At 73.5% G+C, this 56,619-nt stretch carries 56 protein-coding genes and 1 pseudogene (1 of these 57 only partly in view); 33 read left to right on the plus strand and 24 right to left on the minus strand.

Annotation, left to right across the window (positions count from 1 at the left end; all coding sequences use genetic code 11):
• Positions 1-738: 738 nt before the first annotated feature.
• From ACVCAH_RS14270 to mshC, 4 genes are all read left to right on the plus strand, one after another.
• Positions 739-1,452: a histidine phosphatase family protein gene (locus ACVCAH_RS14270; RefSeq protein ID WP_447136594.1), complete on the plus strand. Its 714-nt coding sequence runs from the start codon at positions 739-741 to the stop codon at positions 1,450-1,452.
• Between the two features lie 120 nt (positions 1,453-1,572).
• Positions 1,573-2,151 (plus strand): DUF3090 domain-containing protein, encoded by a 579-nt coding sequence (locus ACVCAH_RS14275; RefSeq protein ID WP_447136595.1) that lies wholly within the window; start codon positions 1,573-1,575, stop codon positions 2,149-2,151.
• Positions 2,148-2,966 (plus strand): SCO1664 family protein, encoded by an 819-nt coding sequence (locus ACVCAH_RS14280; RefSeq protein ID WP_447136596.1) that lies wholly within the window; start codon positions 2,148-2,150, stop codon positions 2,964-2,966. Before ACVCAH_RS14275 ends, ACVCAH_RS14280 begins: the two co-directional genes overlap by 4 nt.
• A 67-nt stretch (positions 2,967-3,033) precedes the next feature.
• Positions 3,034-4,272, plus strand: a complete 1,239-nt coding sequence (gene mshC / locus ACVCAH_RS14285; protein WP_447136597.1) for a cysteine--1-D-myo-inosityl 2-amino-2-deoxy-alpha-D-glucopyranoside ligase — start codon at positions 3,034-3,036, stop codon at positions 4,270-4,272.
• Positions 4,273-4,316: 44 nt separating this feature from the next.
• Here mshC and ACVCAH_RS14290 read toward each other — a convergent pair whose 3' ends face one another.
• Both ACVCAH_RS14290 and ACVCAH_RS14295 read right to left on the minus strand, forming a co-directional pair.
• On the minus strand, positions 4,317-5,108 hold the full coding sequence (locus tag ACVCAH_RS14290; protein ID WP_447136598.1) for a GntR family transcriptional regulator: 792 nt from the start codon (positions 5,106-5,108) through the stop codon (positions 4,317-4,319).
• A 124-nt stretch (positions 5,109-5,232) separates the two neighbouring features.
• Positions 5,233-6,102 carry a PAC2 family protein gene (locus tag ACVCAH_RS14295; protein ID WP_447136599.1) on the minus strand — a complete coding sequence of 290 codons (870 nt, stop codon included), beginning with the start codon at positions 6,100-6,102 and terminating at the stop codon, positions 5,233-5,235.
• Positions 6,103-6,363: 261 nt separating this feature from the next.
• Between ACVCAH_RS14295 and metH the strand changes: the two genes are divergently transcribed.
• Positions 6,364-9,879: a methionine synthase gene (metH, locus tag ACVCAH_RS14300; protein ID WP_447136600.1), complete on the plus strand. Its 3,516-nt coding sequence runs from the start codon at positions 6,364-6,366 to the stop codon at positions 9,877-9,879.
• A gap of 170 nt (positions 9,880-10,049) precedes the next feature.
• Here the strand turns inward: metH and ACVCAH_RS14305 are convergent, their stop codons facing one another.
• Both ACVCAH_RS14305 and ACVCAH_RS14310 read right to left on the minus strand, forming a co-directional pair.
• Positions 10,050-10,577 (minus strand): GNAT family N-acetyltransferase, encoded by a 528-nt coding sequence (locus ACVCAH_RS14305; RefSeq protein ID WP_447136601.1) that lies wholly within the window; start codon positions 10,575-10,577, stop codon positions 10,050-10,052.
• Between the two features lie 18 nt (positions 10,578-10,595).
• Positions 10,596-10,952 (minus strand): hypothetical protein, encoded by a 357-nt coding sequence (locus tag ACVCAH_RS14310; RefSeq protein ID WP_447136602.1) that lies wholly within the window; start codon positions 10,950-10,952, stop codon positions 10,596-10,598.
• Between the two features lie 252 nt (positions 10,953-11,204).
• Between ACVCAH_RS14310 and ACVCAH_RS14315 the strand changes: the two are divergent.
• Positions 11,205-12,304 (plus strand): annotated as a pseudogene (locus tag ACVCAH_RS14315) (calcium:proton antiporter).
• 27 nt (positions 12,305-12,331) lie between these two features.
• On the opposite strand, the gene ACVCAH_RS14320 reads toward ACVCAH_RS14315, so the two are convergent.
• Both ACVCAH_RS14320 and ACVCAH_RS14325 read right to left on the minus strand, forming a co-directional pair.
• A complete protein-coding gene (locus ACVCAH_RS14320) occupies positions 12,332-13,573 on the minus strand; it encodes an RNA polymerase sigma factor (RefSeq protein ID WP_447136603.1) in 1,242 nt (413 codons plus the stop codon).
• 7 nt (positions 13,574-13,580) lie between these two features.
• Complete coding sequence (locus ACVCAH_RS14325; RefSeq protein WP_447136604.1) at positions 13,581-13,982, minus strand: YciI family protein; 402 nt, start codon at positions 13,980-13,982, stop codon at positions 13,581-13,583.
• Between the two features lie 131 nt (positions 13,983-14,113).
• Between ACVCAH_RS14325 and ACVCAH_RS14330 the strand changes: the two genes are divergently transcribed.
• The 5 genes from ACVCAH_RS14330 to ACVCAH_RS14350 all read left to right on the plus strand — a co-directional run bounded on the left by ACVCAH_RS14330 (position 14,114) and on the right by ACVCAH_RS14350 (position 16,640).
• Positions 14,114-14,308, plus strand: coding sequence for a hypothetical protein (locus ACVCAH_RS14330; RefSeq protein ID WP_447136605.1), 195 nt, complete (start codon positions 14,114-14,116; stop codon positions 14,306-14,308).
• A 61-nt stretch (positions 14,309-14,369) separates the two neighbouring features.
• A complete protein-coding gene (locus ACVCAH_RS14335) occupies positions 14,370-14,579 on the plus strand; it encodes a hypothetical protein (protein WP_447136606.1) in 210 nt (69 codons plus the stop codon).
• Positions 14,580-14,733: 154 nt separating this feature from the next.
• On the plus strand, positions 14,734-14,940 hold the full coding sequence (locus tag ACVCAH_RS14340) for a hypothetical protein (protein WP_447136607.1): 207 nt from the start codon (positions 14,734-14,736) through the stop codon (positions 14,938-14,940).
• A 95-nt stretch (positions 14,941-15,035) separates the two neighbouring features.
• Positions 15,036-15,785, plus strand: coding sequence for a neutral zinc metallopeptidase (locus ACVCAH_RS14345; RefSeq protein WP_447136608.1), 750 nt, complete (start codon positions 15,036-15,038; stop codon positions 15,783-15,785).
• A gap of 204 nt (positions 15,786-15,989) precedes the next feature.
• On the plus strand, positions 15,990-16,640 hold the full coding sequence (locus ACVCAH_RS14350; protein ID WP_447136783.1) for an HAD family hydrolase: 651 nt from the start codon (positions 15,990-15,992) through the stop codon (positions 16,638-16,640).
• Positions 16,641-16,689: 49 nt separating this feature from the next.
• On the opposite strand, the gene ACVCAH_RS14355 is transcribed toward ACVCAH_RS14350, so the two are convergent.
• From ACVCAH_RS14355 to ACVCAH_RS14385, 7 genes are all read right to left on the minus strand, one after another.
• Positions 16,690-19,239 carry an ABC transporter permease gene (locus ACVCAH_RS14355; RefSeq protein WP_447136609.1) on the minus strand — a complete coding sequence of 850 codons (2,550 nt, stop codon included), beginning with the start codon at positions 19,237-19,239 and terminating at the stop codon, positions 16,690-16,692.
• Positions 19,239-20,006, minus strand: coding sequence for an ABC transporter ATP-binding protein (locus ACVCAH_RS14360; protein ID WP_447136610.1), 768 nt, complete (start codon positions 20,004-20,006; stop codon positions 19,239-19,241). The genes ACVCAH_RS14355 and ACVCAH_RS14360 overlap by 1 nt, the downstream gene beginning before the upstream one ends.
• Before the next feature lie 343 nt (positions 20,007-20,349).
• Complete coding sequence (locus tag ACVCAH_RS14365; protein WP_447136611.1) at positions 20,350-21,036, minus strand: response regulator; 687 nt, start codon at positions 21,034-21,036, stop codon at positions 20,350-20,352.
• A 77-nt stretch (positions 21,037-21,113) separates the two neighbouring features.
• A complete protein-coding gene (locus tag ACVCAH_RS14370) occupies positions 21,114-22,307 on the minus strand; it encodes a sensor histidine kinase (RefSeq protein ID WP_447136612.1) in 1,194 nt (397 codons plus the stop codon).
• A 20-nt stretch (positions 22,308-22,327) separates the two neighbouring features.
• The gene (locus tag ACVCAH_RS14375; protein ID WP_447136613.1) at positions 22,328-22,867 is read right to left on the minus strand and encodes a transposase; all 540 of its coding nucleotides are present in this window, start codon (positions 22,865-22,867) and stop codon (positions 22,328-22,330) included.
• A 163-nt stretch (positions 22,868-23,030) separates the two neighbouring features.
• Complete coding sequence (locus ACVCAH_RS14380) at positions 23,031-23,615, minus strand: hypothetical protein (protein ID WP_447136614.1); 585 nt, start codon at positions 23,613-23,615, stop codon at positions 23,031-23,033.
• 316 nt (positions 23,616-23,931) lie between these two features.
• Positions 23,932-24,846, minus strand: coding sequence for a RecB family exonuclease (locus tag ACVCAH_RS14385; protein ID WP_447136615.1), 915 nt, complete (start codon positions 24,844-24,846; stop codon positions 23,932-23,934).
• 151 nt (positions 24,847-24,997) lie between these two features.
• On the opposite strand from ACVCAH_RS14385, the gene ACVCAH_RS14390 reads away from it, so the two are divergent.
• The 3 genes from ACVCAH_RS14390 (at position 24,998) to ACVCAH_RS14400 (ending at position 27,827) form a co-directional block, all read left to right on the plus strand.
• On the plus strand, positions 24,998-26,089 hold the full coding sequence (locus tag ACVCAH_RS14390; RefSeq protein WP_447136784.1) for a M50 family metallopeptidase: 1,092 nt from the start codon (positions 24,998-25,000) through the stop codon (positions 26,087-26,089).
• A complete protein-coding gene (locus tag ACVCAH_RS14395; RefSeq protein ID WP_447136616.1) occupies positions 26,086-27,102 on the plus strand; it encodes a tRNA (adenine-N1)-methyltransferase in 1,017 nt (338 codons plus the stop codon). The genes ACVCAH_RS14390 and ACVCAH_RS14395 overlap by 4 nt, the downstream gene beginning before the upstream one ends.
• Before the next feature lie 152 nt (positions 27,103-27,254).
• Entirely contained in the window at positions 27,255-27,827 is a 573-nt protein-coding gene (locus ACVCAH_RS14400) for a hypothetical protein (RefSeq protein ID WP_447136617.1), read from the plus strand.
• Positions 27,828-27,911: 84 nt separating this feature from the next.
• Here ACVCAH_RS14400 and ACVCAH_RS14405 read toward each other — a convergent pair whose 3' ends face one another.
• Entirely contained in the window at positions 27,912-28,205 is a 294-nt protein-coding gene (locus tag ACVCAH_RS14405; RefSeq protein WP_447136618.1) for a ferredoxin, read from the minus strand.
• A gap of 178 nt (positions 28,206-28,383) precedes the next feature.
• Between ACVCAH_RS14405 and arc the strand changes: the two genes are divergently transcribed.
• The 7 genes from arc to prcA all read left to right on the plus strand — a co-directional run bounded on the left by arc (position 28,384) and on the right by prcA (position 36,663).
• Entirely contained in the window at positions 28,384-30,165 is a 1,782-nt protein-coding gene (gene arc, locus ACVCAH_RS14410) for a proteasome ATPase (RefSeq protein WP_447136619.1), read from the plus strand.
• A 150-nt stretch (positions 30,166-30,315) separates the two neighbouring features.
• Positions 30,316-32,376: a hypothetical protein gene (locus ACVCAH_RS14415; protein ID WP_447136620.1), complete on the plus strand. Its 2,061-nt coding sequence runs from the start codon at positions 30,316-30,318 to the stop codon at positions 32,374-32,376.
• A 57-nt stretch (positions 32,377-32,433) separates the two neighbouring features.
• Positions 32,434-33,951, plus strand: a complete 1,518-nt coding sequence (gene dop / locus ACVCAH_RS14420) for a depupylase/deamidase Dop (protein WP_447136621.1) — start codon at positions 32,434-32,436, stop codon at positions 33,949-33,951.
• A 171-nt stretch (positions 33,952-34,122) separates the two neighbouring features.
• Positions 34,123-34,338 carry a ubiquitin-like protein Pup gene (locus tag ACVCAH_RS14425; RefSeq protein WP_441157557.1) on the plus strand — a complete coding sequence of 72 codons (216 nt, stop codon included), beginning with the start codon at positions 34,123-34,125 and terminating at the stop codon, positions 34,336-34,338.
• The gene (locus ACVCAH_RS14430) at positions 34,335-35,012 is read left to right on the plus strand and encodes an endonuclease VII domain-containing protein (protein WP_447136622.1); all 678 of its coding nucleotides are present in this window, start codon (positions 34,335-34,337) and stop codon (positions 35,010-35,012) included. Before ACVCAH_RS14425 ends, ACVCAH_RS14430 begins: the two co-directional genes overlap by 4 nt.
• Positions 34,931-35,770: a proteasome subunit beta gene (gene prcB, locus ACVCAH_RS14435; RefSeq protein ID WP_447136623.1), complete on the plus strand. Its 840-nt coding sequence runs from the start codon at positions 34,931-34,933 to the stop codon at positions 35,768-35,770. The genes ACVCAH_RS14430 and prcB overlap by 82 nt, the downstream gene beginning before the upstream one ends.
• 56 nt (positions 35,771-35,826) lie before the next feature.
• Positions 35,827-36,663 (plus strand): proteasome subunit alpha, encoded by an 837-nt coding sequence (gene prcA / locus ACVCAH_RS14440; RefSeq protein ID WP_447136624.1) that lies wholly within the window; start codon positions 35,827-35,829, stop codon positions 36,661-36,663.
• Positions 36,664-36,762: 99 nt separating this feature from the next.
• On the opposite strand, the gene ACVCAH_RS14445 is transcribed toward prcA, so the two are convergent.
• From ACVCAH_RS14445 to rfbB, 6 genes are read right to left on the minus strand one after another with little or no spacing between them, the layout of a single operon-like run.
• Positions 36,763-37,791: a glycosyltransferase family 2 protein gene (locus ACVCAH_RS14445; RefSeq protein WP_447136625.1), complete on the minus strand. Its 1,029-nt coding sequence runs from the start codon at positions 37,789-37,791 to the stop codon at positions 36,763-36,765.
• Positions 37,788-39,092 (minus strand): polysaccharide biosynthesis protein, encoded by a 1,305-nt coding sequence (locus tag ACVCAH_RS14450; protein ID WP_447136626.1) that lies wholly within the window; start codon positions 39,090-39,092, stop codon positions 37,788-37,790. The genes ACVCAH_RS14445 and ACVCAH_RS14450 overlap by 4 nt, the downstream gene beginning before the upstream one ends.
• Positions 39,092-39,793 carry a glycosyltransferase family 2 protein gene (locus ACVCAH_RS14455; RefSeq protein ID WP_447136627.1) on the minus strand — a complete coding sequence of 234 codons (702 nt, stop codon included), beginning with the start codon at positions 39,791-39,793 and terminating at the stop codon, positions 39,092-39,094. Before ACVCAH_RS14455 ends, ACVCAH_RS14450 begins: the two co-directional genes overlap by 1 nt.
• Positions 39,786-40,157, minus strand: coding sequence for a DUF2304 family protein (locus tag ACVCAH_RS14460; RefSeq protein WP_447136628.1), 372 nt, complete (start codon positions 40,155-40,157; stop codon positions 39,786-39,788). The genes ACVCAH_RS14455 and ACVCAH_RS14460 overlap by 8 nt, the downstream gene beginning before the upstream one ends.
• Entirely contained in the window at positions 40,154-41,041 is an 888-nt protein-coding gene (gene rfbD, locus ACVCAH_RS14465; protein ID WP_447136629.1) for a dTDP-4-dehydrorhamnose reductase, read from the minus strand. The genes ACVCAH_RS14460 and rfbD overlap by 4 nt, the downstream gene beginning before the upstream one ends.
• On the minus strand, positions 41,038-42,039 hold the full coding sequence (gene rfbB / locus ACVCAH_RS14470) for a dTDP-glucose 4,6-dehydratase (protein WP_447136630.1): 1,002 nt from the start codon (positions 42,037-42,039) through the stop codon (positions 41,038-41,040). The genes rfbD and rfbB overlap by 4 nt, the downstream gene beginning before the upstream one ends.
• Before the next feature lie 88 nt (positions 42,040-42,127).
• Between rfbB and rfbA the strand changes: the two genes are divergently transcribed.
• From rfbA to ACVCAH_RS14490, 4 genes are all read left to right on the plus strand, one after another.
• Positions 42,128-43,015 (plus strand): glucose-1-phosphate thymidylyltransferase RfbA, encoded by an 888-nt coding sequence (gene rfbA / locus ACVCAH_RS14475; protein WP_447136631.1) that lies wholly within the window; start codon positions 42,128-42,130, stop codon positions 43,013-43,015.
• Positions 43,016-43,055: 40 nt separating this feature from the next.
• Positions 43,056-43,679: a dTDP-4-dehydrorhamnose 3,5-epimerase family protein gene (locus ACVCAH_RS14480; protein ID WP_447136632.1), complete on the plus strand. Its 624-nt coding sequence runs from the start codon at positions 43,056-43,058 to the stop codon at positions 43,677-43,679.
• Between the two features lie 69 nt (positions 43,680-43,748).
• Positions 43,749-45,107 (plus strand): Pup--protein ligase, encoded by a 1,359-nt coding sequence (pafA, locus tag ACVCAH_RS14485; RefSeq protein WP_447136633.1) that lies wholly within the window; start codon positions 43,749-43,751, stop codon positions 45,105-45,107.
• A gap of 63 nt (positions 45,108-45,170) precedes the next feature.
• On the plus strand, positions 45,171-45,356 hold the full coding sequence (locus ACVCAH_RS14490; RefSeq protein WP_447136634.1) for a hypothetical protein: 186 nt from the start codon (positions 45,171-45,173) through the stop codon (positions 45,354-45,356).
• 206 nt (positions 45,357-45,562) lie between these two features.
• Here the strand turns inward: ACVCAH_RS14490 and ACVCAH_RS14495 are convergent, their stop codons facing one another.
• A complete protein-coding gene (locus ACVCAH_RS14495) occupies positions 45,563-46,657 on the minus strand; it encodes a DUF3866 family protein (RefSeq protein ID WP_447136635.1) in 1,095 nt (364 codons plus the stop codon).
• A 116-nt stretch (positions 46,658-46,773) separates the two neighbouring features.
• Positions 46,774-47,754, minus strand: a complete 981-nt coding sequence (locus ACVCAH_RS14500) for a cation diffusion facilitator family transporter (protein ID WP_447136636.1) — start codon at positions 47,752-47,754, stop codon at positions 46,774-46,776.
• Positions 47,755-47,869: 115 nt separating this feature from the next.
• Between ACVCAH_RS14500 and ACVCAH_RS14505 the strand changes: the two genes are divergently transcribed.
• The 6 genes from ACVCAH_RS14505 to ACVCAH_RS14530 all read left to right on the plus strand — a co-directional run bounded on the left by ACVCAH_RS14505 (position 47,870) and on the right by ACVCAH_RS14530 (position 52,700).
• Positions 47,870-48,868, plus strand: a complete 999-nt coding sequence (locus ACVCAH_RS14505) for a helix-turn-helix transcriptional regulator (RefSeq protein WP_447136637.1) — start codon at positions 47,870-47,872, stop codon at positions 48,866-48,868.
• Complete coding sequence (locus tag ACVCAH_RS14510; protein ID WP_447136638.1) at positions 48,865-49,929, plus strand: helix-turn-helix transcriptional regulator; 1,065 nt, start codon at positions 48,865-48,867, stop codon at positions 49,927-49,929. Before ACVCAH_RS14505 ends, ACVCAH_RS14510 begins: the two co-directional genes overlap by 4 nt.
• A 10-nt stretch (positions 49,930-49,939) precedes the next feature.
• Positions 49,940-50,188, plus strand: coding sequence for a hypothetical protein (locus ACVCAH_RS14515; RefSeq protein ID WP_447136639.1), 249 nt, complete (start codon positions 49,940-49,942; stop codon positions 50,186-50,188).
• Between the two features lie 209 nt (positions 50,189-50,397).
• Entirely contained in the window at positions 50,398-50,697 is a 300-nt protein-coding gene (tatA, locus tag ACVCAH_RS14520) for a Sec-independent protein translocase subunit TatA (protein ID WP_447136640.1), read from the plus strand.
• Positions 50,698-50,714: 17 nt separating this feature from the next.
• A complete protein-coding gene (tatC, locus tag ACVCAH_RS14525; protein WP_447136641.1) occupies positions 50,715-51,668 on the plus strand; it encodes a twin-arginine translocase subunit TatC in 954 nt (317 codons plus the stop codon).
• A 96-nt stretch (positions 51,669-51,764) separates the two neighbouring features.
• Positions 51,765-52,700, plus strand: coding sequence for a diacylglycerol kinase (locus ACVCAH_RS14530; protein ID WP_447136642.1), 936 nt, complete (start codon positions 51,765-51,767; stop codon positions 52,698-52,700).
• Here the strand turns inward: ACVCAH_RS14530 and ACVCAH_RS14535 are convergent.
• Positions 52,663-53,571: an EamA family transporter gene (locus ACVCAH_RS14535; RefSeq protein WP_447136643.1), complete on the minus strand. Its 909-nt coding sequence runs from the start codon at positions 53,569-53,571 to the stop codon at positions 52,663-52,665. The two genes, ACVCAH_RS14530 and ACVCAH_RS14535, sit on opposite strands and share 38 nt — an antisense overlap.
• A gap of 69 nt (positions 53,572-53,640) precedes the next feature.
• Here ACVCAH_RS14535 and ACVCAH_RS14540 point away from each other — a divergent pair, with 69 nt between their 5' ends.
• Entirely contained in the window at positions 53,641-54,495 is an 855-nt protein-coding gene (locus ACVCAH_RS14540; RefSeq protein ID WP_447136644.1) for a LysR family transcriptional regulator, read from the plus strand.
• 19 nt (positions 54,496-54,514) lie between these two features.
• Here the strand turns inward: ACVCAH_RS14540 and ACVCAH_RS14545 are convergent, their stop codons facing one another.
• Positions 54,515-55,282 carry an HAD family hydrolase gene (locus ACVCAH_RS14545; protein WP_447136645.1) on the minus strand — a complete coding sequence of 256 codons (768 nt, stop codon included), beginning with the start codon at positions 55,280-55,282 and terminating at the stop codon, positions 54,515-54,517.
• Positions 55,283-55,369: 87 nt separating this feature from the next.
• Between ACVCAH_RS14545 and ACVCAH_RS14550 the strand changes: the two genes are divergently transcribed.
• Positions 55,370-56,619, plus strand: the 5' end (the start) of a protein-coding gene (locus ACVCAH_RS14550) for a DEAD/DEAH box helicase (RefSeq protein ID WP_447136646.1). Its footprint extends 1,531 nt past the window's final position; the window shows 1,250 of its 2,781 coding nt (coding positions 1-1,250); the start codon lies at positions 55,370-55,372; its stop codon lies off the right edge, out of view.

Consider the following 56,619-nt stretch of genomic DNA (forward strand, 5'->3'; position numbering starts at 1 on the left):
CCTTAGAAGGGGGCGGGCTCTTGCTCGATCGTCCGCATGATGTAACGCCCCCGACCCGGCCCCGATTCCACCACCCGAATGCGGCCGGTCACACCCCCAAACCGGACACCCACCCCATCTCGCCACACGACGCCAGGAGATCACACCGGTTTGGGGCCCGTGCCCGATTACCGAGCAGGGGCTCGTCCGACGGCATCGACCTCCCGGCACGCAGGCGGCCATAGCGGAACGAGCGCGATACCTCAGAGTCATCAAAATGCCTCTCAGGTATCACGTCCGCAGGACGGCATGCCGACCCGTGACGACACGCCCCACCGGCGACGCCGACGGGAGTAGAGCGGGAGATCGACTCCACCTGCGGTATGTCGCGGTGTCCGGTTACGGCGGACACCGCACGTTGCCGCACATCGAGTGGATCTCGGCCAACCAGTCGGCGATCCGGCGCAGGTGGACCCAGGCGGAACGGACCTGCGGGATTGCACGGCCCGGGACCACGACGAGGGTGTGGCCCGCCGTGCCCGGCGCAGGGATCAAGCCTGACCGCCCGGAGCCGGGCACGGCGGGCCACACCTCAGCCGCAACCCACCACCGCCCCGGCACGGCCACACCTCAACCCGCAACCCACCACCGCCCCGGCACGGCCACACCCCACCCGCAAGATCCCAGAGCCGGACGGGTCCGGACCAGGCCGGAGGCGGGGCGCAGACCGCGCGGAAGCCCCACACCGCAGGACCTAGGGTGGTGACCGTGGCGACCCTTCTGCTTCTGCGACACGGCCGGACGACCGCGAACGCGGACGGCGGGCTGGCCGGCCGCCAGCCGGTCGAACTCGACGACACCGGCCGGGCCCAGGCCAGCGCGGTCGGCGAACGGCTCAGGCCGGTGCCGCTGGCGGCGGTGGTGACCAGCCCGTTGATCCGCTGCCGGCAGACCCTCGAACTGGCGCTGCCCGGGCAGACCCCGGTGGTGGAGGAGGGCCTGATCGAGTGCGGCTACGGCAGCTGGGAGGGGCAGCCGCTGAAGAAGCTGGCCAAGGAGCCGCTCTGGCCGGTCGTCCAGCAGCACCCCAGCGCGGCGGTCTTCCCGGAGGGGGAGGCGATGGCGGCGATGGCGGCCCGCGCGGTCGCGGCGGTGCGGTCCTGGGACGCCCGGGTGACCGCCGAGCACGGTCCGGAGGCCGTCTGGCTGGCGTGCAGCCACGGCGACGTGATCAAGGCCATCGTGGCGGACGCGCTCGGCGTACATCTCGATCTTTTCCAGCGGATCGTGGCGGACCCGGCGTCGGTGACCGCGATCCGCTACACGCCGGTGCGCCCCTTCCTGCTCCGGCTCAACGACACCGGCGGCGACCTGGCCGGCCTGGTGCCGCCGCCGCGCAAGCGGCGCCGGCGGGCGACCCGGGCGGCCGACTCGGACGCCGCGGTCGGCGGCGGTGCGGGGGCGGCCCGGTGACCCCGGCGCGACCCACCGGAGCAGGGCGGACCCGCCGGTACGCCGGGGGTGCCGGCGCGGTGGTGATTCGGGTGTCGGTGGGGTGCGCGTCGCCTTGGCGCGCCGGATAGGGTCGTGGGTATGACCCACCAGGTGCACGCCTTCGAGCCGCCGGAGCGGTTCGTCGCCGGGACCGTCGGGCCGCCGGGGGACCGCACGTTCTTCCTCCAGGCGCGCGGCGGTGGCCGGCTGGTCAGCGTCGCGCTGGAGAAGGTCCAGGTGTCGTTGCTGGCGGAGAAGCTGGAGGAGCTGCTCTCCGAGGCGCAGCGCCGGTTCGGGGTCGAGCTGCCCGAGCCGGTCGCCACCGTCGGCGACAACGACCCGCTGGACACGCCGGTCGACGAGGAGTTCCGGGTCGGCACGCTCGGGCTGGCCTTCGACGTGGACACCGCAACCGTGGTGATCGAGGCGATCGCGGCCGGCGAGGCGGAGGCCGAGGTCGAGTTGGGTGAGCCCGACGACGACGAGGATTCCGACGACGACGAGCCCGACGACGACCTCGACCGGCTCCGGGTGCGGCTGACCCCGGAGGCGACCCGCCAGTTCATCGAACGGGCCCGGCGGGTGGTCAACGCCGGCCGGCCCCCCTGCCCGCTCTGCGGCCAGCCGCTGGACCCCGCGGGCCACCTCTGCCCGCGGCACAACGGTTACCACCGGTGACGTCGTCCGGCCTGCAACCCCGCCAGGACGGCGACGCCGCGCTCCGGCTGCTCCGCGACGGTGAGCTCGACCTCGAGGGCCGGCTGGTGGACGCCTCGAACACCACCCTGCGGGGGATCCTGACCCTCGACGGGGTGACCGCCCGCTGCGTCTACAAGCCGGTCCGGGGGGAACGGCCGCTCTGGGACTTCCCGGACGGCACGCTGGCCGGCCGGGAGGTCGCCGCCTACCTGGTCTCCCGGGCCACCGGCTGGGACCTGGTGCCGCCGACGGTGCTGCGCGACGGCCCGTTCGGGCCGGGGTCGTGCCAGCTCTGGATCGACGAGCCGGTCGATGCCGAGCCGCTGGTCGGGTTCGTGCCGGCCGACGCGCTGCCGCCGCGTTGGTTCCCGATCGCCGCCGCCCGTGACGACGGCGGCACTCCGTACGCCCTGGCGCACGCCGACGACCCGCGGCTGGCCCGGCTGGCGGTGCTCGACGCCGTGCTCAACAACGCCGACCGCAAGGGCGGCCACGTGCTGGTCGGCCCGGACGACCGGATCTACGGCGTGGACCACGGGGTGAGCTTCCACGTCGAGGAGAAGCTGCGTACGGTGCTCTGGGGCTGGGCCGGTCGGCCGTTGCCGGCGGACGCGGTGGAGATGCTCGACGCGCTCGCCGGGCAGGTCGCCGGGGCGCTCGGCGCCGAGCTGGCCGACCACCTGACGATCGGCGAGATCGCCGAACTGGCCGCCCGGATCGACCGGCTGCGCGACGAGGGCCGGTTCCCGCAGCCGCCGGAGGACTGGCCGGCGGTGCCCTGGCCGCCCATGTAGCCCGCTGTCGTGATGATCACCCCGGGGCTCGTCCTGCCCCGTCGTACCGCTGGATAGGCTGACAATCATGGAGTCTTGGGCGGGACACAAGGTGCCGCGGTTGCCCGGCAGGGGCGGGCCGCTGGCGTTGTTCGACTCGGCGCGGCAGGGGGTCCACCCGAGCGAGCCGGCCGGCACGGCGACCATGTACGTCTGCGGCATCACCCCGTACGACGCCACCCACCTCGGTCACGCCGCCACCATGATCACGTTCGACCTGGTCCAGCGGGTGTGGCGGGACGCCGGGCTGACCGTGCGGTACGTGCAGAACGTGACCGACATCGACGATCCGCTGCTGGAGCGGGCCGCCCGCGACGGGGAGGACTGGAAGGTCCTCGCCATGCGGGAGACCGCGCTGTTCCGGGAGGACATGGAGGCGCTGCGGATGATCCCGCCGGCGCACTACGTGGGCGCGATCGAGTCGATCCCGGACATCGCCGAGAAGGTCCTGATGCTGCTCAAGGACGGCGCCGCGTACCGGCTGGAGGACGGCACCGGCGACGTCTACTTCGACATCGCCGCGGCGCCCCGGTTCGGCTACGAGTCGAACCTGTCCCGCGAGCAGATGCTGGAGATCTTCCCGGAGCGCGGCGGCGACCCGGAGCGCGAGGGCAAGCGCGACCCGCTCGACCCGCTGCTGTGGCGGGGCGCCCGGGAGGGGGAGCCGTCCTGGCCGGGTGGTGAGCTGGGCGCGGGCCGCCCGGGCTGGCACATCGAGTGCGCGGTCATCGCGTTGAACCTGCTCGGTGAGCGGATCGACGTGCAGGGTGGCGGCAACGACCTGCTCTTCCCGCACCACGAGTGTTCCGCCGCGCACGCCGAGCGGCTCACCGGCGAGGCGCCGTTCGCCGCGCACTACACGCACGCCGGCATGATCGGTCTGAACGGCGAGAAGATGTCGAAGTCCCGGGGCAACCTGGTCTTCGTCTCCCGGCTGCGGGCCGACCGGGTCGACCCGATGGCGGTGCGGCTGGCGCTGCTGGCCGGGCACTACCGCAGCGACCGCTCCTGGACCGACGACCTGCTCACCGCCGCGCAGGAGCGGCTGGGCCGCTGGCGGCGGGCCGCCGCAGCGCCGGCCGGGCCGTCCGGCGCGGAGTTCCTGGCCGGCGTACGCGCCCGCCTCGCCGACGACCTGGACACGCCGGGCGTGCTGGCGCTGGCCGACGAGTGGGCCGCGGCGGCGCTCGCCGGCACGGACACCGACGCGGCCGCCCCCGCCCTCTTCGCCGACACCCTCGACGCCCTCCTCGGCATCCGCCTCTGACCCCACCCGCCCGCCCCTCGCCCGCCCGGAGTCGCCGGGGCGGGTCAGGCGAGGGTCAGGCCGGGGTCGGGGTCCGGGGCGGGGGTGGGGGCGGGGATCTTGTACTCCTCGGTCAGGGTGGTGACCGGGCCCGGCCAGGTGGCCTGGGCGACCTCGATCGGCTTGCGGGCGCCGTCGAAGGCGACGTGCAACAGGTGCAGCACCGGGGTGTCCGGGCGGATCTGCAGGATCTCCGCCTCCTCCCGGCTGGGCTGGCGGGCGCTGATCGTGTCGGTGGCCGAGACGTACCGCCGTCCGATGGCCTCCTCGGCCTCCTGGTAGAGCGGCCGGCCGTACGCCTCGGCGCGTTCCAGCGAGGTGCCGGCGGCGTCGGCGGGCAGGAACCAGGAGGCGCCGACCTCGACCGGGGAGTCCTCGGTGCGCACCAGGTGCCGGCGACAGACCAGTTCGGTGCCGTCGGGCACCCCGAACGCGTCGGCCACCTCGGGCGGGGCGGGGGTGCGGCCGACCGACACGAGTTGCTGCCGGTACCGGGCGGCCAGATCGGTGTGGTAGCCGCGGAAGCCGCCGTACCGCCCGCGGGAGAGCCGGTTGAGCCGCCGCCGGGTGCCCCGGACGTACGTCCCGGAGCCGGGCTTGGTGATCAGGATGCCCTCCACCCGCAGCTGGTCGACGGCGCGTTGGACGGTCTGCTTGGCCACCCCGAACATCTCGGCGATGGCCGGGATGGACGGCAGCCGCTCGCCCGGCCCCCAGTCGCCGCGGCGCACCTGCGCCTTGAGCTGCGCGGCGATCTGCCGGTGCGGGAACTCGGCCGCGCCCGGATTGATCTGCATGCCCACCTCCTCGATCACAGCTAGGTTCCTAGGATGGCCGAGAGGGTGTGACCGCGCCACCCGCGACACGCGAAAACCGGGCCCCGGACGAAGGTCCGGGGCCCGGTGCGGCAGGGGAGGGGGACTACCAGGAGCCGGCGGTCGGGCCGGCCGAGCCGCCGCGGCGGCGCAGGTACTTCTCGAACTCCTGGGCGATCTCGTCACCGGTGAGCGGCGTGATGCCGGCGTCGCCGACCCGCTCCTCCAGTTCCCGCACGTACTCGCCCAGCTCGGCGTCCTGCTCGGCGGCGCTGCGTACCCGCTGCTCCCATTCGGCGGCCTCCTCGGCCAGGTCGGACATCGGCACCGGCAGGTCGAGCACCTCCTCGACCCGGTGCAGCAGGGCGAGGGTGGCCTTCGGGCAGGGCGGGTTGTTGGCGTAGTGCGGGACGTGCACCCAGAACGAGACGGCGTCGACCTCGGCCCGGGTGCAGGCGTCGTGCAGCACACCGACGATGCCGGTCGGCCCGTCGTAGCGGGTGGGGGTGAGCTGGTAGCGCTGGGCGGCCTGCGCGTCGGAGGCGCTGCCGCTGATCGGCAACGGCCGGGTGTACGGCACGTCGGCCAGCAGCGCGCCGAGCAGCACCACCCGCTCGACCTCCAGGCTGTGGCAGATCTCCAGCACCTGCTCGCAGAAGGTGCGCCAGCGCATGCTCGGCTCGATGCCGCGGATCAGCACCACGTCGCGCTCGGTGCCCTCCGGGCTGGCCACCATGAACCGGGTGGTGGGCCACTGCACCTGGCGGGTCTCTCCCTCGGCCATCGTGATGGTCGGCCGGCTGACCTGGAAGTCGTAGAAGTCCTCCGGGTCCAGCTCGGTGACCTGCCGGGCGTGCCAGACCTGCTCCAGGTGCTCGACGGCGGCGGTGGACGCGTCCGCGGCGTCGTTCCAGCCCTCGAACGCGGCGATGGCCACCGGGGACCGCAGCACCGGCAGTCCGTCGAACTCGGTCACGCCGTCACCTCACCCTGCTCGTCTCGGGCGGTGCCGGGACCGTGCCCGGTGTAACGCCGGCCGGGCGCGGGGGCGCTGCTGTTGTCCTTCACGTCGCCAGCCTACGTCCCGGCGCGGGACGCGGCCCGGTGGCCGCGCCGGTCCGCGCATGGGAAGCAACGGGCATAGCGCACCAGATCGGACGGGGTGATCCCGCTGACAGTATCTGGGACGGGGGTACGGGGTGCGACGTGACCGGAGCCGGCACACTAACCTGAACGCGTGCGAACTTCGTTGCTCGACGTATTGGCAGACCGGATCCTGATCGCCGACGGCGCGATGGGGACGATGCTGCAGGCGGCCGACCTGACCCTGGACGACTTCGAGGGCTACGAGGGCTGCAACGAGGTCCTCAACGTGACCCGCCCGGACGTGGTCCGCGGCGTGCACGAGGCGTACCTGGCCGCCGGGGCGGACTGCGTCGAGACGAACACCTTCGGCGCCAACCTGGCCAACCTCGGCGAGTACGACATCGCCCACCGGATCCGGGAGTTCTCCGAGTCCGGCGCCCGGATCGCGCGCGAGGCCGCCGACGCCTTCAGCACCCCCGACCGGCCCCGGTTCGTGCTCGGCTCGATCGGGCCCGGCACCAAGCTGCCCACCCTCGGGCACGCCGACTACGCCACCCTGCGCGACGCGTACCAGGAGAACGCCGCCGGCCTGATCGCCGGCGGGGCGGACGCCCTGATCATCGAGACCTGCCAGGACCTGCTCCAGGTGAAGGCGGCGGTGGTCGGCGCGAAGCGGGCGATGGCCGAGATCGGGTCGACGGTGCCGATCATCTGCCACGTCACCGTCGAGACCACCGGCACCATGCTGCTCGGCAGCGAGATCGGCGCGGCGCTGACCGCGATCGAGCCGCTCGGCGTCGACCTGATCGGCCTGAACTGCGCCACCGGCCCGGCGGAGATGAGCGAGCACCTGCGCTACCTCTCCCAGCACGCCGGGGTGCGGCTGTCGGTGATGCCGAACGCCGGCCTGCCGCAGCTGACCGCGGACGGGGCGGTCTACCCGCTGACCCCGGTCGAGCTGGCCGACGCGCTTGAGCGCTTCGTCGTCGAGTACGGCGTCTCGCTGATCGGCGGCTGTTGCGGCACCACCCCGGAACACATCCGGGTGGTCGCCGAGCGGCTGCACGGCGCCCGGCCCGGGCCCCGCGAGCCCCAGCACGACGCGGGCGTCTCCTCGATCTACCACCACGTGCCGTTCGCCCAGGACGCCAGCGTGCTGATGGTGGGGGAGCGGACCAACGCCAACGGCTCCAAGGCGTTCCGCGAGGCGATGCTGGCCGCGGACTGGCAGGCGTGCGTGGAGATCGCCCGCAGCCAGGCCCGGGACGGCTCGCACCTGCTGGACCTCTGCGTCGACTACGTCGGCCGGGACGGCACGACGGACATGCGCGAGCTGGCCGGCCGGTTCGCCACCGCGTCCACCCTGCCGATCATGCTGGATTCCACCGAGCCGGCGGTCGTCGAGGCGGGCCTGGAGATGCTCGGTGGCCGGTGCGTGGTCAACTCGGTCAACTTCGAGGACGGCGACGGCCCCGGGTCCCGCTACGCCCGGGTGATGCCGGTGGTCGCCGAGCACGGCGCCGCGGTGGTCGCGCTGCTCATCGACGAGGAGGGCCAGGCGCGCACCAAGGAGTGGAAGGTACGCGTCGCCGGGCGGCTGATCGAGGACCTGACCGGTCGTTGGGGCCTGCGCCGCTCCGACATCCTCATCGACGCGCTGACCTTCCCGATCGCCACCGGCCAGGAGGAGACCCGGCGCGACGGCATCGAGACCATCGAGGCGATCCGGGAGATCGCCCGCCGCTGGCCGGGGGTCAACTTCACCCTGGGCATCTCGAACGTCTCCTTCGGACTCAACCCGGCGGCCCGGCAGGTGCTCAACTCGGTCTTCCTGCACGAGTGCGTGCAGGCCGGGCTGACCTCGGCGATCGTGCACGCGAGCAAGATCCTGCCGATGTCGAAGATCCCCGACGAGCAGCGTGAGATCGCCCTCGACCTGGTCTACGACCGGCGACGCGAGGGCTACGACCCGGTGCAGCGGTTCATCGAGATCTTCGAGGGCGTGGACGCCGCCTCGGCGCGCGCCGGTCGGGCCGAGGAACTGGCCGCGCTGCCGCTGGAGGAGCGGCTCAAGCGGCGGATCATCGACGGCGAGCGCAACGGCCTGGAGGCCGACCTGGACGCCGCGATGGCCGGCGGCCGGACGCCCCTGTCGATCATCAACGACATCCTGCTGGACGGGATGAAGGTGGTCGGCGAGCTGTTCGGCTCCGGGCAGATGCAGTTGCCGTTCGTGCTCCAGTCCGCCGAGGTGATGAAGACCGCGGTGGCCTACCTGGAACCGCACCTGGAGAAGGCCGACGACGGCGGCAAGGGTCGGATCGTGCTCGCCACGGTCAAGGGCGACGTGCACGACATCGGCAAGAACCTGGTGGACATCATCCTGTCCAACAACGGCTACGAGGTGGTGAACATCGGCATCAAGCAGCCGATCAACGCCATCCTCGACGCCGCCGAGGAGCACCGGGCCGACGCCATCGGCATGTCCGGGCTGCTGGTCAAGAGCACGGTGATCATGAAGGAGAACCTCGCCGAGATGGCGTCGCGCGGGGTCGCGGAGCGCTGGCCGGTGCTGCTCGGCGGGGCCGCGCTGACCCGGGCGTACGTCGAGGACGACCTGCGGTCGGTGTTCCCCGGCCAGGTGCACTACGCCCGGGACGCCTTCGAGGGACTGTCCCTGATGGACCGGGTGATGACCGCCAAGCGGGGCGGGGCGCCGGTCGTCGACGCTGAGCGGGAGGCGGCCCTGGCGGCCCGGCGGGCACGCCGGGAGCGGCAGCGGGCCATCGTCAACGAGTCCCTGCCGGAGCTGGACGACGCCTCGGTCCGCTCGGACGTGGCGACCGACGCGGAGGTGCCGGCCCCGCCGTTCTTCGGCACCCGGGTGGTCAAGGGTGTGCCGCTGGCGGACTACGCGGCGCTGCTCGACGAGCGGGCCACCTTCCTCGGGCAGTGGGGCCTGCGCGGCGCCCGGGGCGGCAAGGGACCGTCCTACGAGGAGCTGGTGGAGACCGAGGGCCGGCCGCGGCTGCGCTACTGGCTGGACCGGCTGATCGCCGACAAGGTGCTGGAGGCGGCCGTGGTCTACGGCTACTTCCCCGCCTACGCCGAGGGCAACGACCTGGTGGTGCTGGACGAGAACGGGCACGCCGAGCGGGCCCGGTTCTCCTTCCCGCGGCAGCGGCAGGAGCGGCGGCTCTGCCTGGCCGACTTCTTCCGGCCCCGCGGCGACCAGCTGGACGTGGTGGCCCTGCAACTGGTCACCGTCGGCCAACCGGTCAGCGAGTACGCCGCGAAGCTGTTCGCCCGCAACGAGTACCGCGACTACCTGGAGGTGCACGGGCTGTCCGTGCAGCTCACCGAGGCCCTCGCCGAGTACTGGCACCGGCGGATCCGCGCCGAGCTGGTGCTGCCGGGCGGCCGTACGGTGGCCGACGACGACCCGGCGGACCTGGCCGGTCTGCTGCGCACCGACTACCGGGGTTGCCGGTACGCGTTCGGCTACCCGGCCTGCCCTGACCTGGAGGACCGGGCGAAGGTGGTCGAGCTGCTCGGTGCCGAGCGGATCGGGGTGCAGCTGTCGGAGGAGTTCCAGCTCATCCCGGAGCAGGCCACCGACGCGATCGTGGTGCACCACCCGGAGGCCAGCTACTTCAACGCCAAGTGACGGCGTGACGCGCCCTGTCAGGTAACTCGGCCGTCGTCGCTCGTCGGGCCGTGGCCGAAAGCTGCGTCGATCGGCGACGGGTATCCTCGCTGCTCGGCAGTAGGTGGGTGTGGAGGGCGAGTTGCCCGCCCTCCACACCGCTCGATATCTGCCTGGTGGGTCCTGCCCGGTCAGATCAGGTCGATGCGTTCCTGGGCGATCGGGTAGCCGGCCTTCGCGAAGGTGGCGGCCATCGGGAAGTTGGATTGATCGGTGCCGGCCACGATGCGGTCTGCGCCGTCGTCGGCGAGTCTGTGCGTGGCTTCCACGAGCAGGTCGTAGGCGTACCCATGACCACGTTGCTCAGGCACTACGCCGATGTAGCCGATGAGGGGGTCTCCATAGTTGCGGCTGGGGACGCTCAGGCCGACCAACTCCCCGGCCGGGGTGTAGGCCAGGCGCCACCAGCTGCGTGGGCTCGGCATCCAGCGCAGGTAATCCAGGTCTTCCTGGGCAGCTGCGTCCAGTCCGGACGTGGCGATGGTGCGGCGCACATGGGCGTCGAGGCTGCCCTGGTGTATCCGGCGGAAGACGTCGAAGATGACTGCGTCGTCGGGCTCAGGGCGAAATTCGAGACGGCCCGGACGCTGGGGCAGTCCGCAGTCCGGCGTCCATCGGTATCGGTAGCGCTCGACGAGCGGGGACAGACCCGCGGCCACGGCCGCGTCGATGCGGGCCTAGGCCTGCTGCCGGACCTCGGGATCGTCGCGCCAGCCGGTGGGCAGCTTGAGGGAGTACTGGGCGTGCAGCGGCGACGTGCGCAGCAACCGCACGGCGGCGTCCTGGTCGGAGAAGTCGAACCAGTCCAGGGCCAGTGGCGTGTCGTCCTTCGGGCCGGCCCACCAGGCGGCGCGGGCCACGACGACGCCGTCGCGCAGGGCGATCCAGGTCCACTCGGGACGGTACTCGCCGGCCGCCGCCATGTCGGCATAGGTATCGCCGAAGGCCGCGAATCCCACCAATCCAGGATCAGGTAGGGATTCGAAGAGATCTTCCTCGCCCGCGGTGAGGGGGCGGATGACCAGCTCGGTCATGGGGTTCCTTCCGGGTAGCGATGAGCTCCCGTTCAGATCCTCGACGCCCTCGCGATCGGGTGGGAGCACATGACAGTCATCCTGACCACGGTTCCCACCTCCTTCAGCCGATCGAGGGCGCCGGCGAAGCCTAGCGGCATGATCGAATCGATCACAACGCCGGGGCGGCCACCCGGAGGACATGACCATCCGTGCGGTAACAATGACCTCAGGTGTTGGTCACATGATCGAATCTCCTGGCAGGGTTGGAAGATGGCCGCTGGACTCCGCGCTCGTCTGACCGACTGGACCGTGACCGTGCCGCTGCTGGCGGTACTGCTGCTGGCCTGACCTGGGGACGCGAGCTGTCCGGCCCGCTCGTCGCGGTGGTGGCCGCGTTCCTGGCCGGGGCGGTGCTGGCCGCGGTCCACCACGCCGAGGTGGTCGCGCACCGGGTGGGGGAGCCGTTCGGCTCGCTGGTGCTCGCGGTGGCCGTCACCGTCATCGAGGTCGCCCTGATCGTCACGCTGATGATCAGCGGCGGGGAGAAGACCCAGTCGCTGGCCCGGGACACCGTCTTCGCCGCCGTGATGATCACCTGCAACGGGATCCTCGGCCTGTCGTTGCTGATCACTGCGCTGCGCCGCCGGGTGGCGGTGTTCAACTCGGAGGGCACCGGCGGTGCACTGGCCACCGTGGCCACCCTCGCCACGCTGAGCCTGGTGGTACCGACGTTCACCACCAGCCGACCCGGCCCGCAGTTCAGCCCGGCGCAGCTGGCCTTCGCCGCGGTGGCCTCGCTGGCGCTGTACGGGCTGTTCGTCATGGTGCAGACCGGCCGGCACCGGGACTACTTCCTGCCGATCACCAGCGAGGGCACGGTGATCGAGAGCGACGGGCACGCCGCCCCGCCGTCGACCCGCCAGGCGCTGCTCAGCCTCGGCCTGCTGTTCGTGGCGCTGGTCGCGGTCGTCGGGGACGCCAAGTCGGTCTCTCCGGCGATCGAGTCCGCGGTCGTCAAGGCGAACCTGCCGCAGTCGTTCGTCGGCGTGGTGATCGCGCTGCTGGTGCTGCTGCCCGAGACGCTCGCCGCGGTCCGCGCGGCGCGGCGGGACCGGGTGCAGATCAGTCTGAACCTCGCCCTCGGCTCGGCGATGGCCAGCATCGGGCTGACCATCCCGGCGATCGCGCTGGCCATGGTCTGGCTGGAGGGCCCGCTGGTGCTCGGCCTCGGCGGCACCCAGATGACCCTGCTGGCGCTGACCGTGGTCAGCGGGGTGCTGACCGTGGTGCCGGGTCGGGCCACGCTGTTGCAGGGTGGCGTGCACCTGGTGCTGCTCGCCGCGTTCATCTTCCTCGCCGCCAGCCCCTGATCCGCGCCGCCGCACGCGCCCGGCGGGTCACCCGCCGGCGAGGCGGTCGGCCCGGGCGTTCAGGTAGCGCTGCTGCGCCAGGTTGGTCGACCGGGCGGCCGCCGCCCGGTAGGCGTCCCGGGCGGCGGTACGGTCGCCGAGCAGCTCCAGCAGGTGTGCCCGGACGGCCGGCAGGCGGGGGTTCCCGGCCAGCCGACCGTCGTCGGCCAGCGCCTCGACCAGGGCGAGTCCGGCCGTCGCGCCGCGGCTCATGGCCACCGCCACCGCGTGGTTGAGCGCCACCACCGGGCTGTCGTCGATCTGCCGGAGCACCTCGTACAGGGCGGTGATTTGCGGCCAGTCGGTCGCCTCGGCACTGGGTGCCTCGTCGTGCACCGCGGCGATCGCCGCCTGCAGTTGGTACGGGCCGACCCGGCCGCGGGGGAGCGCGGCGGTGACCAGGGCGACGCCCTCGGCGATCTGGTCCGCCTTCCACCGGCCGCGGTCCTGCTCGGCCATCGGCACCAGCTCGCCGTGCGGCCCGGTCCGGGCCGGTGCCCGGGCGTCGGTGAGCAGCATCAATGCCAGCAGTCCGGCGACCTCCGGGTCGTCCGGCAGCAGCCGGTGCAGCAGGCGGGTCAGCCGGATCGCCTCGGCCGACAGGTCGGCGCGCAGCAGGGCCCGGCCGGCGGTGCTGGCGTACCCCTCGTTGAAGATCAGGTAGAGCACGTGCAGCACGGCCGCGAGGCGCGCGGCGCGCTCGGGCCCGGCGGGCATCGCGAAGGGCAGGCCGCTGTCGCGGATGCGCTGCTTGCCGCGGGTGATCCGGCGGGTCATCGTGGCCTCCGGCACCAGGAACGCCCGGGCCACCTCGGCGGTGCTCAACCCGCCGACGGCGCGCAGGGTGAGCGCGATCTGCGCGGCCGGCGACAGCGCCGGATGGCAGCACAGGAACAGCAGGGTGAGCCTGTCGTCGGTGTCGGCCGGCGGGCGGTCGGCGGCCGGGGCGACCCGTTGCTCGGGCAGCACCCACCGGGCCACCGTGTCCTCCCGGCGCCGCCGGGCCTGCTCGCTGCGCAGCAGATCGGTCAGCCGGCGCGACGCCACGGTGATCAGCCAGCCGCGCGGATTCTCCGGTATGCCGTCGCGCCGCCAGCCGGAGGCCGCCGCGATCAGCGCCTCCTGGGTGGCGTCCTCGGCGGTGTCGAAGTGGCCGTAGCGGCGCACGAGCGCGCCGAGGACCTGCGGCGCCAGCCGGCGCAGCAGGTCCTCGACGGTCTCCTCGGGCACGGTCGGCTCAACCGTCCAGGTCGGCGATGCCCTCGGCGACCGGCCGCACGTCCACGTACTCGCCGGGGGCGTCCGGGTTGACGAAGCCGGCGGCGATCTCGGTGGCCCGGTCGAAGCTGTCGCACTCCACGATGGTGTAGCCGGCCAGCACCTCCTGCGTCTCCGGGTACGGCCCGTCGGTGACCACCGGAACGCCGCCGCTGACCTGCACCCGACGGGCGTGCACCGGGGCGACCAGCCCGCGTGCGTCCACCAGCTCACCGGATTCGGCCAGGGCCCGGTGGACCTTCCCCATGTGGGCGTGCATCGCGGCCACGTCCTCGGCCGACATGGCCGGCTTGCCGGTGGACCGCCCGGCCATCGCGTCGTAGTCCTGCTGGGAGCCGTACAGCAGAATCATGTACTTCATGTCGCCATCCTCCTCGTCCGGCGCCGCGCGGCGCCGCTCACCCGAGACGTCGGCGCCGCCGGCCGCTTCCGGACACCGGAGGGCGGAGCGTATGCCGCCCCGGGGGTGCGCGGGCCACCTATCGTTGACGCATGACGATGTGGGCGGTGCTCGGCGGCATGGCGGCGCTGATTCTGGGATCGTGCGCCTGGGTGGGCTGGCGGGACCGTCGCCGGCGCAGGGCCTCCGAGGACGCGACCATCGACCGGGCCGCCCGCGCCCGCCAGCACGCGCACGAGACCGACGCGAACGCCTCCCCGGCGCAGTCCTGGCCGTGGCACGTGTAGTCGGGATGGCCGCAGAGCCTATCGTCGGCCGGCAGGTGCGGCGGCCCGATACCGTCGAGACATGACGATGGTCTGGCTTTCGATCGGCGCGCTGGTGCTGCTCCTCGCCGGCGTCTTCGGCTACCTCGGATGGCGGGACCGTAGCCGGCTCAGCTCACCCGACGACACGGCGGCCGACCGGGCCGCCCGCATCGCCCAGGAGCGGTACGGGGTTGATGTGCACGCCTCGCAGGGCGAGATCTATCGGGCGCGGAACGACTCGTCCGGCTGACCGGACGGCCTGGCCACCGCCGGGCCGTGGACCGGCGCCGGCCGTGCCGCGGTGGCGGCGGGCTGCGGGCCGCCTCGGCCGGTCGGGCAGGTCGCTGCCCTGACGGCTGAACCCACACCGGGAAGTCCTTGCTCGACGTCCCTACCATCGGAACATGACGGCCTGGTGGGTATTGCTCAGCATCATGGCGCTCGCTGCGGCGGGCGCGTTCGGCTACGTGGGCTGGCGGGACCGCCGGCGACTCAGTTCCCCCGACGACACCGCCGCCGCCGGGCAGGCACGGATCGCCCAGGAGCGGCATGCGGCGGAGCGCTACATGACGCAGTCCCACGTCGTTCAGCGGGGCAACCACCCGCACTGAACCGGAGCCGGGCGCGCGCCGTAGATCACTGCGAGGGCATGACGGACGTGCCGTCGGGGTACTGCACGGGCATCGCCGACGCCGGGAGGGGCACTGTGACGGCACGTTCGCACCGGCCACCGCGCGGGCCGCTGGCCGGCTTCCTGGTGGCGTTGGTGGCGACCGCCGGCTGTTTCGTCGGCGGGGTCTCCGAACCGGACGGTGGCGAGCCCGCGCCGCAGCGTCCCGGGGCATCCGCCTCGCCCGGGGCGGAACAGACCCGGGCGGACGGGACCACCAGCGTCGAGGAGTTCCAGCAGGACGTGCGCGACGCGCAGAGCATCGCCGAGCGCTACTGGCCCGAGCAGTTCCGGGCCTCGGGGCAGCAGTTCCGGCCGGTCCGGCGGATCATCCCCTACCAGCGCTCTGGCGAGGTGACCTGCGGCGGGCAGGAGATTCCCCGCAACAATGCGGTCTACTGCTCGGCCGGCGACTTCATCGCCTACGACGTCCGCTGGTCGGTGGGGGCGTTCCGGCAGGTCGGTGACGCGTTCGTGTTCTACCTGCTCGGCCACGAGTACGCGCACGCCATCCAGGTCCGGCTCGGCATCCGCTACAGCTTCACCATCCAGCAGGAGTTGCAGGCCGACTGCATGGCCGGGGCGTACCTGGGGGACTCGGTGCGCGCCAAGGCGCTGACCCTCGACGAGGGCGACCTGGACGAGTTCCGCGACGGGCTGCTCGCCGTTGGCGACGACCCCGACCAGCCGTGGTTCGCCGAGGGTTCGCACGGCACCGCCGAGCAGCGCACCGAGTCGTTCTTCCGTGGCTACGAGCAGTCCCTGGCCGCCTGCGACCTGCGCTGAGCCGGCCGGGCGCATCGGACCTCTGGAGGAACCCGGGCCGCCGCGATGGCGGCCGGCACGACCCGGCGAGCCGCCCACGAGCGCGCCCGGCGGGCGCCGGTCGTCGGGCAGGTCACCTCGACGGCACCTCCGGCGAGCCGCCCGCGCCCCGGTTGAGAGGATCCGGGCGTGACCGATCCGCCGCGCAACCGCCATCCCGCCGCCGTGCTCTTCGACATGGACGGCACCCTGGTCGACAGCGAGAAGCTGTGGGACGTCGCGCTGCACGAGCTGGCCGCCGAGTACGGCGGGACGCTCTCCGACGCCGCCCGCAAGGCGATGGTCGGCACCAGCATGGCGGCGTCGATGCGCATCCTGCACGACGACCTGGGCCAGCCGGAGCGCGACCCACAGATCAGCGCGGCGTGGATCGACGCCCGGATCCTGGAGCTGTTCCGCACCGGGCTGCGTTGGCGTCCCGGCGCGCTGAACCTGCTGCGGGCGGTCCGGGCGGCGGGCATACCCACCGCCCTGGTCACCTCCAGCGGCCGGCCGCTGGTGGAGGTCGCGCTGGACACCCTCGGCCGGGACAGTTTCGACGCGGTGGTCTGCGGCGACGAGGTGGACGCCACCAAGCCGCACCCGGAGCCGTACCTGACCGCCGCCCGGCTGCTCGACGTGCCGATCGCCCGCTGCGTGGCCATCGAGGACTCGCCGACCGGGGTGGCGAGCGCGCTCGCCGCCGGTGCTGCGGTGCTGGCCGTGCCGGCCGAGGTGCCGATCGCCGCGATGGACGGCGTACACCAGGTGGAGAGCCTCACCGGCGCGGACCTGGAGCTGCTGGCCGCCCTGCTCGGCGAACCCCCGACCGGATGACGCAGGAGGGGCCCGCCGGTCGGCGGGCCCCTCCTCGCACACGGCGACCTCAGTCGTGGGCGATCGCGCCCAGCACGTTGATCCGGGCGGCCCGGACCGCCGGCAGCACCGCGGCGATCACCCCGACGATCGCGGCCAGGCCGAGGAAGATCCCCATCTGCGACCAGGGCAGCACCAGGTCGGTGATCCCCTCGTCCTTCAGCGCCTCGACCACCGCGGCGCCGAGGCCGCTGCCGACCGCCACGCCGAGCAGCGCGCCGAACACCGAGATCACCACCGCCTCCACCGTGATCATCCGCATGGTCTGCGCCCGGCGCAGCCCGATCGCCCGCAGCAGCCCCAGCTCCCGGGTGCGCTCCAGCACCGACAGCGCCAGGGTGTTGATGATGCCGAGCACGGCGATCACGATGGCCAGCGCCAGCAGGATCTGGATCATCGTGAGCAGCCCGTCCAACTGACCGGCCTGCTGCTCGATGAACGCGTCCCGGTCGGCCACCGACACCTCGGGCGAGTCGGCCAGCAGCGCCTCGACCTGCGGCTGCACCGAGGCCACCGAGGTGCCGGGGGCAAGCTGGATGAAGCCCTGGATCGGCTGCGGGATGCTGAACTCGCGTGCCGCCGCCGGCGGCAGCAGCACCGGGTTGGTCAGCTGCGAGCTGGCGTAGATGCCGCTCACGGTGTACGTGCGCGCCTCACCGCGGGCCAGCTGCACCGGCACCTGGGAGCCGACGGAGAGCCCGCGCGACTTCGCGGTGTCCGAGCTGACCAGCATCTGGTCCGGCGCGAGCCGGTCGATGTCACCGGCGGTGGGGGTCGCCCCGAAGATCTGCCGCAGCGCGGCCACGTCGCTGCTCGCCGCCACCCAGGTTCGCTCGCCGCCGACCAGCGCCATGTCGCCGTACTCGCCGTCGACCAGGCGTACGCCGGGGATCGCCGCCGCCTTCTCCAGCACGGCCGGGTCGAAGCTCGGCGGCCGCGGGCCGCTCTGCGCCCCGGAGATCACCAGCTCGGCCTTGATGGTGTCCTGGGCCAGGCCGCTGATGCTGCTCTTCGCCGAGTCCAGGATCACCGTCACGCCGGTGACCAGGGCGATGCCCACCATCAGCGCGGCAGCGGTGATGGCGGTACGCCGCGGGTTGCGCCCGGAGTTGAGCCGACCCAGCTTGCCCGGCACCGACCAGGCGAAGATCGCGCCGAGCAGGCTCACCACCGGCCGGCTGATCAGCGGGGTCAGCAGCGCCACGCCGATGAAGGCGAAGAGCACCCCACCGAGGATGGTGGCCAGGGTGTTGTCCCCGGCGTTGCCCGTCAACCCCAGGGCCAGCAGCGTGGCGCCGATCGCGGTGACGACGCCACCAGCAACGGTGATCTTGGTCAGCGGGCGGTCCGGCGTCGCCACGTCCTGCATCGCCGCGATCGGCGGGATCCGGGACGCCCGCAGCGCCGGCAGCAGCGCCGCCACCACGGTGATCACCAGGCCGACGGAGAACGCGCCGATCACGGCGGACGGCGGCACGCCGAGCCCGGCCAGGGTCAGCCCGCCGGCGAACGTGCTGAACAGGTACGCCAGCAGCGCGCCGATGCCGATGCCGGCGCCGAGACCGAGCACCGAGGCGATCAGCCCCACCGCGACGGCCTCCAGCACCACCGACCCGATGATCTGCTTGCCACTGGCCCCGATGGCGCGCATCAGCGCCAGCTCGCGGGTGCGCTGGGCCACGATGATCGAGAAGGTGTTCAGGATCAGGAAGGTGCCCACCAGCAGGGCCACCGCCGCGAAGCCGAGCAGGATCCGGTTGAAGAAGGTCAGCGCCTCCTTCAGCCCGGCCGCCGCGTCGGCGGAGAGCTGCTCGCCGGTCTTCACCTCGTACCCGGCGCCCACCGCGGCGGCCACCGCGTCGCGCAGCGACTCGTCGGACACCCCGTCGGCGGCCTTGATCGACACGCTGTTGTAGGTGTCCGGCGCGCCGAGCATCAACTGCTGTGCGATCGGCGTGGTGAACATGATCTCGTTGGCGCCGCCGATCGAGTCCCGGCCACCGCTGTAGCCGAACACGCCGACGATGGTGAACTCGCGCTTCGGCTCCAGGGTCAGGACGCCGACCCGGTCGCCGACCTTCACCTTGCCGGCCGTCGCGAGCGCCTTGTTGATCACGATCTCGTCGGCGGCCTGCGGCCCCCGCCCCTCGCGCAGCTGCACCAGGTCGTTCTCGCCGGTCCAGTTCTCACCCAGCTGCGGCGGGCCGAACGAGGTCACCACCTTGCCGTTGCCGCCGATCAGCCGTGCCCCGTCGGCGGCGACCACCCCGGTGGCCTCGGCCACCCCGGGCACCGCCTTCACCTTGTCGAGCGTGGCCGCCGGGAACGGCGGGGAGACCTGCTCGCCCTCGGTCTCGCCGAGCGCGATCTTCGGCTTGGCGGCGACGTTGACGTCCACCCCCTCGTACGCGTCCGCGAAGATCGCGTCGAACGAGCGGCCGAGGGTGTCGGTGAGCACGAACGCGCCCGAGACGAACATGACCCCGAGCACCACCGCGAGGCCGGACAGGATGAGCCGGACCTTGCGGGCCAGCAGGCTCTTCAGTGTCGCCCGGAACATCAGTTGCCCACCTCGGCGGCGTGCGTGTCCAGCTTCTTCATGGTGTCCAGCACCGTCTCGGCGGTCGGCTCGATCAGCTCGGAGACGATCTGCCCGTCGGCGAGGAAGACCACCCGGTCGGCGTACGCGGCGGCGGTCGGGTCGTGGGTGACCATCACGATGGTCTGCCCGTGCTCGCGTACCGAGTTGCGCAGGAAGTTCAGCACCTCGGCGCCGGAGCGCGAGTCCAGGTTGCCGGTCGGCTCGTCGGCGAAGATCACCTCGGGCCGGGAGACCAGCGCCCGCGCGCACGCCACCCGCTGCTGCTGGCCACCGGAGAGCTGCGCCGGCCGGTGGTCCAGCCGGTCCCGCAGGCCCACCGTGGCGATGACCGTGTCGTACCAGGCCGGGTCGGGCTTGCGGCCGGCGATCGACAGCGGCAGCAGGATGTTCTCCTTCGCGGTCAGCGTCGGCAGCAGGTTGAACTGCTGGAAGATGAAGCCCACCTTGTCGCGGCGCAGCTTCGTCAGCCCCGAGTCGCCCAGGCCGGTGACCGTGGTGTCGCCGATCGACACGGTGCCCCGGGTGACCGAGTCCAGCCCGGCCAGGCAGTGCATCAACGTCGACTTGCCCGACCCGGACGGCCCCATGATCGCCGTGAACCGGCCCCGTTCGAACTCCGCGCTGACCCCCCGCAGCGCGACGACCTGCGCCTCGCCGCTGCCGTACACCTTCCACACGTCGTTCGCCCGGGCCGCGGCCTGCGCCTGGCCTACCGTCGCGGTCACGTCATGCACCTCTTCCTCTGAATTCGATCCGCGCCGCCCCCGCTGGTCCGGCACGGCAGCCCCCATCATCTGTGCTCCCCGCCGCCGATCCGTCCGACTCCGGGTGGAACCGGGGCGGATTTCGCGCTGCGGGTGCCCCCGATCGCCGACTCAGGGTTGCCCCTGAGCCGGCCGCCGGTCGAGCGTGTTTCCGCCGGCCGGGACCGATCCTGCACACTGACGCCGCGTCAGGGTCAACCGCGCCGCGCCGTCTTCCGTCACGGTAGGTGACCGGGACAACCGCGCCGTCGCCCCACGGGCGGATCCCCGGGTACGCCCCGGGCCGTAGCCGGAGGGGGACCCGCTACGCCCGGGGGCGGACCAGTCCCGACTCGTACGCCAGCACCACCGCCTGCACCCGGTCGCGCAGCCCCAGCTTGGTCAGCACGTGCCCGACATGGGTCTTGATCGTGGTCTCGCTCACCGACAACGCCCGGGCGATCTCGGCGTTGGACAGGCCCCGGGCGACGTGCACCAGCACCTCCCGCTCCCGTTCGGTGAGCGCGTCCAGCGTCCTCGGCGGGGTCGCCGCCGGGTCCGGCAGCACGTCGGCGAAGCGGTCCAGCAGCCGCTTGAGGATCCGCGGGCCGACCACCGCGTCCCCGGCGGCCACCGTCCGGATCGCGGCCACCAGGTCGTCGGCGGGCACGTCCTTGGCCAGGAAGCCGCTCGCCCCGGCCCGCAGCGCCCCCACCACGTACTCGTCGAGGTCGAAGGTGGTCAGGATCAGCACCCGCACCGGCAGGCGGGCCTCGACGATGGTCCGGGTCGCGGCGACCCCGTCCATCCGGGGCATCCGGATGTCCATCAGCACCACGTCCGGCAGCAGCCGCCGGGACAGCTCCACCGCCTCCACCCCGTCACCGGCCTCGGCGACGATGTCCAGGTCGTCCTCCGCGCCGAGCACCATCCGGAATCCGGTGCGCAGCAGCGGCTGGTCATCGGCGAGCAGGATCCGCACCGGCCGCGCCGGTGCCGTCGGGTCGGTCATCCGCTCTCCCCTGTCGCGCTGTGCTGACTGTCCTACGCTGCCCGGCCGGCCCGCCCGGCGGTCGTCCCGCCGAACCGTCACGCCGGGCGGGTGCCCGCCGGCTCCACCGGAATCCTCGCGTACACCCGGAAGCCGCCGCCGGGGCGCGCCCCGATCCGCAGGACCCCACCGTAGAGGCCGACCCGCTCCCGCATCCCGACCAGTCCGTGCCCGATCCGGTCGGTACCGGGGTGGGGCCCGCGCCCGGTGTCGGTCACCTCCACCTCGACGGCGTCGGCGCCGAAGCCCAACCGCACCTGCGCGGTCGCCGCCCCGGCGTGCTTGAGCGCGTTGGTCAGCGCCTCCTGCGCGATCCGGTACAGCGTCAAAGCCACCCCCTGCTCCATCGCCCCGGGCGTGCCCTCCACCCGCAGGGTGACCGGCAGGCCCGCCTCGCGTACCTGGTCGACGAGCGCCCCGATGCCGGCCAGCCCCGGCTGCGGGGCCAGGTCGGCCGCCGGCTCGGCGTCGGTGCGCAGCACGTCCAGCAGCCGGCGCAGCTCCCGCAGGGTGGCCCGGCCGGTCTCCTCGATGGTGGCGACCGCCTCGTCCGCCGCGTCCGGGTCCCGCCGCAGCACCCGACGCGCCCCGGTGGCCAGCACCCCCATCACGCTGACGTGGTGGGCGACCACGTCATGCAGTTCCCGGGCGATCCGCCGGCGCTCGTCGGCGACGGCCTGCTCGGCCAGGGCCCGCTGGTTCTCCTCGGCCACCCGGGCGCGCTCCCGCAACGCCTCGGTCGACGTCCGCCGGGCGTGCACCGTGCGGCCCACCGAGAACGCCACGGCCCCGACCAGCAGGTTGTTCAGCACCAGGGAGGCGGGGGAGACCTCGAGCACGCCGGCCGGCGGGGTCAGCGCGCTCACCACCGCGGCGGGCAGCCACAGCAGCACCGCCGCGGCGACCGCCTCGCGTACCGCCCGCCGTGCGGCGATCGAGTAGGTAAGCACGATGAAGGCCAGCCCCTGCGTGCTCGGCGCGACGTCGAGCAGCGCGGGCAGGACCAGCGTGGCCAACGCCGCGCCCACCGCCGGCCAGGGCGCCACCCGGCGCAGCGCCGCCGGCGCCGCGCAGAGCGCGCTCCAGCCCAGCGCCGCCGGCAGCGGCCGGGGCCACAGCTCGCGCGGGGTGAGCAGGGTGAACAGCGCCTCCGCCGCGACCAGCCCGGCGGCGAGCAGCGCGTCGGCGACCAGCGGGTGCCGGCGCGACCACTCCCTCGGGCCTGACGTCATACCGGAACGTGCGGTGTCCACTAACGTTCACCGGGTGTCCGGTGGTGTTGTGGATCCTCACCGTGAAAGGTGAGCGACTCCCCACCGGGTGGTGGGGCGGGCCTCCGCGGGCCAACTGATCCTCGCGCCGACCGTGGGCGGCGGGGATCACGTCGGGACTGGCCGGCGCCGGGTAGGTGCCGGCCTGCTCGACGGTGCGTGACCACCTCCGGCAGCACGACAGCTGCTGTGGGGGTGGTGGGTCCGCCGCCCGGGGTGCGGGTGGCGATGCTGGCGGCCGCGACCAGGTCACGGTGCCCGGAAAATGCGCAGTGCGGGCAGGTCAGCGTCCGCCCACGAGGTTTCGGCACCCGCCGTCGGCAGGCGGGACAGGTCGATGACGTGCCCCGCTCATCGACGAGCCGGACGGTGATGCCGGCGAGGGCGGCCTTGTCCGCCAGGACCTGGATGAGCCGGCCGATCTGCCACTGCCGCAGCCGCAGATTGTGCCGCCGCCCCGCCGGCAGGTCGAGCACCCCGCGGGGGTCCCCGACGTGCAGCACCCCGACTCGCCGGCTCACGGCCCAGGTGATGACGGTTCGGGCGGCCTCGTGTTGGGCTTGGCGGACCCGCCGCCGATGCCGGCCCTCCACCAGCCGGGCACGACGGCGGTAGCGCCGCCACCGCCGTGACCCCCGCTGACCCGGCTTCGGTGCCCGGCCGGATACGGCGCGGCGGCGGGCCTTAGGTGTCGGCCAGGTGCATGCGATGCTCAGCGCGGATCGCCCGCCCCGACACCAACAGCCCCTCACCGCCGGGGCCAGCCACCGCGTACGGGTGAATGATCCCCAGATCCACCCCGGCCACCCGGCCCACATCCGGCTCCTCACCCGGCGGGTAGGTGACCACTGGGACTTCGGCGGTGACGTCGAGAAACAGCCGCCCACCCTCGCACAACAAGGTGATCGACCGGACCTGCTCCACCGGATACGGCACATCCCGCGCCAACCGCACCCACAACGGCGGGCTGCCTTTGGCGGTCGGGATCCGCACTCTGCGCCCATCGATGCCGAAGGTGCCGTGATACCAACGCACCGCCAGCAAACCCCGCCGCCGCCGCGGAAACCGGGCCGACACCTCACCCGCAGCGCGGCGCTTGGCGGCCGCGAACCACGCGTCGGAGAACCGACGCAGCACCGACCGCGCCCCGGTGGAATCGAGTTCGGCGAACGTGCCCGGCCCCGACACCGCCAACTCCCGACACAACTCCTGATAACCGACCAGCGGCGCGTCGCGGCGGCGGCGTCGCCACGCGTTGACCTCCAACACACACGCCCACACATCACCCGCCGAGCGCAACAGGCCGAAACACCGCCGCCGCTGCCCCGCCGTCACCCGCAACCCCACCCGCGCCGTGCAATGCACAACCCGCAGCGCAGCAGGATCCCGACGGCGAGGCACAAACCCCAGCCAACACCACCCCTACGACAATTCCCCAACCCCGCCCAACCCGACGAACGTTAATGGCCACCGCACTAGCCGTCGCGACCCGCCGGAAAGATCGTCGCCGGCGGTGAGCCGCCCTCCTCCCTGCGGAGGAGACGACCCGCCCCCGCCTCAGGGGCGGGGCGCGCCGACCGGTGGGTCACTCGTCGGCGCCGGGGGGCGCCGGCCGGGACCGGGCGTCGCGCAGCGGATCCGGCGCGGACACCGCGGTGGGGAACGGCGGCGGGGTGCCCCCGAAGCTCGGGCAGCGCGCCTGGTGGCTGCACCAGTCGCAGAGCCGGCTCGGCCGGGGACGGAAATCCTGCCCGGCGGTGGCCTGTTCGATCGCCCGCCACAGCGCCACCACGGTGCGCTCGAAGCGGACCAGCTCGTCGGCGTCCGGCGCGTAGTCGCAGACCTCCGCGTCCTTGAGGTAGAGCAGCCGGAGCACCCGGGGCACCACGCCGCGGGTGCGCCACAGCACCAGCGCGTAGAACTTCAGCTGGAACAGCGCCCGGGCCTCGAACGCCTCCCGCGGCGCGCCACCGGTCTTGTAGTCGACCACCCGCAGCGCGCCGTCCGGCGCGACGTCGAGCCGGTCGAGGTAGCCCCGGATGAGCAGCTCGTCGTCGACCACCGCGGAGATCAGGCTCTCCCGCTCGGCCGGCTCCAGCCGGCGCGGATCCTCGACGGCGAAGTAGCCGTCGAGCAGCGCCGTGGCGGAGCGGAGGAACTCGGCCACGGCCGGCTCGTCGCCGTCGGCGAACAGCCCTGCCAGCTCCGGCTGCTCGGTGACCAGCCGGTCCCACTGGGGGGCCACCAGGTCACCGGCGGCGGCCGGGGTGCGGCCGTCGGCCGGCAGGTCGAACAGCCGCTCCAGCACCGCGTGCACCAGCGTGCCCCGGGCCTGCTCGACGGTGGGTCGCTCGGGCAGCCGGTCGATGCTGCGGAAGCGGTAGAGCAGCGGGCAGGTCTTGAAATCCGCCGCCCGCGACGGCGACAGCGAGGCCCGCACCGTCGCCGGCACCTCCGCCGGGGCCACGGGCTGCTGGGTGATCACCGGTTCCGCCGTCATGCCCGGAAGGTTAGGGCACCGGTGTGACAGCACCACGCCCCGCCGCCCGCGCGCCGCGACGGGTGCGGTCCGTAGCATCGACCCGGTGGAGGAGCAGACCGAGCGACCGCGACCCCGGCCGCAGCGGCGCCCCGGCCTGACCGTGGGCCGGGTGTTCGGGGTGCCGCTGCACCTCAACGGCTCGATGCTGCTGCTGGCCGCCCTGGTCACTGTGCTGTACGCCGAGTTCGCCCGCCGCCAGTTGGCCCTGCCGCAGCTCAGCGGCTACCTGATCGGCTTCGGTTTCGTGGTGTCGCTGCTCGGCTCGGTGCTGCTGCACGAGCTGGGGCACGCGCTGACCGCCCGCCGCTTCGGCATCGGTGTGCGCGGCATCACTCTGGAGCTGCTCGGCGGGTACACCGAGATGGACCGCGACGCCCCCACCCCCCGGGTCGACCTGCTGGTGTCGCTGGCCGGGCCGGCGGTCTCCGCCGTGCTCGGCGTGGCCGCGGTCGCCGCGACGCTCGCCCTGCCCGACCGCACGGTGGCCAACCAGCTCGCCTTCCAGCTCGCGGTGAGCAATGTGATCGTCGCGCTGTTCAACATCCTGCCCGGGCTGCCGCTGGACGGCGGGCGGGCGCTGCGCGCCGCGGTGTGGGCGCTCACCCGGGACCGGCACCGCGGCACCGAGGTCGCCGGCTGGGTCGGGCGGATCGTCGCGGTCGGCACCGCGCTGCTGGTCGCCGCGCTCACCGCCGCCGGGCGGCTGGCGCCGCTGGCGCTGCCCCTGATGCTGCTGGTCGCGTTCACCCTGTGGCGGGGCGCCGGCCAGTCGATCCGGGTGGCCCGGGTCAGCCGCCGGTTCCCGCTGATCGACCTGTCCCGACTGGCCCGCCCGGTGCTGACCGTGCCCACCGGCACCCCGCTGGCCGAGGCGCACCGCCGCCGGGCCGCCGGCGCCGAGCCGGGCGCCGCGCTGCTGGTCGCCGACTCGGCCGGCCGGCCGGTCGCCCTGGTCGACCCGGTCGCGGCCGAGGCGGTGCCGGTGGAGCGCCGGCCCTGGCTGGCGGTCGACGCGGTGTCCCGGTCGCTGGCCGGCCTGCCGGCCCTGCCGGTCGGGCTCGACGGGGAGCGGGTGATGGAGGCCGTGCAGGACCACCCGGGCGCACAGTATGTGGTGACCGCAGGCGAAGATGTCGTCGGCGTTCTGCACATCGCGGATCTCGCCCAGCTCCTCGAACCCGACCGGAAGATGAACACGTGACCGCGACTCCCTCCGCCCAGGCCGACCCGGGCGCTCCGGCGCCCGCCGACACCCCGGCGCTGACCCCCGTGCACCGCGGGCCGTTCCGGCCCGGCGACCGGGTGCAGCTGACCGACCCGAAGGGGCGGATGCACACGGTCACCCTGGAGCCGGGCAAGGCCTTCCACACCCACCGGGGCATCCTGGAGCACGACGCGCTGATCGGGCTGCCCGACGGCAGCGTGGTCACCACCTCCGGCGGGGGTACCGCCTTCCTGGCGCTGCGGCCGCTGCTGTCGGACTACGTGCTGTCCATGCCGCGCGGCGCACAGGTGATCTACCCGAAGGACGCCGCCCAGATCGTCGCCATGGGCGACATCTTCCCCGGCGCCAAGGTGCTGGAGGCCGGGGCCGGCTCGGGGGCGCTGAGCTGCTCGCTGCTGCGCGCGGTGGGCACCGAGGGGGAGCTGCACTCGTACGAGCTGCGCGACGACTTCGCCCAGATCGCCAAGCGCAACGTGGAGGCGTTCTTCCACGGGCCGCACCCCGCCTGGCAGCTGCACGTGGGCGACGTCGCCGAGTGCGCCGAGACCGGCTTCGACCGGATCATCCTGGACATGCTCACCCCGTGGGAGACCCTCGACATGGTCGAGCGGGCGCTGCTGCCCGGCGGCGTGTTCATCGGCTACGTGGCCACCACCCCCCAGCTGTCCGAGCTGGTGGAGGCGCTGCGCGAGCGCGGCGGCTGGACCGAGCCGCGGGCCTGGGAGTCGCTGGTGCGCGACTGGCACGCCGAGGGCCTCGCCGTCCGCCCGGACCACCGCATGATCGCGCACACCGCCTTCCTGGTGTCCGCGCGTAAGCTCGCCCCCGGCGTGACCGCGCCGCCGCGGCGGCGCAAGCCCAGCAAGGGCACCGAGGCGTACGTGCAGCGCCGGCAGGCGCTGCGCGAGGCCGAGGCGGCCCGTCAGGAGGCGGCCGCCCGGGCCGGCGGTGCGCAGCCCGACTCGACGGGGGAGATGGACAGGCCGTGACGGCGGAATGGGGCGGCTGGGAGTGAACGGGTGGATCCTGCCGGTCGGTGCGGGCCGGTGGTGCGACCCTCGGGCGGCGGGATGAGCGAGCGAATCGTCAGGCTCGGCGCGGTGGTGCCTCATGCCGGCACGCAGCGTAGCGAAGTGCCGGCATGAGCCGGCCCGGCTTCGGTGCGGGTGACCTCCCGGCGGTGTTCCCGGACTGGTCGCCCTACCAGGATCTCGAATCGGCGGCCCGGGCCTACCTGCGGGACCCGGACGTGGCGCTGGAGGCGCTCGGCGGGGTGCTGCGGGGTGCGTCGGTGCTCGGCTTCACCCTGGAACGTTTCGTCAACGAGGTGAACGGGGTGTGGCAGGAGGTCGTCGTCTGCGACGGCAGCCGGCTCATCCTCTGGCACGGCGAGGACGTCCCTCCGGGGGAGGGGCCGCCCGGGTCGATGACCTCGTCGCTGCGGGTGGTGCCGGTCTCCACGGTCACCGAGGTGGGCTGCCGGCGCCGGCTCACCCGCGGTGACAACGGCGAGATCCGGGTCGACAGCATCGACGTCTACCTGCTGCTGACCTCGCTGGACGAGGCCCCGCCGAGCGAGGAGACGGCCGGTGCGCCCCGGCACGACGCGCTGCGGTTCGGCAAGACCCTCGACGACGGCGGCGCCGGGCAGATCGCCCGGCTGGAGGAGTTCGCCCGGCTGGTCGCCTCGGTGGTCGGGCGTCCCCTGCTCTGAGCGGCCGGCGGGGTCCCGGCCCGGCCCCTGGTCCGGGGGTGCGCGGCGTCGTCGGGGCGGCCCGCCGGCGGGCAGGCCGGCCGGTCAGTCCTCGGCGTCGGGGCCGGCGACCTCGGCGCCGTCGCTGCCGCGCACCACGTGGATGCACTCGCCGGGACACTCCCGCGCCGAGTCGATCACCTCGAGGCGCAGGTGCGCGGGGACGTCGACCCGGCTGCCCGGGGCCTGGCGCAGCTCACCGTCGGCCCCCTTGACGTAGGCCAGGCCGTCGACGTCGAACTCGAAGACCTCCGGGGCGTACTGCACGCAGAGCCCGTCGCCGGTGCAGAGGTCCTGATCGACCCAGACCTGCAGCTGGTCGGTCGCGACCTCGGCCACGGACGCACCCCCCATGTTCTCCCGTCCCACACCCCGACGGTACCGGAACGCCCGTACGGCCCCACCGGCCCACCCTTGGCGATCAAGGTTCGGTGACGAGGGCGTTGCGCGGGACCGAATCGGCCTCATAGCGGCTAGTGTTAGGGCAGAACGTTCAAGCCCCCCGGGGAGGTGGGACGTGGCACGCAGCGACGACGCGGACTCGCGCGCCGCACGGTGGGAGAAGGAGGCCCACGATCTCTCCACGCAGGTCGCGTTCCTGCAAGAGGAACTCGCTCTGGTGCGGCGCAAGTTGACCGAAAGCCCCCGACACGTCCGGCAGCTCGAAGAGCGGCTGGCGGCCACCCAGGCACAGTTGGCGCGGCTGACCGAGAACAACGACCGGCTCGTGAGCACCCTCAAGGAGGCTCGCGCGCAGATCGTGACGCTCAAGGAGGAGATCGACCGCCTCGCGCAACCGCCGAGTGGCTACGGCGTCTTCCTGGCGCGACACGACGACGGCACGGTGGACGTCTTCACCGGCGGCCGCAAGCTCCGGGTGGCCGTCTCGCCCTCGCTCGACGTGGCCGAGCTGCGGCGCGGCCAGGAGGTCCTGCTCAACGACGCGCTCAACATCGTCGACGCGTTCGGCTACGAGCGGGTCGGCGAGGTGGTGATGCTCAAGGAGATCCTCGAGGGTCCCGGGGGCGCTCCGGGCGACCGGGCGCTGGTGGTCTCCCACTCCGACGAGGAGCGGATCGTCCACCTGGCCGAATCCCTGATCGGCTCGGCGATCCGGGCCGGCGACTCGCTCATGATCGAACCGCGCTCGGCGTACGCCTACGAGCGGATCCCCAAGAGCGAGGTCGAGGAACTGGTCCTCGAGGAGGTGCCCGACGTCGACTACACCGACATCGGCGGCCTCCAGTCGCAGATCGAGCAGATCCGCGACGCGGTGGAGCTGCCCTTCCTGCACGCCGACCTGTTCCGGGAGCACCAGCTCCGCCCGCCGAAGGGCATCCTGCTCTACGGCCCGCCCGGCTGCGGCAAGACGCTCATCGCCAAGGCGGTGGCGAACTCGTTGGCCAAGAAGATCGCCGAGCGGCGCGGTGAGGAGAAGCACACCAGCTACTTCCTCAACATCAAGGGTCCCGAGCTGCTCAACAAGTACGTCGGCGAGACCGAGCGGCACATCCGGCTGATCTTCCAGCGGGCCCGGGAGAAGGCCGGCGAGGGCACCCCGGTCATCGTGTTCTTCGACGAGATGGACTCGGTCTTCCGCACCCGCGGCTCCGGCGTCTCCTCCGACGTGGAGAACACCATCGTCCCGCAGCTGCTCAGCGAGATCGACGGCGTCGAGGGCCTGGAGAACGTCATCGTCATCGGCGCCTCCAACCGGGAAGACATGATCGACCCGGCGATCCTGCGACCCGGCCGGCTCGATGTGAAGATCAAGATCGAGCGGCCGGACGCCGAGGCGGCGAAGGACATCTTCTCCAAGTACATCCTGTCCGGGCTGCCGCTGCACCCGGACGACCTGGCCGAGCACGGCGGCGACCCCCAGGCCACCGTCGCGGCCATGATCGACGCGGTCGTGCTGCGGATGTACTCGGAGACCGAGGAGAACCGGTTCCTTGAGGTCACCTACGCCAACGGCGACAAGGAAGTCCTCTACTTCAAGGACTTCAACTCCGGCGCGATGATCCAGAACATCGTCGACCGGGGCAAGAAGATGGCCATCAAGGAGTTCCTCACCTCCGGCCGCAAGGGGCTGCGCCTGCAGCACCTGCTCGACGCCTGCGTCGACGAGTTCCGCGAGAACGAGGACCTGCCCAACACCACCAACCCGGACGACTGGGCCCGCATCTCCGGCAAGAAGGGGGAGCGGATCGTCTACATCCGCACCCTCGTCTCCGGTGGCAAGGGCGCCGAGGCCGGCCGGTCCATCGAGACCGCCAGCAACACCGGCCAGTACCTGTAACCGGCCCGAGCGAACGGGGTCCGCGGCGCGCGCCGCGGACCCCGTCGTCGGGTCACCAGACGTTCATCCCGTCGGCGCGCCCGGCGGGCGGGACGCCGGAGGCGTCGGTAAGCTTCCGGGTACCGCCTATTCGACCCGCCGAGGATCCGCGTGCCGTCCGAGCTCACCGTCGTCGAACCGCCGGCCACGGCGACCGGTGACGCGCACCCGCCCACCCCGAGCCGACGCCGCTGGCGGCGACCGCTGCTGGTCCTGGCGCCGCTCGCGGCGGCCTGGGCCGTACCCGTCATCGTGCACGCCCTGCACCAGGACTGGCTGCTGCCCCCGCTGGTCCTGCTCGCCACGGCGAGCATCCTGCGCGGCGGCCGTACCCTGATCGACCGGCTGGTGCTGGCCCTCGCGCTGCTCCTCGGCGCGGCCACCGCCGGCGGGCTGCTCTTCACGGTCTGGCCCTGGGGCATGCGACCGGTGCCGCTGGCCGGCCTGGCGCTCACCCTGCTCGTCCTCGCCGCGATCGCGCTGCGTCGGCGTCCCCGCCTGCCGCGCCCCGGCTGGGTCGACCTGTTCCCCGTCGCCGGCACCGCCGCGATGACCGGCTACCTCGCCGGCCCCTGGCAGCGCGCCACCGACCTCGCCGGCCAGCTGACCATCCTCAGCCGCGGCGAGGACAACTGGCGGCACCTGGCGCTCTTCGACGTGCTGGGCCGCCTCGGCGGCTACGCCTTCCTCGACCCCGCCGCCGGCGACCAGATCCTCTCCCAGCTCCGCTACTACCCGCAGGGCTGGCACCTGGTCACCGCCATGCTCGACGGATTCCTCGTGCCCGTCGGCGGCACGCCCCGCGGCCCGGCGGCCGTCGAGCACTACGCCGGCTGGATGATGGCCGGCTTCGGACTGCTCGTGTTCGCCCTGCTCTGGGCCGCGCAGCGCATCTCCGGACCCATCCACCCGCTGCACCGCACCGTGCTGACCGTGGTCGTCGGCGCGCTCGTCCTCGGCACCCAACTGCCCCGGCTGCTCATCGCCGGCTTCCCGACCGAGGTCCTCGGACTCGCGCTGACGGTGCTCCTCGCCGCGCTGGTCGGGCGGCCGCTGGCCGGCACCCGGGAACAGATCGTGCTGCTCGGCGCGCTGCTCGTCGCCGTCGGATTCACCTACTACCTCTTCCTCCCGCCCGCTGCCGTGCTGGTGCTCTGCTGGGTGGTCGCGCACTGGCGGGAGGCGCTGCGCCGCTGGGTGAGCGTGCTCCTGATCGGCCTGGCGAGCACCGGCCTCGCCCTGATCGCGCCGCTGCTCGGCGTGCTCCGGGCCGGTCAGACCGAGGCGCTGGTCGTCGCCTCCGGCGTGGAAGCCGTCATCGAGTCCTGGCGCGCCCTCGGCTGGCTCGGCGGCATCGTCGGGATCGCCCTGATCGCGCAGGTCCGTCGCGTCGATCCCGCCTGGCGCCGCTGGCTGCTCGTCTGCGTCGTCGGGGTCGCCCTGCCACTCGGCGTCGCCTGGTACAACACCGCCTCCGGCGGGCAGCCCGGCTACTACTTCAACAAGGCCACCCACCTGGCCACGGCGCTGCTCATCGTCGGCACCGCCGCCGTGGTGCGGCTGCTGCCCGTACCCCGGCCCGCCCGGACCCGGCGCGGGGTGGGCTCCACCGCCGCCGGCGTGCTGAGCGCGGTGGTCGTCATGGCCGTCGCGGTCGGGCTCTGCGGCGTCACCGGATGGCAGCGCAGCCTGCTCGTGGCGAACGAGCAGACCTGGACGCAGCGCTGGGTCCACCAGGACCTGCACCTGCCGTCCAGAGTGGCCTGGATCTGCGCCGAGGCCCAGCGGCGCTACCCTGACGTGCCCGGCACCACCACGATCGTCGTGGACCGCGGCCCCTATCGTGCCTATTTCGAGACGCTCTGCCTCTCGGCCCTGCACGGCACCACCGCGCGCACCGAACCCGGCGTCTACAACCTTCCCTTCGTCGAGCCCGACCGGACCCTGCAGATCGTGCCCCGGATCTCCGGGCCGATCCGGCTGATCGCCACCGATCCGCGGGCCGAGCGCCGGATCCGGTGGATGCTCAGGAACGACCCCCGGCTGCGCGAGCGGGTCGCCTGGGTGCCCCTCACCGTGCCCGAGTGCGAGGTGCTTCCCCTGACCACGACTGCCGGCACCGAGCCGGAGACACCAGATTCGGCTGAGGCGGCGTGCCCCCCGGCATCCTGAGGCGGACTACGCTCGACTGGACGGGGGACCGGTCGGGCGAGCGAAGCGGGTAGGTTGATGAGCGTAAGACGGATCATGGGCAGCGAGGTCGAGTACGGCATCTCCGTACCGGGCCAGGCCGGGGCCAACCCGATGGTCACCTCGTCCCAGGTGGTCAACGCCTACGGGGCGCGCCCGGAACTCAACCGCGGCGGGCGGGCCCGCTGGGACTACGAGGAGGAGTCGCCGCTGCGCGACGCGCGGGGCTTCACCTACTCCGGGGCCGCCTACGACCCGGCCGAGGCGCTGGCCGACGAGGACCTCGGCCTGGCGAACGTGATACTCACCAACGGCGCCCGGCTGTACGTCGACCACGCCCACCCGGAGTACTCCACCCCCGAGGTGACCAACCCGCGGGACCTGGTCCGCTGGGACAAGGCCGGCGAGCGGGTGATGGCCGAGGCGTCCCGCCGCGCCGCCACCATCCCCGGCACCCAGCCGATCCACCTCTACAAGAACAACACCGACAACAAGGGCGCCAGCTACGGCGCCCACGAGAATTACCTGATGCGCCGGCAGACCCCGTTCGCGGACATCGTGGCGTACCTGACCCCGTTCTTCGTCACCCGCCAGATCGTCTGCGGCGCGGGCCGGGTCGGCATCGGCCAGGACGGCGGGCAGAGCGGCTTCCAGATCTCCCAGCGGGCCGACTTCTTCGAGGTCGAGGTCGGGCTGGAGACCACCCTCAAGCGGCCGATCATCAACACCCGCGACGAGCCGCACGCCGACGCCGACAAGTACCGCCGGCTGCACGTCATCATCGGCGACGCCAACCTGTCGGAGATCTCGACCTACCTCAAGGTCGGCACCACGGCGCTGATCCTCACCATGATCGAGGAGAAGGCGCTCGGCTCCGACCTCGGCATCGCCGACCCGGTCAGCGAGCTGCGCGCGGTCAGCCACGACCCGTCCCTGTCCCACCTCATGCGGCTGCGCGACGGGCGCCGGCTGACCGCCCTGGACGTGCAGTGGGCCTACTACGAGCGGGTCCGGTCCTTTGTCGACGACCGCTACGGCACGGATGCCGACGAGCAGACCGTGGACGTGCTGGCCCGCTGGGAGGGCGTGCTGGACCGGCTCGGCCGGGACGTGATGCTCTGCGCCGACGAGCTGGACTGGGTGGCCAAGCTGCGGCTGCTGGAGGGCTACCGGGAGCGGGAGAAGCTCGGCTGGGGCTCGCACAAGCTCCAACTGGTCGACCTGCAGTACTCCGACGTCCGTCCGGAGAAGGGCCTCTACCACCGGCTGGTCTCGCGCGGGGCGATGAAGACGCTGCTGACCGACGAGCAGACCCGCACCGCGATGACCGAGCCGCCGGAGGACACCCGCGCCTACTTCCGCGGCCGCTGCCTGGCCCAGTACGCCTCCGAGGTGGTCGCCGCCAGCTGGGACTCGGTCATCTTCGACGTGGGCCGGGAGTCGCTGGTGCGGGTGCCGATGATGGAGCCGGAACGGGGCACCCGCAAGCACGTCGGCGAGCTCTTCGACCGCTGCCCCAGCGCCAAGGACCTGCTGGAGACCCTCACCGGCGGCTGACCGTGCCGCGCCGGTCCGGCGCGGGCCCGCCGGCGGGCGACGGCGACCGTCGTATGCCCGCCCGGCGGCGGTGCCGGCCCGTGGCCCGTCGCGCGCCCACCCGGCGCGCGACGGGCCTTTCGTCGCTCCCGCGAGGTAAGTTCATCGCAGACGATCGTGGAGGAGGCAGCAATGGCCACTCGTGACAGCGGCGGCCAGTCGCAGACCGGCAAGTCCCGGCAGGGCGAGGAGATCGAGGACGTCACCACCGAGGCGAACCCGGAGGTCGCCGAGCGGCACGCCGAGATCACCGAGGACGTCGACGACCTGCTCGACGAGATCGACTCCGTCCTGGAGGAGAACGCAGAGGAATTCGTGAGAGGGTACGTGCAGAAAGGTGGACAATGACGCTTGTGTCCGATTCGCCGCAAGCGTCGGACAAGGTCTGTCCCCAGTGCGGCCGTTCGCTACCCGCGTCGGCCTTCCACCGCAACAAGCGCCGGCCCGACGGGCTCGCGTTCTACTGTAAGACCTGCGCGGCGGCCCGCTCCGAGGCGAGCCGCCGCAAGCGCGGGATCGCTGTGCAGCGGCGGGCTCCGGAGCCGGTCGCGGACGGACTCAAGTGGTGCCCGGACTGTCAGCAGACCAAGCCACTGGAGGACTTCCCGCGAACCAGGAAGGGCAGCGCACGGCACAGCTACTGCAAGCCCTGTCACAACATGCGAGGTCGCGAGAGCAAGGAACGGCTCTACGGCGGCAACCGGGAGTACCACCTGCGGCGGCGTTACGGCGTGGGGCAGAAGGAGTTCGACGAGCTCCTGGCCGAGCAGGGCGGGGTCTGTGCCATCTGCGGCGGCGCGGACCCGCAACATCTGGACCACGATCATCGCACCGGATGGGTGCGCGGGATACTCTGCTTCAACTGCAACGGAGGTCTTGGTCAGTTCCGCGACGATCAGGCGCGGCTGGCCGGGGCGATCACATATCTGAGAGGAACCACGTGGCAGCGGGTTTTGATCCATCCGGGCGTCTACCAGATGTGTTCACCAACGCGGGGACGTCCTCCTTCACCACGTTCCTGAGCAAGGTGGCCCCCGACATGCTGCCCGGCCGTCGGCCGCTGCCGCCGGGCATGGCCGCCGACCTGGCGCCGCACGCCACGACCATCGTGGCCATCTCGGCGGCCGGTGGCGTGGTGATGGCCGGCGACCGGCGGGCCACCATGGGCAACCTGATCGCCCAGCGGGACATCGAGAAGGTGCACCCGGCCGACGCGTACTCGCTGGTCGGCATCGCGGGCACCGCCGGCATCGGCATCGAGCTGATGCGACTGTTCCAGGTGGAGCTGGAGCACTACGAGAAGATCGAGGGCGCGATGCTCTCGCTCGACGGCAAGGCCAACCGGCTCGCCTCGATGATCCGGGGCAACCTGGGCGCGGCGATGCAGGGGCTGGCGGTCATCCCGCTCTTCGCCGGCTTCGACCTGGCCTACGCGGACCCGGCGAAGGCCGGCCGCATCTTCAGCTTCGACGTCACCGGTGGCCCCTACGAGGAGACCGGCTACGACGCGATCGGCTCCGGCTCGCTGTTCGCCAAGTCCGCCCTCAAGAAGCGGTACCGGGCCGGGCTCTCGATCGACGACGCGGTCCGGCTCGCGGTGGAGGCGCTCTACGACGCGGCCGACGACGACACCGCGACCGGCGGGCCGGACCTGACCCGGCGGATCTACCCGGTGGTGATGACCGCGACGGCGGAGGGCACCCACCGGCTAACCGACGCCGAGACGTCGGCGGTCGCCGAGAGCGTGGTCTCGGGCCGGATGGAGAACCCGGGCGGCTGATCGCCGTCCTCCCAGTCATCAGTCGTCAGCACAGCGCCGTAAGGAGAACCGCCGCCGTGGCCATGCAGTTCTACGCCTCGCCCGAGCAGATCATGCGCGACCGCTCCGAGCTGGCCCGCAAGGGCATCGCCCGGGGGCGCAGCGCGGTGGTCCTGAGTTACGAGGGCGGGGTGCTCTTCGTCGCGGAGAACCTCTCCAGCGCCCTGCACAAGGTCAGCGAGATCTACGACCGGATCGGTTTCGCGGCCGTCGGCCGCTACAACGAGTTCGAGAACCTGCGCCGCGCGGGCGTACGGATGGCCGACCTGAACGGGTTGAGCTACGACCGGCGCGACGTCACCGGCCGGGGGCTCGCGAACGCCTTCGCGCAGACCCTCGGCGCGATCTTCACCGAGCAGTCCAAGCCGTTCGAGGTGGAGATCTGCGTGGCGCAGGTCGGTGCCACCGCCGACGACGACGAGATCTACCGGCTCACCTACGACGGCTCGGTCAACGACGAGCCGGGTCGGATGGCCATGGGTGGGCAGGCCGAGGCGATCACCGGCGTGCTCAAGTCGCAGCACCGGCCGGACATGTCGCTCGCCGACGCGGTCAAGGTGGCGGTGCAGGCGCTCAGCAGCGTCGGCGGCGAGGGCGGCGCGGCCCGGACCATCGCGGCGAACCAGCTGGAGGTGGCGGTGCTCGACCGCCGCCGGGTCGGCCGGACCTTCCGCCGGATCACCGGCGCCGCGTTGACCGGGCTGCTGGACGGCGACGCGGCCAAGGCGGAGGAGGCGGCCGCCGCCGGTGGGCCGGAGACGCCGACGGTGCCGACCGAGGAGGCGCACAAGCCGAGCACCTCCGCGGCGTCCGCCGATCTGGAGGACAAGCCGGGTCAGCCCGCCGACGAGTAGAACGTCGCTTCGCGCCGGGGTCCGGGTTTCCGGGCCCCGGCGCTCGCGTTCGCGCCCCGGTGCCGGCCTACCGGCCGCCGGCGGCCGCGGTGTCGGGGGTCAGCGCCGGCGCAGCAGCGGCCGGACCAGCGCCCAGTAGGCGGCGGCGATGACGTTGAAGACGGCCATGCCGGGCGGCGCCTCGACGTTGGACGGGGCGACCTTCGCGGTCATCAGCTCGGCGATGACGCCGTCGGGGACGGTCCGTTCCTGCTGGAGGCGGCGGCGGCGGGCGCGCACCCAGGCCCGGTTGGTCCAGAGCCAGCGCCAGCCGCGGACCTTCTCCTTCGGCCAGCCGCCGAGCAGCGCGGCGACGAGCATGGCCGCCTCGGAGAGCAGCAGCATCGGCGCCAGCAGCACCAGGGTCCGCGTCTCGTACGCGGTGAGCAGGGAGAGCAGCCGGTTCCGCTCGACCAGGTACACCTTGAGCGAGTTGCGGGAGAACTCGTAGTGGTGCACGACGACGGCGTCCGGGACGTACTCCAGGCGGAGCCCGCGCTGCCAGAGGCGGAGGCTGAGTTCGGTGTCCTCGTGGTAGGCGAAGTACTCGGCGGGGAAGCCGTCCAGTTCCTGCCAGCGCGGCCGGTCGATGACGAAGCAGCAGCCGCTGAGCGAGGGCACGGTGGTGCGGACGGCGTGCGCGCTGGCCGGCTCGCCGTTGCCGCCGGCCCAGGAGAGCCCGATGAAGTGCAGCGGGTTCCCGGAGGTGTTGATCAGCTCCGGGTTCTCGGCGAGGCGGATGGAGGCCATCGCGGCGCCGACGCCGGGCTCCGCGGCGACGGCGACGACCTTGGCGAGCGCGTCGGGGGCGACGATCGCGTCGGAGTTGACGAAGGCCAGCCACTCGCCGGTGGCCTCGGCCGCGCCGACCCGGCAGCCGCCGGCGTACCCGGTGTTGGCCTCGGGGCGGATGACCCGGACACCGGGCAGCCCCTTGACGATGTCGATGCCGTCGCCGGTGCAGCCGTTGTCGACGACGATCAGCTCGATCTCGACGTCGGTGCTGGCCAGTACGGCCCGGGCGGCGTCGACCAGATACGGCTCGGCGCCGTAGGCCAGCATCACCGCGGAGACCTGGGGGCGGATCATCGGATGCCTCCGGATACGCCGGCCACGGCGGCGTCGAGCGGCCGGGCCGGGGTGGGGACGGGACGGAAGCCGCGCCGCAGCAGCACCGCCATGGTGACGGCGACCACCGCGGAGCCGACGGCGTAGCCGAGCTCCACCCGCAGCGCGACGGTGAGCGGGGCGAGCGTCGCGGCGACCAGCGCCGCCACGCCGAGGGTCCAGGCGAGGGCCTGGGCCCGGTGCCGGTTCAGGGCGAGCAGGGCCTGGCCGAGCACCATCGACCAGAGGTAGGCGAGGGTGGCCGCGGCGAGGCAGGCGAAGTCGACCTGGTCGAGCACGGCGGGCGCGTCGAAGAGGGCCCGGACCAGCCAGGGGCCGAGCAGGACGGCGCCGACCGCGCCGAGCAGCCCGAGCGCGGTGACCAGCCCCAGCGCCCGGCGCAGCAGGCCGTGGAAGGCCGCCCGGTCGCCGGTGGTGGCCGTGGTGGCCAGGCCGGGCAGCAGGGACGCCTGCAACGAGCCGAACACGAACAGCGGGATCCGCACCAGCACCAGCGCGGACAGCAGCGCCCCGGCGGTGGCCACGTCGTCGGGGGCGAGCAGCCGGACGTTGATCACGCCGACGTTCACCACGACCTGGGAGAGCAGGCTGGAGACGGTCAGCAGCCCGAAACCGCGCAGCAGCGCGCCCCAGGGGACCGATGCCCCGCCGCCGACCGCGCGCAGCACCGGCGGGAGGGTGAGCAGCACGCTGGCCAGCGGGGCGACCACCAGCACCACTCCGTACCACAGCGGGGAGGTGACGCCGGCGAGCCCGAGCAGCGCGACCATGGCGATGCGCAACCCGCCGTCGAGGCCGAGCTGGGTGCCGTACCAGGGGAAGAGCTGCAGGCCGGAGAGGACGCCGCGGGTGGTGTAGGCCACCCCCATGGCGGCCATCGACCCGATCAGCACGAGCACCATGTCGCCGTCGCCGGCGAAGAGCCGGTCGGCGAGCACGCGGTAACCCGCGACGACGGCGAGCACCATCAGCGCGAGCACCCCGGCGGCGAGGGCGGCGCCGCGGGCCAGCACCGGGCCGGGCGGCAGGCCCTGCGTGCGGCGGGCCGCGACGACCCGGGCGACCTCCTGCTCGACCGGGATGAACACGCCGATGCCGAGGGTGAACACGATCGACCAGAGCACCGAGAGCGAGCTGTAGTCGGCCTCGTCGAGGCTGTGGCCGGCGACCGCGAGGTGGACGTAGGAGGCCAGCCCGAGCAGGGCCAGCCCGGCACCGACGGCCAGGGTGCCGGGCGGGACGAGGGTGAGCAGCCGCCGCATCACTGGCGGATGAGCGCCAGCGTGAGCACCACGAACGCCCGGCCGAGGTAGATCATGGCCTTGGCGGGGGAGTGGCTGGGCGTGCCGGCCATCCGCTTGCGCATGGCCACCGGCACCTGCCGGATCTTGTAGCCGCGGCGGGCGGTGTGCACCAGCGTCTCGACGGTGTCGCCGAGGTACTCCGCCGGGTACCAGCGGGCGAACATCTCGATCACCCGCCGGTTGGCGGCGCGGAAGCCGGAGGTGGTGTCGGTGAGCTTGGTGCGGGCCACCCGGGACAGCACCGCGGAGAGCATCACCATGGCCCAGCGGCGCGGGCCGCGGACGGAGTAGTCGCCCTCGCCGGCGAACCGGGCGCCGATCACCAGGTCGTTGTCGTCGAGCAGGTCGACCAGCTTCGGCACGTAGCGGGGGTCGTGCTGGCCGTCGGCGTCGATTTGGATGGCGACGTCGTAGCCGTGGTCGCGGGCGTACCGGTAGCCGAGCCGCATGGCCCCGCCGACGCCGAGGTTGTAGGGCAGCTGGGCGACCCGCGCTCCGGCGGCGGCGGCGACGGCGGCGGTCCGGTCGGTGGAGCCGTCGTCGACGACCAGCACGTCCACGCCGGGCAGCTCGCCGCGCACCTCGCCGACCACGTCGGCGATCGAGCCGGACTCGTTGAGCGCCGGGATGATGATCAGAACCCGCTTGCCGTTAACCATCGTGGGACACCAGTTCGTCTCGGGCCGCCCGCTCGGCCGCGATCTCGGCGCGGAGCAGGGCGAATTCTTCGGCCAGGGTGCGCGTCTCCTCCTCCAGCGCGCTGACCTCCCAGCTCAGGTGCACACAGACCAGGAGCAGGAAGACGATGCCGAGGAAGAGCACGAGGCTGACGCCGGAGGCGACGCCGAGCATCCCGGCCACGCTGTCCAGCAGCCGGGGGAAGAGCGAGAGCGGGATGACGACCAGCAGCACGCCGAGCCAGAGCATGCCGTACTTCTCCCGGAGCTGACGGCGGCGCAGCAGCTCGACGATGGTGCCGAGCAGCAGCAGACCGGTCAGGCCGGTGACGAGGGTGAGCTTCATGCGACCTTCCACGGGGCGGGTGGAGCGGCGGAGGCGAACGCGTCGGCCAGGGTGGTGTGCCAGTCCGGAAGCGGCGGCAGACCCGCGGCGGCCCAACGGCCGTGCCCTAGCACACTGTACGCCGGTCTGGGGGCGGGACGGCGAAACCGGTCGCTGGTGGTGGGTCGGATCCGGTCCGGGTCGAGGCCGCGCAGCGCGAACGCCGCGCGGGCCAGCCCGTACCAGGTGGTCCGGCCCGAGCAGGTGCCGTGGTAGACGCCGGGCGCGGCCCGGCCGGCCAGCCCTGCGTCACCGAGCGCGACCAGCTGCGCCGCCAGGGCGTACGACCAGGTGGGCTGGCCGTACTGGTCGTCGACCACCTCGAGCTGCTCGCGTTGCTCGGCGAGCCGCAGCATGGTGGCGACGAAATTGGGGCCGTGCGCGCCGTAGAGCCAGGCGGTGCGCACCACGTAGCCGGTTTCGGGGAGAAATCGGGCAACGGCCCGCTCCCCGGCCAGCTTCGACCGGCCGTACGCGTTGACCGGCGCGGTCGGCGCGTCCTCGGCGTACGGGGTGTCGGCGTCGCCGGGGAAGACGTAGTCGGTGGAGACGTGCACCAGCCGGGCGCCGGTGGCCGCGCAGGCGGCGGCGAGGTGGCCGACGCCGTCGCCGTTGACCGCGGTGGCGGCCGCCTCGTGCTCCTCGGCCCCGTCCACGTCGGTCCACGCCGCGGTGTTGATCACCAGGTCGTGCCCGGCGACGGCGGCGCGGACCGCGGCGGCGTCGGTGATGTCGAGCTCGGCCCGGGTGGCGGCGGTCACCTTCAGGTCGGGCCGGGCGCCGAGCACCGCGAGCAGGTCCCGGCCGAGCATGCCGCCCGCACCGGTGACCAGCAGCCGGCTCATGCGGCGGGGGCCGACTTCAGCGGCTCCCACCAGGCCCGGTTGTCGCGGTACCACTGCACGGTGTCGGCGAGGCCGCGGTCCAGGTCGATGCTCGGGGCGTACCCCAGCTCCTCGCTGATCTTGGTGATGTCCAGCGAGTAGCGGCGGTCGTGGCCCTTGCGGTCGGCGACCGGGACGACCCGGTCCCAGTCGGCGCCGCAGGCCGCCAGCAGCCGGCCGGTGAGCTCCTTGTTGGTCAGCTCGGTGCCGCCGCCGATGTTGTAGACCTCGCCCGCGCGCCCCTTCTGCTGCACCAGCGCGATGCCCCGGCAGTGGTCGTGCACGTGCAGCCAGTCCCGGACGTTGCCGCCGTCGCCGTAGAGCGGCACCGTCCCGCCGTCGAGCAGGTTGGTGACGAACAGCGGGATGACCTTCTCCGGGAACTGGTACGGCCCGTAGTTGTTGGAGCAGCGGGTGACCACCACGTCCATGCCGTGGGTGCGGTGGTAGGCCAGCGCGAGCAGGTCGGAGCCGGCCTTGGAGGCCGAGTACGGGGAGTTCGGGGCCAGCGGCCAGGTCTCCGTCCAGGAGCCCTCGTCGATCGAGCCGTAGACCTCGTCGGTGGAGACGTGCACGAAGCGGCCGGTGCCGTGCCGCAGCGCGGCGTCGAGCAGGGTCTGGGTGCCCAGCACGTTGGTGGTCACGAACGGCGCGGCGCCGGCGATCGAGCGGTCGACGTGCGACTCGGCGGCGAAGTGCACGATCACGTCGTGACCGGCCACCACCTCGTCGACCAGGGCCGGGTCGCAGATGTCGCCCTGCACGAAGCGGAACCGGGGGTCGTCCCGCACCGGCGCCAGGTTGGCCAGGTTGCCCGAGTAGGTCAACTTGTCCAGCACGGTCACGGCGGCCGGTTCGATCGCGGGCACTCCGGCGCCGCTGCCGAGGGGCACGCCCAGCAGCATGCGGACGTACTCCGACCCGATGAATCCGGCTCCGCCGGTGACGAGGATCCTCACGGGTCCGGAAGTGTACGCGACGTGTCGACGGGGCCGGGGGACGCGGACCCCGCTGTCCGGTTCGGCCCGGTCCCGGTAGGCTCCCCCGGTGCGCGGAATCCTACTCGCCGGTGGCACCGGATCCCGGCTCTGGCCGATCACCAGGGCCGTGTCCAAGCAGCTGATGCCGGTCTTCGACAAGCCGATGGTCTACTACCCGCTCTCCACGCTGGTGATGTCCGGCATCTCGGAGATCCTGGTGATCACCACGCCCGAGGACCAGAGCCAGTTCCAGCGGCTGCTCGGTGACGGCAGCCAGTTCGGCCTGCGGCTGGAGTACGTCGCCCAGGCCCGCCCGGAGGGCATCGCGCAGGCGTTCGTGCTCGGCGCGGACTTCATCGGCGACGAGTCGGTGGCGCTGATCCTGGGCGACAACATCTTCCACGGCGTGGGTCTGGGCCGGCAGCTCGCCGCGCACGGCGACCTGGTCGGCGGGCGGGTCTTCGCCTACCCGGTGGCCAACCCGGAGGCGTACGGGGTGGTCGAGTTCGACGCGGACGGCAAGGTGCTCTCGATCGAGGAGAAGCCGGAGCGGCCGAAGTCCCGGTACGCGGTGCCGGGGCTGTACTTCTACGACAACCGGGTCGTGGAGATCGCCCGCGACCTCAAGCCCAGCGCGCGCGGCGAGCTGGAGATCACCGCGGTCAACGAGGCGTACCGGGAGACCGGCGAGCTGTCGGTGACCGTGCTGGACCGGGGCACCGCCTGGCTGGACACCGGCACGTTCACCTCGATGATGCAGGCCGCCGAGTTCGTCCGGGTGATCGAGGAGCGGCAGGGCATGAAGATCGGCTGCGTCGAGGAGGTGGCCTGGCGGGCCGGCCTGATCGACGACGCGCAGCTGCGCGCCCTGGCCGAGCCGCTGACCAAGAGCGGCTACGGCGACTACCTGCTCGGGCTGCTGGCCGAGCGGGACGGCCTGGCGGTGCCGCGGTGAGCGCGCTCGGCGGCCCGGCCCGGCGGACGGCGGTGGCCCGGTGAAGATCCGGCCGTTGGGCATCGAGGGCGCCTGGGAGATCACCCCGCAGCAGCACGGCGACCCGCGCGGGCTGTTCATGGAGTGGTACCGCTTCGACCGGCTCGCCGAGGCGGCGGGGCATCCGCTGCGGCTGGCCCAGGGCAACCTGTCGGTCTCGGCGCGCGGCGTGGTGCGCGGCATCCACTTCGCCGACGTGCCGCCCGGCCAGGCCAAGTACGTCACCTGCGTGCGCGGCGCGGTGCTCGACGTGGTGGTCGACCTGCGGGTCGGCTCGCCCACCTTCGGTCGCTGGGAGGGCGTGCGGCTGGACGACGTGGACCGGCGCGCCGTCTACCTCGGCGAGGGGCTGGGGCACGGGTTCTGCGCGCTGACCGACGACGCGACGCTGAGCTACCTCTGCTCGACCACCTACAACCCGACCGGCGAGCACGCGGTGCACCCGCTCGACGAGGAGCTGGGCATCGAGTGGCCGGTCGAGGCCCCGCAGCTGTCGGCCCGTGACGCCGCCGCGCCCACGCTGGCGCAGGCGCGCGAGAGCGGCCTGCTGCCGGACCACGCCACCTGCCGGTCGTACGTGGCGAGCCTCGGGGCGGACGGTATGCCGCAATCGGCCGGGAATTGACGGCCACGCGGACCACGACCTGTGGTGTGACAGTGACGAACGGGCCCTCCGGGCGGCTAATGTCTCATCATGGAGCGGCGAATCTTCGGCCTCGAGACCGAGTACGGCGTCACCTGCACCTATCGGGGGCAGCGGCGGCTCTCCCCTGACGAGGTCGCCCGGTACCTCTTCCGCCGGGTGGTGTCCTGGGGCCGGTCGAGCAATGTGTTCCTGCGCAACGGCGCCCGGCTCTACCTCGACGTCGGCTCGCACCCGGAGTACGCCACCCCGGAGTGCGACTCGGTGGTCGACCTGGTCGCGCACGACCGGGCCGGCGAGCGGATCCTGGAGGGGCTGCTCGTCGACGCGGAGAAGCGGCTGCACGACGAGGGCATCGCGGGTGAGATCTACCTGTTCAAGAACAACACCGACTCGGCCGGCAACTCGTACGGCTGCCACGAGAACTATCTGGTTTCCCGGCACGGCGAGTTCGGCCGGCTGGCCGACGTGCTGATCCCGTTCCTGGTCACCCGGCAGCTGATCTGCGGCGCGGGCAAGGTGCTGCAGACCCCGCGCGGCGCGGTCTACTGCCTGTCCCAGCGGGCCGAGCACATCTGGGAGGGCGTCTCCTCGGCGACCACCCGCAGCCGGCCGATCATCAACACCCGGGACGAGCCGCACGCCGACGCCGAGCGCTACCGCCGGCTGCACGTCATCGTCGGCGACTCCAACATGAACGAGGTCACCACGCTGCTGAAGGTCGGCACCGCCGACATCGTGCTGCGGATGATCGAGGCCGGGGTGGTGATGCGCGACCTCACCCTGGAGAACCCGATCCGGGCGATCCGCGAGGTGTCGCACGACATCACCGGCCGGCGCAAGGTGCGGCTCGCCTCCGGCAAGGAGGTCAGCGCCCTGGAGATCCAGCAGGAATACCTGGCCAAGGCGATTGAGTTCGTCGAGCGGCGCGGCGGCGACCAGACCGCGAAGCGGGTGGTGGAGCTCTGGGGCCGGGTGCTGCGCGCGGTGGAGACCGGCGACCTGGAGCCGGTGGCCCGGGAGATCGACTGGGTCACCAAGCTGCGGCTCATCGAGCGCTACCAGCGCAAGCACGACCTGCCGCTGTCCCACCCCCGGGTGGCCCAGATGGACCTCGCCTACCACGACCTGCGTCGCGGCCGGGGCCTGTACGGGCTGCTGGAGCGCCGCGGCGAGGTCGACCGGGTGGCCACCGACCCGGAGATCTTCGAGGCCAAGGAGACCCCGCCGCAGACCACCCGGGCCCGGCTGCGCGGCGAGTTCATCCGGCACGCCCAGGAGAAGCGGCGCGACTTCACCGTCGACTGGGTGCACCTGAAGCTCAACGACCAGGCGCAGCGCACCGTGCTGTGCAAGGACCCGTTCCGGGCGTACGACGAGCGGGTCGAGCGGCTGATCGCCAGCATGTGACCGATAGCCCGGCCCCGGCTGCGGTGACCGCCGTCGGGGCCGGACAGGTACGCTGACCGCGCCATGACGACTTCCGAACCTCCCGAGAGCGGCCGGGCGCGGCAGAACTGGGTCGAGCGCCGCCGCGAGAAGATCCGCGCCGAGATCGAGCGCAACCGCCGCGGCGAGTACACGGTGCCGACGTGGGTGCTGGCGGTCGCGCTGGTGGCGATCGTCGGCGCCTGGCTGGCCCTGATCTTCCTCGTCTGATCCCGGCCGACGCCCGCCACCGCTGACCCGGTCGGGCAGCGGATGGCCGGGCCGGGTCGGCTCCACGGGTACCCGCCCGACGCCGTCGTGGCGGGCCCGTCCGGTGCCGCGACCACGCGGCCCGCGCCGCCCGCCGGGCGCCACGCGGACCCGGGCGAGGGGGACAGGCCGGCCAGGCCCGCTGAGCGGCGCCGGCCGCGCGCGGGTCAGCCGGGGCGGCCGGCGAGGCGGGCGGCGTGCCGGCCGGCCGCGGCGGCGGCCAGGAAGTAGGCGTGGTCGGCGTCCAGGCCACGGCCCATCGTGGACAGCGGCACGGAAGTGGCGCGCAGCGCGGCGTCCAGCCCGTCGGTGGGCACCCGGACGATCTTGTGCCGGGCCGCCAGCGGAGCGAGCGCGGCGTCGACCTCGGCGGCCAGCGCCGGGTCGAGCCCGTCGGGCACCACCAGCTCGGCGGGGGCCAGCGCCACCCGGCCGTACGCGGTGAGGCTGTGGTGCGACACGCCCCGGTGCCGGGGGCGTGGGTCGGCGGCGGAGATCCGCAGCGACCCGACGGCGCGCCCGCCCAGCGCCGCGATCGCGTTGACCGCCTCGCCGACCGCCACCCCGGAGAAGCCCCAGCGGGTGCCGGTGCCCAGGTTGCCCGGCCCCTGGGCGACGATCGCCAGGTCGGCGCGGAGCACGTGCCGGGCGGCGAGCAGCCCGCTGTGCAGGGTGGCCGCCTCCAGGTCACCGCCGAACGCCTGCCCGACGCTGACCGTGCCGGCCAGTTCGTCGCGCAGGCCGGCGAGGGTGCGGGAGAACCAGGCGGGCAACGCCCCGCCGTCGGTGAGCAGGTACGCCACCCGCGCGTCGGGGGCCTCCGCGCGGATCCCGGCCAGGATCGCCGGCAGCGCCGAGTGCAGGTCGGCGGTGACCACCGGCAGGCCGGCGACGTCCTCGGCCGCCGCGAGCACCGCCCGGTGCGGTGAGGCCTCCTCGTCCACGCCGAGCAGGATCGGCTGCAACGGGGTGTAGCGGGCCTTGACCAGGTGCCCGGCGTCGCGGCTGTCCCGTGCCTGCGGCGGGTCCGGCGGCAGCCGGTCCGGCAGTGCCACCACCAGCGCGTACCCGCCGGTGCCGAGGCCCATCAGCAGGGCGCCGGCGTTGAGCAGCACCCGGTCGCCGGGCTCGGGCCGGCCGACCAGGTCGGGGTAGGCCAGGGCCCGCATGGTGCCGCCGTCGGCCAGTTCGACGTCGAGCTCGACCGCCCCGGCCCACTGCCGCCGCAGCGCCGTCACCGTTCCCGACCGCCATCGCACCATGCCCGGCACGCTAGCGGGCGCGGTCGCCGCCCCCGCCGCCCGGGGCGGATCACGGCGCCCCGGGCCGGGTGCGGCCGCCGGGGCGGCGGTGTCCGGGCGGGCGGTCGGGGACCGGGTCAGGGCGCGGCGGGCGGGTCCGCCGGACCTGGCCGGGCCCGCCGGACGGCGCCGGGCAGCGACCGGGTCGGGTCGAGGAACACGTACCGGATCTCCGGGTAGCGGCCGGTGAGCCGGCGCTCGGCCGCCTCGGCCGCGGCCTCGATGTCCGCGCCGGTCGCCGCGTCGTCGAAGTCGACCTTCGCGGCGACCAGGATGTCGGCCGGCCCGAGCTGCATGGTGAGCAGCGTGTCGATCCGCTGCACGGCGGGCACCCCGGCCAGCTCGGCCTCGATCTCCCGACCCAGCCGTTCCGGCACCGCCCGGCCGACCAGCAGCGACAGGTTGCGCAGCGCCAGGTTGACGGCCACCACCAGCAGCAGCACGCCGATCAGGATCGAGGCGATCCCGTCGTAGAGCTCGTCGCCGGTCAGCTCGGACAGCGCCACCCCGGCGGCGGCCAGCAGCAGCCCGACCAGGGCGGCGCTGTCCTCCAGGAAGACCGCCCGGACCGTGGTGTCGCCGGTCAGCCGCAGGTAGCGCAACGGCGTGGTGCGCCAGCGCCGGGACTCGGCGCGGACCTGGCGGGCGGCCCGGGCCAGCGAGACCGATTCGAGGACGAACGAGACCGCCAGCACCACGTACGAGGCTAGGTAGTCGCCGCTGTGCTCGTGGACCAGGATCGTGGTGACGCCGTGGGTGATGGCGAAGCCGGCCCCGGCGACGAAGGTGAACAGCGCGGCCAGGAAGGCCCAGACGTAGCTCTCCTTGCCGTAGCCGAACGGGCGCCGGGCGTCCGGCGGCCGCGCGCCACGGCGCAGCGCCAGGAAGAGCAGCACCTCGGTGGTGGTGTCGGCGACCGAGTGGATCGCCTCGGAGAGCATCGCCGCCGAGCCGGAGATCAGCCCGGCGACCAGCTTCGCCGCCGCGATGGCGAGGTTGGCGGCGCCGGCGACGACGACGGTGCCGACGCTCTCGGTCCGGACGGTCCGCGCGGCCACCAAATCACCCTATGGCGGGCCGGCGCGTACCGCCGGGCGACGCGGCAGTCGGCCGCCGGCCGGCCCACGGCGCGTGGGTGCGCGTTCCCGGGGCGCGGGCTGCTAGCGTTACCGCGTGTCGCGGACCCGCACCGAACGCCTGGTCAACCTGGTGATCTGCCTGCTGTCCACGCGACGGTTCCTGACCGCCGCGCAGATCGCCGCGACCGTGCCCGGCTACGAGCACGACCCGGACGACGCCCGCGACCACGAGGCGTTCCAGCGCAAGTTCGAGCGGGACAAGGCCGAGCTGCGGGAGCTGGGCGTACCGCTGGAGACCGGGACGGCGAGCGTCTTCGACGCCGAGCCCGGCTACCGGATCGCCCGCCGGGAGTACGCGCTGCCCGACATCCCCCTGGAACCGGACGAGGCCGCCGCGGTGGGCATCGCCGCGCGGCTGTGGCAGCACGCCGGGCTGGCCGCCGCCGCCTCCTCCGGGCTGGCCAAGCTGCGCGCCGCCGGCGTCGACGTGGACCCGCAGGCCACCCTCGGCCTGGAGCCGATGGTCACGGTCGACCCGGCGTTCGCGCCGCTCACCGCCGCCGCCCGGGACCGCCGCGAGGTCACCTTCGACTACCGGGTGCCGGACCGGGACTCACCCGGCCGGCGCCGCCTCCAGCCGTGGGGCGTGGTCTGCTGGCGCGGCCGGTGGTACGTGGTCGGGCACGACCTGGACCGCGCGGCCACCCGCTGCTTCCGGCTCTCCCGGGTGGTCGGCGCGGTCCGGGTCACCGGCCAGCCGGGCGGCTACCAGCCGCCGGCCGGGGTCGACCTGATCAGCCACGTGGCCCGCTGGTCCGGCCCGGTGGAGCGGGCCGGCCGGGCCACCGTGCTGGTCACCCCGGGCCGCGCCGCCGGGCTGCGCCGCTGGGCGGTGAGCGTCACCGCCGGCGATGACGCCGACCGGCTGGTGCTGCCGTACGCCGACCCGGACTCGCTCGCCGGCCAGCTGACCGGCTACGGCCCGGACGTGCGGGTGCTCGACCCGCCGGAGGTGCGCGAGGCGGTCATCCAACGGCTCAAGGAGATCGCCGCCCGGCACGACGAGCTGGCCGGCGCCGGAGGTGCCCGATGACCCGCCCGGCCGCCCGGGGCGGCTCCCGGGCCTCGGCCGACCGGCTGGCCCGGCTGCTCAACCTGGTGCCCTACCTGCTGGCCCGCCCGGGCATCGAGATCGCCGAGGCGGCCGGTGACCTGGGCGTCACCGAGCGGCAGCTGCGCGAGGACCTGGAACTGCTCTGGGTGTGCGGGCTGCCCGGCTACGGGCCCGGCGACCTGATCGACATGGCCTTCGACGGTGACCGGGTCACCATCACCTACGACGCCGGCATCGACCGGCCGCTGCGGCTCACCCCGGACGAGGCGCTCGCCCTGGTGGTGGCGCTGCGGATGCTCGCCGAGACGCCCGGCGTGGCCAACCGGGAGGCCGTGGAGCGGGCCCTCGCCAAGATCGAGGACGCGGCCGGCGACCTGGTGGCCGCGCCCGTCGAGGTCCGGCTGCCCGCCGACACCCGCCGGGTGCAGGAGCTGCGGGCCGCCGTCGAGAGCGGCCGGGCGCTGCGGATCACCTACTACACGGCCGCCCGGGACGAGACCACCGAACGCGTGGTCGACCCGCTGCGGATGCTGATGGTCGGCGGCCGGGCGTACGTGGAGGCGTGGTGCCGCCGGGCGGAGGCCGTCCGGCTGTTCCGGGCCGACCGGATCGACGCGGTCGCCGAACTGGACGAGCCGGCCGTGGTGCCGCCGCAGGCCCGCCCGCACGACCTCACCGAGGGCGTGTTCCGGCCCTCGCCGGACCTGCCGCTGATCACCCTGCGGGTCGGCCGGAGCGAGCGGTGGATCACCGAGTACTACCCGTGCGAGAGCGTGGAGGCCGGCGACGGCGACCAGTGGCTGGTCTCGCTGCGCGTCACCGACCTCGGCTGGGCCCGCCGGTTCGTGCTCGGCCTGGGCCCGGAGGTCACCGTGGTCGCCCCGGTCGAGCTCGCCGAACAGGTGCGCGCGGCGGCGGCCGCCGCGCTCGACGCGTACGCCACCCCGGCGCCGGGCCCCGCGCCCGCGCAGCCGGCCGGCGGACCCGACACTCCGGCGGCGCCGTCCGCCGGTCCGGCGCTGACGGCGGGCGCCCAGTAGGCTGACCGCCGTGGTGACGTGGATCGTGCTCGCGGTGGTGCTGGTCGCGCTCGTCGGGTTCGCCCTGGCCGTCCGGACGGTGCTGGCCCGGCTGCCCCGGCTGCGCCGCGCGGCGCTGGCCCTGCAACGGCGGGCGACCGAGGCGGAGACGCTGCGGGAGAGCGCCGAGAGCCTCCAGCAGCGGGCCGAGACGATCCAGGAGCAGCTCGACACCGCCCAGCGCCGGATCGAGCTGATCAAGGCGAAGCGCGGCGACTGATCGACCGCCGTTGTCGTCCCTGCGCGATCCGGTCGGGTTGCGCGCAGGAACGATCGGGCGTGGGCGGTTGACGGGACACGCGGGGTTGGTCAAGACTTCACCGGCCGGGCCGAACCACCGCCGCCCGGCGGGTGGCAACGGCCTACGACGCACGTACGATGGGCTGCGACACACCCCTTGCCAGACACACAGAGCGACTGGAGCTTCCCATGGGTGCCCTCAAGCCGTGGCACATCGCCGTACTCGTGGTCGTGCTGATCCTGCTCTTCGGCGCGAAGCGGCTCCCCGACGCGGCCCGCTCGCTGGGCCGCTCGCTGCGGATCATCAAGGCCGAGACGAAGAGCCTGCAGGACGACGACCGCGACCTGGCCGAGAAGGCCGACGCGCAGGCCGGCTACCAGCCGCTGCCGCCGCAGGTCGGGCAGCAGGCCCCGCAGCAGGCGCCCTACCAGGCCCCGCCGCAGCAGCAGCCGGTCGTTGACCCGGTGCACCGCGTCCGCGACAACTGACCGAGGGGCCCGACACCGTGGCCTTCGCTCTCCGTAAGCGCGGTCCGAGCAAGTTCGCCCGGGCCGCCGACGGCTCGATGACGCTCATCGAGCACATCCGTGAGCTGCGCGACCGGCTGTTCCGCGCCTCGCTGGCGATCGTGGCGGGTCTGATCGTCGGATTCTGGCTCGCCCAGCCGGCCTTCGATCTGTTGAAGGAGCCCTACTGCAAGCTGCCGGGCGCCACCGACGCGCTCGGCCAGTGCCAGCAGTTCCTGCAGCTGTCGCCGGCGGACGGGTTCATCCTGAAACTGAAGCTGGCGCTCTGGATCGGCCTGATCATCGGGGCGCCGGTCTGGCTCTACCAGCTCTGGGCGTTCATCGCGCCCGGCCTGCACCGCCACGAGCGCAAGTGGGCCTACGTCTTCGTCTCGATTGCGGCCCCCTTGTTCGCCGGGGGCGCCGTGCTCGCCTACCTCGTCGTGGACAAGGGGCTGTCCTTCCTGATGGAGTCCGGCGTTACCGGGCTATCCACGCAGCTTGAGGTCACCCGATATATCTCGTTCGTCACCAACATGATTCTGCTGTTCGGAGTGGCGTTCGAGTTCCCGCTGATCCTGCTGATGCTCAACTTCACCGGGGTGGCGAGCGCCCGGCGGCTGCTCAGCTGGTGGCGAGCCGTGATCTTCATTTGTTTCGCGTTCGCGGCGATCGCCACTCCGGACCCGGGACCGTTCGGCATGACATTGCTGGCGCTCTCGTTGTCCCTGCTCTACTTCCTCGCTATCGGAGTCGCGTTCCTCAACGACCGACGGCGGGGGCGTGGCAAGGAGGTCTACGCCGGCATAGCCGACGACGAGGTGTCGCCGTTGGAGTTCGACCGTGAGCCGGTGGAGGCCGGGGAGCGGGTCGACGCCTCCGCGCCGATCACCGCCCCGGAGCCGGTCGCCGCGCCGGCCCCGATCGACCGCCGCTACGACGACATGACGTGACCCTCGGTGGCCGCTCCGGCACCCGCCGGAGCGGCCGTCCGACACGCCGACCAGGAAACGCCGCCCCGGGTGGGCGGCGTTCGTCATGCCGGTAGGTTGCACGCCGTGACCGCAGACGATCACCCCTCCGTGGCCCCCGACGGTCCCGTCGCCGTGTTGGCCAACCCGACCGCCGGCCGGGGGCGGCACCGGGGGCTGCTGCCCGGGCTGCTGGACCGGCTCTCCGCCGTCGGCCGGCCGGTGCGGCTGCTGGAGGCGCAGAGCGCCGACCAGGCCGAGGCGGCCTGCCACGCTGCGGTCGCCGACGGGGTGGCCGCGCTGGTCGCGGTGGGCGGCGACGGCACCGTGCACCGGGCGCTGCAGGCGGTGGCCGGGACGGCGATCCCGTTCGGCCCGGTGCCGGCCGGCACCGGCAACGACTTCGCCGTCGATACCGGCTACCCGGCCGACCCGCTCGCCGCGGTCGAGGTGATCGCCGACGCGTTGCGCGCCGGCCGGACCCAGCCGGTCGACCTGGCCCGGCTGACCGGCGCGGACGGCACCCGCCGGTGGTACGGGGCGGTGCTCGCCGCCGGCTTCGACGCGATCGTGAACGAGCGCGCCAACCGGATGCGCTGGCCGCGCGGTCCGCGTCGGTACGACCTGGCGATCCTGATGGAGCTGGCCCGGCTGCGGCCGCGCCGCTACACCCTGCGCCTCGACGGCGAGCCGCAGGAGGTCGACGCGGTGCTGGTGGCGGTCGGCAACGCGCCCAGCTACGGCGGCGGCATGCGGATCTGCCCGGCCGCGGACCCGACCGACGGGCTGCTCGACGTGGTGGTCGGCGGGCGGTTCGGCCGGCTCACGCTCATGCGGGTCAAGCCGCGCATCTACCAGGGCACCCACGTGCAGCACCCGCTGGTGCGCAGCTACCGGGCCCGCGAGGTGGAGCTGGCCGCCGAGGGCATCACCACGTACGCCGACGGGGAGCGGGCGCTGGACCTGCCGGTCACCGTCACGGCTGTGCCGGCGGCGCTGCGGCTGCTGCGCTGACCCGGACCGCGCCGACGCTGGCCGCGATCACCAGCCCGATCGCCAGCACCTCCGGCACGCTGAGCGCCTGCCGCAGCACCAGCCAACCGGCGAGGGCGGCGATGGCCGGGCCGAGGCTCATCAGCACGGCGAAGGTGTGCGTGGGCAGCCGGCGCAGGGCGAGCAGTTCGAGGGTGTACGGCAGCACCGAGGAGAGCACGGCGACCGCGCTGCCGAGCGCCAGCACCGTCGGGTCGAGCAGGGCCGGGCCGGCCCCGAGCAGCCCGGCCGGCAGGGTGAGCAGCGCGGCGACGGCCAGCGCCAGGGCCAACCCGTCGGCGCCCGGGAAGCGCTGGCCGACCCGGGCGCTGAGCACGATGTACGCCGCCCACATCACACCGGCCGCCAGCGCCAGGCCGGCGCCGACCGGGTTGAGGCGGTCGAAGCCGCCCTGCCCCAGCAGCGCCACCCCGACCGCGGCGAGCCCCGCCCAGCACCAGCTGGCCACCCGGCGGGCGGCCAGCACGGACAGGGTCAGCGGGCCGAGCACCTCCAGGGTCACCGCCGGTCCCAGCGGGATGCGCTCGATGGCCTGGTAGAACAGCGAGTTCATGCCGGCCAGCGCGACCCCGAAGCCGGCGGCCGCCGCCCAGTCGCCGCGGCCGTACCCGCGCAGCCGGGGCCGGCACACCGCGAGCAGCAGCACGGCGCCGACGGTCAGCCGCAGGGTCACCGCCCCGGCCACCCCGGAGCGCGGGAACAGCAGGGCGGCGACGGCCGAGCCGAACTGCACCGACAGCGCCCCGCCCAGCACCAGTCCCACCGCCCGCAGGCCGCCGCGCGGACGCGGGGTCACGGCGGCGGGCGGGACGGGGCGCAGGGTGTCGGTCACGTATCCGACGCTAGGAGCCGGCGTCGCCGCGCGGAAATGCCGGTTCGCCCGCGCTTATGCTTGGCGGTCATGACCGTGGAGCTGCGCCACCTGCGGGCCTTCCTGGCCATCGCCGAGGAGGGCAGCATCACCCGGGCCGCCGCCCGGCTGCGGCTCACCCAGCCCGCGCTCTCCCGCACGCTGCGCCAGCTGGAGACCCACCTCGGGGTACGCCTCGCCGACCGCTCCACCCACCACCTGGCGCTCACCGCCGCCGGCCGGGCGTTGCGCGACCGCGCCGCCGCGGCGGTGGCCGCCGTCGACGACGTGCTCGACCCTGCCCACCTGGGCGGACGGTCGATCCGGCTCGGGCACGCCTGGTCGGCGCTGGGCGGGCACACCGTGGCCCTGCTGCGCAGTTGGCGGCAGCACCACCCGGGTACCCCGCTGGAGCTGCTGCGCATCGACGAGCGCACCGCCGGGCTGGCCCGCGGCCGGGTGGACGTGGCCGTGCTGCGCCAGCCGGTCGACCTGCCCGGGGTGCGGACGCTGCGACTGCTCGACGAGCCGCGGCTGGCCACCGTACCGGCCGACAGCCCGCTCGCCGGCCGGGCCGTCCTCCGCCTGGCCGACCTGGTCGACCAGCCGATCGCGGTGAACGCCGCGACCGGCACCACCACGCTGGAGCTGTGGCCGGCCGGCCGGACGCCCGCCACGGTGGTGCCGGTGGCCAACACCGACGACTGGTTGGCCGCGATCAGCGCCGGCCGGGCCGTCGGGGTCACCACCGCGGCGACCGCGGCGATGTATCCGAACCCGGCGGTGGCGTACCTGCCGCTGACCGACGCGCCCGCGGTCACCGTGCTGCTGGCCTGGCGGGAACCGCCCAGCCACCCCGCCGTCGCCGACCTCGTCGCGCTGGCCCGGGACACCGTCCGCGGCTGAGCCGCCGCCCGAGACCGGCTCAGCCCGGCAGGGCCAGGTCGAGCACGGCGCCCAGGCCGTTCTCCCGGCCGGCGTCGGCGGCCGGGAGAACCAGCACGGCGCAGCCGGCCCGCACCGCCCCCGCGTCGGTCGGGGTGTCGCCGACCATCAGCGCCTGCTCGGGGTCGACGCCGAGCATCCCGCAGGCGCGTAGGAAGATGCCCGGGTCCGGCTTGCAGCGCCCCACCTCGTACGACAGCACGAACGCGTCGACCAGGTCGGCCAGCCCCCACGCCTCGAAGTGCGGTCGGATGTCGAAACCGATGTTGCTGACCACGGCCACCCGCACCCCGGCCTCGCGCAGCGCGTCGAGGGTGGGCCGGGTGTCCGGGTAGGGGACCCAGCCCTCGGGGACCAGCACCCGCTCGTAGAGCGCGTCGGCGAAGCCGTCGATGCCCGCGTCGACCAGCTCGGCGAGCCCGGTGTACGCGCCGCGGTGGGCGTGCGGGTAGAGGTCGCGGTCGGCCCAGAGCTCGGCCAGCCGGGGCGGCACCCGGGTCGGCAGCGGGCCGCCCGCCCGGCCGGCGGTGAGCAGCCGGTCGGCCAGCGCCGTCGCCCGGGCCCGCTCCAGGGTGACCCCGCACGTCGTGGCCGCCGCGAGCACCCACTCGCGGGCCTCCTCCACCTGGGCCAGGGTGCCGTGGAAGTCGAACAGGACCGCCTTTACGGGCCGGCGGGACGCCCTCGGGCCGCCGGCGGCGGCGCTGCCCGGGGCGGGTGTCTGGGGCGGTTCGGCATGGTCCGGCACGTGCTGCACCCTACCGACCGGCTCCGACGGCCCGGAGCGGGCGGCCTTGTCCGGTGCCGTCCGCCGGCACGCACTAATCTTGGTGCCATGTCGAGCCCCGCCGAGCGGTACGCCGCGGCGCGCCGCCGGGCCGCGCAGGCCTCCCAATTCCCGGCGCTGGACGAGTTCGCCCTTGACCTGGGGTTCGATCTCGACGACTTCCAGCGCGAGGCGTGCCAGGCGTTGGAGCGGGGCAGCGGGGTGCTGGTCTGCGCGCCCACCGGCGCCGGCAAGACCGTGGTCGGGGAGTTCGCGGTGCACCTGGCGCTGCGCGGCACGCCCGGGCAGCCGGCCGACGGCGCCCGGCGCAAGTGCTTCTACACCACCCCGATCAAGGCGCTGTCCAACCAGAAGTACCACGACCTGGTCGACCGCTACGGCGCGGAGCAGGTCGGGCTGCTCACCGGCGACAACGCGATCAACGGCGACGCGCCGGTGGTGGTGATGACCACCGAGGTGCTGCGCAACATGCTCTACGCCGGCTCGGCCACGCTGGAGGGCCTGGCGTACGTGGTGATGGACGAGGTGCACTACCTCGCCGACCGGTTCCGCGGCGGGGTCTGGGAAGAGGTGATCATCCACCTGCCCGCCTCGGTCACCCTGGTCTCGCTCTCGGCGACCGTCTCCAACGCCGAGGAGTTCGCCGACTGGCTGGTCACCGTGCGCGGCGAGACGGCGGTGGTGGTCAGCGAGCACCGGCCGGTGCCGCTGTGGCAGCACATGCTGGTCGGCAAGCGGATGTTCGACCTTTTCCACGACGCCGACGCGGCCCGCAAGCACGACGTGCACCCGGAGCTGCTGCGCTACACCAGGGACACCATGCGCCGGCTGGAGCTGGGCGAGGGGCGCAGCGCCGGCCCGGGCGGCGGGCGGCGGGGGCCGCGCTGGCGCGGCCCGATGCGCCCGGACATCGTCGACCGGCTCGACCGGGAGGGGCTGCTGCCGGCGATCCTGTTCATCTTCAGCCGGGCCGGCTGCGCCGCCGCCGTGCAGCAGTGCCTCGCCGCCGGGCTGCGGCTCACCTCCCCGGAGGAGCGGGCCGAGATCCGCCAGGTGGTGGAGTCCCGGGTCACCGCCATCCCCGGCGAGGACCTCTCGGTCCTCGGCTACTGGGAATGGCTCGACGGGCTCGAGCGCGGGCTGGCCGCCCACCACGCGGGCATGCTGCCGGTGTTCAAGGAGGTCGTCGAGGAGCTGTTCGTGCGGGGGCTGGTCAAGGCGGTCTTCGCCACCGAGACCCTCGCCCTGGGCATCAACATGCCGGCCCGCTGTGTGGTGCTGGAGCGGCTGGTGAAGTA

The organism is Micromonospora sp. LZ34, from assembly GCF_052981855.1.

Bases quoted from the DNA above. Each gene is read 5' to 3' on its own strand.
- ACVCAH_RS14460 (WP_447136628.1), bottom strand. From the start codon at position 40,157: ATGAAGCTCACCCTCGTCACCGGCCTGACCGGTCTGCTGCTGCTCGGC.
- ACVCAH_RS14510 (WP_447136638.1), top strand. From the start codon at position 48,865: ATGACCCGCCCGGCCGCCCGGGGCGGCTCCCGGGCCTCGGCCGACCGG.
- ACVCAH_RS14355 (WP_447136609.1), bottom strand. From the start codon at position 19,239: ATGTTCCGGGCGACACTGAAGAGCCTGCTGGCCCGCAAGGTCCGGCTC.
- ACVCAH_RS14340 (WP_447136607.1), top strand. From the start codon at position 14,734: ATGACGGCCTGGTGGGTATTGCTCAGCATCATGGCGCTCGCTGCGGCG.
- ACVCAH_RS14330 (WP_447136605.1), top strand. From the start codon at position 14,114: ATGACGATGTGGGCGGTGCTCGGCGGCATGGCGGCGCTGATTCTGGGA.
- rfbD (WP_447136629.1), bottom strand. From the start codon at position 41,041: ATGAGCCGGCTGCTGGTCACCGGTGCGGGCGGCATGCTCGGCCGGGAC.
- mshC (WP_447136597.1), top strand. From the start codon at position 3,034: ATGGAGTCTTGGGCGGGACACAAGGTGCCGCGGTTGCCCGGCAGGGGC.
- tatA (WP_447136640.1), top strand. From the start codon at position 50,398: ATGGGTGCCCTCAAGCCGTGGCACATCGCCGTACTCGTGGTCGTGCTG.
- ACVCAH_RS14275 (WP_447136595.1), top strand. From the start codon at position 1,573: ATGACCCACCAGGTGCACGCCTTCGAGCCGCCGGAGCGGTTCGTCGCC.
- ACVCAH_RS14365 (WP_447136611.1), bottom strand. From the start codon at position 21,036: ATGACCGACCCGACGGCACCGGCGCGGCCGGTGCGGATCCTGCTCGCC.
- ACVCAH_RS14455 (WP_447136627.1), bottom strand. From the start codon at position 39,793: ATGGTTAACGGCAAGCGGGTTCTGATCATCATCCCGGCGCTCAACGAG.
- ACVCAH_RS14450 (WP_447136626.1), bottom strand. From the start codon at position 39,092: ATGCGGCGGCTGCTCACCCTCGTCCCGCCCGGCACCCTGGCCGTCGGT.
- ACVCAH_RS14335 (WP_447136606.1), top strand. From the start codon at position 14,370: ATGACGATGGTCTGGCTTTCGATCGGCGCGCTGGTGCTGCTCCTCGCC.
- ACVCAH_RS14445 (WP_447136625.1), bottom strand. From the start codon at position 37,791: ATGATCCGCCCCCAGGTCTCCGCGGTGATGCTGGCCTACGGCGCCGAG.
- ACVCAH_RS14425 (WP_441157557.1), top strand. From the start codon at position 34,123: ATGGCCACTCGTGACAGCGGCGGCCAGTCGCAGACCGGCAAGTCCCGG.
- dop (WP_447136621.1), top strand. From the start codon at position 32,434: ATGAGCGTAAGACGGATCATGGGCAGCGAGGTCGAGTACGGCATCTCC.
- ACVCAH_RS14385 (WP_447136615.1), bottom strand. From the start codon at position 24,846: ATGACGGCGGAACCGGTGATCACCCAGCAGCCCGTGGCCCCGGCGGAG.
- ACVCAH_RS14495 (WP_447136635.1), bottom strand. From the start codon at position 46,657: ATGGTGCGATGGCGGTCGGGAACGGTGACGGCGCTGCGGCGGCAGTGG.
- ACVCAH_RS14370 (WP_447136612.1), bottom strand. From the start codon at position 22,307: ATGACGTCAGGCCCGAGGGAGTGGTCGCGCCGGCACCCGCTGGTCGCC.
- ACVCAH_RS14400 (WP_447136617.1), top strand. From the start codon at position 27,255: ATGAGCCGGCCCGGCTTCGGTGCGGGTGACCTCCCGGCGGTGTTCCCG.
- ACVCAH_RS14490 (WP_447136634.1), top strand. From the start codon at position 45,171: ATGACGACTTCCGAACCTCCCGAGAGCGGCCGGGCGCGGCAGAACTGG.
- pafA (WP_447136633.1), top strand. From the start codon at position 43,749: ATGGAGCGGCGAATCTTCGGCCTCGAGACCGAGTACGGCGTCACCTGC.
- ACVCAH_RS14430 (WP_447136622.1), top strand. From the start codon at position 34,335: ATGACGCTTGTGTCCGATTCGCCGCAAGCGTCGGACAAGGTCTGTCCC.
- ACVCAH_RS14290 (WP_447136598.1), bottom strand. From the start codon at position 5,108: ATGCAGATCAATCCGGGCGCGGCCGAGTTCCCGCACCGGCAGATCGCC.
- ACVCAH_RS14325 (WP_447136604.1), bottom strand. From the start codon at position 13,982: ATGAAGTACATGATTCTGCTGTACGGCTCCCAGCAGGACTACGACGCG.
- ACVCAH_RS14540 (WP_447136644.1), top strand. From the start codon at position 53,641: ATGACCGTGGAGCTGCGCCACCTGCGGGCCTTCCTGGCCATCGCCGAG.
- ACVCAH_RS14310 (WP_447136602.1), bottom strand. From the start codon at position 10,952: ATGACCGAGCTGGTCATCCGCCCCCTCACCGCGGGCGAGGAAGATCTC.